Origin of the sequence: Helicobacter mastomyrinus (assembly GCF_039555295.1) — a bacterium.
Classification (GTDB): Bacteria; Campylobacterota; Campylobacteria; order Campylobacterales; family Helicobacteraceae; genus Helicobacter_C; species Helicobacter_C mastomyrinus.
The window spans coordinates 1,895,734-1,953,404 of sequence record NZ_CP145316.1 but is presented as its reverse complement, the minus strand read 5'-3'; the positions used below and the strand labels follow the sequence as shown (position 1 = coordinate 1,953,404).

Sequence of the window (57,671 nt, the reverse complement as noted above, 5' to 3'; positions counted from 1 at the left end):
CCAATGATAAAAGAGAATAATTTTAACATTTGCTACCCCCAATGATTTAGATATAAAAATCATACCTGAAAAATCTAAAAACACCATAAACTCATTAATAAAAACATAATTGTTATTTTAGGAATATATTTTGCTTATCTGTTAAGATATATTTCAATGAAGGAGTTATTTATGTTAGATGCTATGCAAAATATCATTGCCAATAAACCAGATTCTATTACACAAAAACGCTCACATTCCCCATCAGCAGAAATCAGCAAGCTAGAAAATAAATTTCAAGATATGTTTGCTAAAGCCACTAAAGAGGGGCAAGAAACACAAGCAAAAGCTAATCCTCTCAAAGATACAAAAACAAGCAAGAATACAAATACGGCAAAACAAAATACACAAGGAACACCTTTAGATTCCAAAGGTGCTACCCTTAGCCCAAATAAAACCCCTCATACAAAGGCAACTACATCTCTTGCACCTTTTGATTTCAAAGATGATACAGGAGAGGTATCAAAAATAGGTTTGCAAGAAAAAATTGCAAAAACATCAAAGGAAGTAAAAAATATAGAATCTAATCCTCTTATCGAGGCTCTAAGCACACCTTCAAGCACAAAAGCAATAGACAAAAGTACAAAAAAAGCAACAAATCACAAAGCAGAGACAGACACCTTAGCAATGGCGCAATTAGGGCAGAATGGAATGCCTCAAGAAGTTAAAAACGAATCTCAAAATACAAGCAGAGTGGATAATAAAGAAAATAAAAAAACTTCTCATCAAACAAGCCTAAATTCCCCCTTGCAACCCAAGGCAACAGGGGCGAATACTCAAGACACTCTAAAAGGGCTAACTTCTATGCCCACCCCACAAAAACCTAGCAATGAGGGCAAAACATTAGCCGATGTAGAAAGACTAGCCAAAGCCAAAGGGCTTAATCCAAGTGAATTAAAACTGCAAACAGAAGAAGAGCAAACTCCTGTTCAAAATGCCACTCCGGCTGCCCCAAAGATAAAGAATATTCCATCTTCTGCTAAAGAAACTATCACTTATGAATATGAAAATAATGTCGATAGAATCGCCATTGTGCAGCGAGGCGTAAAAAAGCCTAAGAACATTACGAGCAAAATCTCAAATGAGTATCCAACCAAAAAGCTCGATAATGAAAATAGCGGCGCATCTTCCTTAAAGGACAGACCCCCGCTTAGCTGATGAAGACACAACAGAAAGCCTGCTTTCAAAGGCATTGACTATCAAAACTACAAGCACCATATCTATGGAAAAAAGTGTAGTCACAGAAAAGCAAGCTCTATCTTTGCCTGATGAAGAAATGCCTAAATCTTCACCAAAGGAAACAGCGTCCATAGAAGAAGCAGTGCCAACAAATGAGCCAAAAACAAAGGCAAAAAAATCATCAAAAAAGGCAAAAGCCTCAAAGCCTAATGCTAATAAAGAAGAGATACTCCTAGAGACCAAAGAGCCTCAAAAAGCAAAAAAGACAACAAAAGAATCGCCAAAGCAGACAAAATCTATTACAAATGGAGGGGAAAACATAGCTCAAGAAATGCCAAACCTAACCAAAATGCAGCAGAATACAGAATCTAAGATAGCAGAAGTCATACCTGCAAAAGATGATGAAGTAATAAATGAAGAGGCTTATACGCCATTGCCAGAAAATACTACCAAACAAATGGCTAAACCACAAATGCCACAAACACAAGCACAAAATGCAAAAAACACAAATGTATTGACAGAAAGTCTAGCTGCTCTAGAATCTACCCAGGATAAAAACAGCAAAGATGGACGCAGAGATGAAAGAAAACAGCCCAAAGTGCTAAAATCTAATGAAGCACAAAGCCAAATCAAACAGCCTCAAACAGAGGAAGGGCACGTGAGTTTTGAAGAGAGCTTCGCGCAATATATGCAAGAAGAGGAGCAAAGCCAAAAGAGTGTAGAAACTCTTATTACAGGAGAGAAAAAGAGCAAAGAAAAGATTAAAGAATCTTCTCAAGAGGCAAAAGAGGAAAAATCACAAAAAACCTCACTATCTAAGCAAAGCACAGAAATAAACCAGACAAAAGAGAGTAGCCGTTCGCAGATTCTCTATCGTTCCGCTATGGCTAAAGAAAATATAAGAACTTTCGCGCAAACCTTGCGTGAGGAGATTGCCAACTACAAGCCGCCTCTTACAAAACTCTCTATGGAGCTTAATCCTCGAAATTTAGGGACTTTAGAGCTTACCATTACCAAAAAAGGCAAAGATTTGCACGTCCAAGTGGTGTCTAATGCCACCGCGATGGGATTATTCCTACAAAATCAAGTAGATTTTAGAAATAACCTCACACAAGTGGGCTTTAACAATGTGGATTTGAGCTTTAGCACTAATGAAAATGGCAGTGGCAATGGAGGGAGAGAAAATGGGCAAAATACTTCTCAAGACAATGCAAACACTGAAAAAGGGAACAAAAATAGCTTAGAGGATTCACAAAATGGCGAGGTAAATGTAATGCACATCACACTTCCCAAATATGCGTAAAGTAGGAGTATATAATGGCAATTGATTTAGCCGAAGTAACAGGCAGTGCGGCAAAGATAGCTAAAGAAAAGGAAAAGGTGCGCAACATTAATGAGCTTGATAATGACGCTTTTATGCGACTTTTCCTAGAGCAGCTAAAAAATCAAGACCCCACAGCTCCTATGGAAACAGATAAAATCATCACGCAAACCGCTCAACTCACGCAAGTAGAAATGCAAGAGCAGAATAAAAAGACGATGATAGAAGTCGCTGAAGCGATGAAAAGCACACAGGAGACAAACAAAGAGCTAAAAGAGTTCCAAGAGCAAATGAAAGAATCCCTTGAAGCGCTTAATACAGGTATGCAAGAAAATGCAAAATCTAATGTCCTTACCGCGCAGCTTAATGCCCTCAACACCGTTTCTATGATTGGTAAAGTCGCTGAAACTGATGTATTTGGCGTGAATGTGCAAAAAGGTAATGCAGTGAAATTTTCTATCTATTTTGACCAAAAAATTGATCCAAACAAAGGCGAACCTACCATTTATATTTTTAATAGCAATAATGAAATGGTAAAAAGCATTTCCCTCAAAGATAGAGCCAACCAAAATGGATATTTAGAATTTCAATGGAATGGCTTAAATGATCAAGGCAGGCAAGTAGATGATGGCACTTATAATATACGTGCGGAATATAACCTTGATGACAACACTAAGCAATACCATACCGCACGTGTAGGTCGAGGAGAGGTGCAAAGCATTATCTTTGATAAAGGCTCTCCTATGCTAAGAATGGGCGATATGATTTTGCCGCTTGATAGCGCGATTGAATTTTACAATAAAGACCACGGGCTATGAATAGCACGTTACTTAACGCATATAGCGGCATCAAAACGCATCAATTTGGGCTAGATTCTGTCTCAAATAACATTGCCAATGTTAATACTATTGGCTATAGAGAGAATATCCCGCAATTTGAAAGCCTCTTTGCCAATCAATTTGATACACTCAATGCCGATTCACCTATCAATAATGATATGAATTATGGTGCAACTAAATCAAGCAATGCCATTTCCACACGTAGTGGCAATTATAAAGCAAGCGATGGGGAATTTAATGTCGCTTATGAGGGTAAAGGGTGGTTTATCGTAGGAGAGCAAAAAGAAGGTTCATTTGAAATCAAAGAAGATAGCTATGAAAAAAAGCAAAAAAACTACTTCACACGCGATGGCTCATTCTTGCGTGATGGCGAGGGCTACATTGTCAATACAAGCGGATATTATATGTATGGCGTGGATTTAGGCAAAATTGAAAATGGTATTTACACATCAAACAAAGATGAGGAGATAGACTTTGCCGGACTTGCCACAGGTGCGCTTAAACCCTTACAAATCCCACAGAATCTATATTATCACCCCGTGCTTACAACAAAAGTAGATTTAAGCACCAATCTTAATAAAAATGAAAATGCTATATCTGTCAGTGCATTCTTTAAAAAACCCGATGGTAGCTTTGATGAAGAACGTTTTATGAATATGGATATTAATGCCTTTGCTACTGATGAAACACCACTCAATGCCTCTAGCTATAATGAAGTACGTCTCACACTCGATAAAGATGGTAAAAAAGAAGTTATCATCTTTAAATACGGGCAAGGTGGCGAAGAAGCCTTAGAATTTCGCACTTTAAATGACCTCAAAAAGCTCTTGCAGGATAAGGCAGGATTGGACTTAGAGGTGGGTAAAGACCTTGATGGTAAAGTGGGTGAAAAAGTAAGCTTAGCGCTACGGAATAATTCCTATAAGAATCTGAATCTTGAAATTGGCGGGAGCCTCTTTGAAAAGCTTGGATTCAAAGGCAAGAATGATTATTTTAGTAGCGGTGTGGGGGCGAATTTCAATGCTAATAAAGCCTATGAACCAAATGCGATTGTGCAGCACAAAGGCGTAGTATTCCTCCACACAGGAGAGCTAGGCAAGAGTGAAGACCCATTTATGGATAAGGAAAATTGGAAGATACTTGATTCAAGCGGACTTAATGTATGGACGGATAATGCGACTTATTTAGAGGGCGATGTGGTATCTTATGAGGGCAAAATCTACCGCCGCACAAATCAAGCAGGTAATAATCCTATAAGCGAGGGGAATTGGGAGGAGTTAGGTGATATGGCTACTGCCCTCCCCCCTGTATATGAACAAGGCACACCTTATGCTGTTGGTGATATTGTAAGCTATGAGGGCAGACTTTATCGCAAACTTATTGATAGTGGCAGTAGCGACCCTAAACTTGATAAAATCGGTTGGCAGGAGATTCACGGGGATAGCTTCCATAGCGAATTTATACAAATGCCAAGCTACCAAACTAATGTTGAGATTTATGATGAAAGTGGTAAAAAATTTTTAATCCAAAGTCGCTACTTTATGACATCTTCTGGGAATCCTCTAGCCTCTCCACCCACAGGTGAGCAGTGGGAAGTGCGCTCGGCAATCTTTGACCAACAGGGTGAAATTATGATAAGCCCTGATTATGTAACACACAGCATTACATTTGATAGTGAAGGCAAACCTCAACCCGAGCCAGTAGAACTAGCCTTTGGCGATAAGAAAGTGATGTATAATATCGCCGGGACACAAGATAAACCGAGTTCAAATTTTGTATATAGAAATTCCGAAATTATCGATAAGGACCAAGATGGGCGAAGTGAAGGGCATTTAAGAGATGTGAGAATTGATAAAGATGGCATTATCTTCCTAGCTTTTGATAATGGTGCGTATGAACCTATGGGGCGAGTGGGGATTGCTGCATTTGTGAATGATCAAGGTTTAAAAAAAGTAGGTGGAAACCTCTTTGAAATGACGGAGATGGTTGTCAATGGAGATTCTCATACAATAAGTGGACGCCCGATTTTAGGCTGGGAGGGCTTAAAGCTAAAATTTGGCTCTGTGCTATATAAACATTTAGAAACAAGTAATGTCGATGTGGGAAATGCCTTGACGGAATTAATCGTTATGCAAAGGGGCTATTCTATGAACGCAAAAGCCTTTACCACAGGCGATGACTTAGTCAAAGAGGCTTTGAATCTCAAACGTTAAGGCGTTATAAACATCCAAGTGATTAGTGTAAATCCCTTTGTGTAGGAAAAATCGCGCTCTCTTGCGTTATAAATATTCTATTTGGCATAATGTTTCTTGTAGATTCTCACATAGATATGCCACCCACCAGCTTAATGGAGAGTTTGCTCCTATGCTGTGTTTGCATAATCGCATAAAGGCAAAATCCTATGCTCACCCTCATCATTTCCCTCTACAAACTTAAATTCCAAGCCCTGCATAGCAATAAAATATGGCTCTGCACCAGATTCTAAAACAAAATGTGCCTTGCAATAAGTAATATCATTACTAAAAATTAACAAACGCACCTGTGGCACATAGCGTTTAAGTATCTTAAAAGCATTTTTATAATAGGACTTGCCAAATTTGACAACATAGTGATTTTGAGATACGAGATAGTCACCTAAGCGCAAATACACAAAAGCATCATAGGGACTATTTTTATACGTTTAGCCACATTTGTTTTATCTAGTCATTTTTTAGAATCTTGCAAAGTAGCAAAATACAGAGGATTTTAAAAATAGCCACTCAAGTAAGCTTGGGGGGGGGATAAGATATGCTTTTTTTTAATTGCTTGAGATTTATATGTTTGTAATGATTTGCATAATGTTCTTTGCATATTGCGTGTGGGGGCAGCCCATTATATATATTACTTATTATAGGCGAAGAATCCCGTGTATCATCACTCTTTGCCCTTTGGTTTTTATAAGAAGCCACCCCCAGATACACTTCAACCTTGCTAAAATGCTGTAATCATAAGCTTTGAGAAAACACCAAAAATCTTGGGAAAATGTCCGCATATTGATATTGCAGCCGCCAAACTCAAAGGTTAGTCTATCAGTATCTACCCTTACAAAAAGGCTTTTTGCGCCATTTAGCACATCTAGCTCGTGTCCTTCAACATCAAGTTTGCATAGATGAATATACGATATACCCTTTTGCGCACAATATGCTTCAAGTCGATATGCTCTCTATCTTTAAAGCGCGAAGCAGTAGCAAAACTTCCTCAAAAGTAAATTTTGAAGACTTAAAGCAAAAACAAGATAGTATATTGTTAGATTCTAGCTGGAGGGGGGATGAAATCACGTAAGATGTGAGATATTTGCCTACATTTGCGCCTATATCGAAAATACATTGTGCAAAATAAGGCAAAGCTACAAGAGCTTACACTACCTTCTCTCCGCTCACTCCCGCGCTAGAGCCAATACCCAAAGAAAACAAACGATTTCTCATTCGTCTCTCTTTTATCCTAGTTGAAAATTAGCATAACAGCCCCTTTTACTTATCTATGAAGCAAAAAAATATAGCGCGATTTTATCAAAACTATTGTAAAAACTACCATTGCTTGTATATTTGTGCTTGTCGCACACCCTCATAGAGTGCCGCACCAACGCTTGTAGCGAGATTGATACTCCGCACACCCTTAACCATAGGCAATTTATATGTTTGCGCGACATAAGTGCTCAAAAGGCTTTCATCTAGCCCCTTATCCTCCCTGCCAAAATACAAGAATCCCCCTTGAGATAGCCGAGCTTGATAATAGTCCATCTTCGCCTTTGTGCTAAAGAAAAAGTGCCTATCGCTAGGGGGATATTCATTCCAAAATGCGCCAAGATTATGCCATTCATAGACTTGCAAATGCTGCCAATAATCAAGCCCCGCGCGTTTAAGCTCCCTTTGAGCTGTGCTAAAGCCAAGCGGATAAATCAAATGCAATACAGAATCTGTCGCCACACACAAACGCCCGATATTACCTGTATTTTGCGGAATCTGCGGCTCAACAAGCACAATATGAAAGCTACTCATTATCTATCCTTTAAGCAATGCGATTAAAATTTCTTTATTTGCAATTCACCATTTTATCGTGCTTTAAATTTATTGCTCCTATGATTTTCCTCACGAGATTTTGTAAGTATGGATTGCTTCGTGCGAATGCTATGCTCCCCACAATGACACAAAAGCTCCTTTGCTCTAAATCTGTTCTTTAATTTTTACATTATTTTTGAGAATCCATAAAGATTCTATCAATATATGTCTTAATCTCCGTGCAAATCTCCTCTCTAGGCTTGTTTGCGTTAATGACAATATGCTCTAACCCTATCTGCTTAACTACACAAACAAGGCGGTTTTGAATCTCAAGCATATATTCTATGCCCCTGCTTTCAATGCTATCGTGAGCCTTTTGTGCTAATCGCTCCTGCAGCTGCACCCTATCAAGCTCTAAAATCACCACTAAATCAGGGAAGCACCCACGCAGTGCATATCTATTAAGCTCTATGCTTTGTTCTATATCAATATCCTTTGCATACGCAATACCTGAAATAACGCTCCTATCGGTGATTATAAGCTTATCCATATTGGGGGATAAAACTTGTGTGTAATGCTGTGCCCTATCAGCGAGAAACAAAAATGCCTCAGCATATTTATCGAGTGCGAATCCTGCCTTTTGCGGAGTAAACAGCACAAGCTCACGTATTGCCTCTCCTAGTACACTGCCACCGGGCTCTTTAGTGAAAATCGCATCAGGATAATGCGATTTTAGAAGTGTTATTTGTGTGCTTTTGCCGCAAGTGTCTATGCCCTCAAGCGCTACATACATTACTTAGCCTTTTGTGTGTAAAGTGAGAGGATTACATCTGCTACATTATGTGGCACAAGATGCGCAAACCTCCCATTATGCGTGATGATTGAGCGCACGACAGAGGAGCTAATAAACGCATTTTGTAACGTAGGCATAAAATAAATGGTTTCTAGCTCATCACTGAGCGAGGCATTGGCATAGCCCATTTGCAATTCATATTCAAAATCACTTACCGCGCGTAGCCCTCTTATGATAACTCTCGCGCCCTTTTGCTTTGCAAACTCTGCAAGAAGATTACTAAAGCCCTCCACACATACATTAGAAAGATTCTGTGTGCTTTTTTTAAGAATGGCTATGCGTTCATTAAGTGAAAAGAGCGGATTCTTAGCCGATGAGGCAGCTACGGCGACAATGACATTATCAAAGATTTCAATGGAACGTTTAATAATATCTAAATGCCCATTGGTTACGGGATCAAAAGTCCCCGGATAAATAGCTAGCTTTCTCATTTCTTTCCCTTTTTGTGTTTCTTAACATTTCCAACGCATATAAATCTCATTTGGAATCTTTAGCGCATCAAGCCACTTACCGACAAAAAATCGCTCCATAGATTCTAAATCCTTAGGCTTAGCATAATATCCCACACTAGGAGGTGCGATAATCACACCAAGCGTAGATAGCTTACTCATTTGCTCTAAGGCAATGGGGCTTAGAGGCATTTCACGCGGAGCTAGAAGCAAAGTCCGCCGCTCCTTTAACATCACACTCGCACAGCGCGAAATCAAATCATCGCATAGCCCATTAGCAATTTTTGCTAACAGATTCATACTTGTAGGCACGATTGCCATTGCGTTGATACCAAAGCTCCCAGAAGCAATGCCACTATCTAGCTCATCTTCATCATAGATTCTAAAATGGTTCTTTTGCCTTAAGGCATCAAGGCATACTTCTATATCCATATCAAGCTCACTATTTGCCACATCTTTAGCACCCTCGCTCATCACTACAAATAGCTCTATGGAATGAGGGATATATTCAATCAATCTTAAGCCTAAATGCACTCCACTTGCACCACCTATGGCGACCACAAGCTTTTTTATCTCACTCATAGCCTTTCCTTGTTACAATACTTATATTAATGCTCATATTATCAAAACCATTCAATCATAGCACATATTTTTTACAATAATTCACCCCTGCCCTCATCAGTAACCCTCACGCGTAAAATCTTCCCACTGCTAGGATTTTTTGCGTTAATAATGTCATTATACACAGCATTTTGTCGTGCCTCTAGCACCACTTCCATACTTATACCATTCTCATAGCCTACCACGTGGATTTTATCGCCCTTTTTCACAATCACACGTGGCTTAATCTTATCTTTTGTAATGATAGTATTCACCCGGATATAGCTCTTTGCACTGCTATTATTAAGCTCATTTGCGCTCATATATTCTGTGCCCAATCGTTCAAAAGGCACAGATTCTATCCGTGTATTGCTTGTGCTTATAATCTCACTCACAGGGATATTCTGTGTGCTTTTAAATACATCAAGTGTGCCTTTAATCATATAAATAAAGGTAAGTTTTTTCATCTGTGCATTAGGCGGTGTGCGGTACTTCATCGCTAAAGTGCCATTATGCTTTTTTAATGCAGATTCTGGCAATTCATATTGGATTAGCTCATAATCACTAGGCACATTATTTAGAGGACGCACAAGTAGATTCTCAATATGAATCCTATTACCATAATGCTGGATATACATTTTTTCTATAAATTCTTTAACATTATTCTCGCGCATATCAGTGACGTATTGAAACTCCACATAATCGCTTTCAAAAGAGATAATCTCATAGCCATATCGCGCGAAAATGAGCTTTATATCCACACTTTTAAGCGTGAGGGTGAATTTATCCGGTGGCAAAGTGGCGACCTTAAACCTCCTATCCATCATAGGAAACATATCTGTGGAATATATATCGCTTTTATTTACCTGATAGGCTTTTTTCAAATGCAGTTTAGAATCAGGAATTGTTACATTATCTACACCATTGAGTGCATAGACACATAAGCATAAAACTACGAATATTTTATATAATCTTGCCATTTTTTCCTCTCTTACCTTATATGCTTCCAGCCTTTATTCCTCTAAGGGCTGCACAAATGAACTGATAATTTCCCGCTGCAATCCGCCAAAATTGATTTTTAGCCTATATTGCGCTCCCTGTGCTTGAATAGATTCTATCACACCTACGCCAAAGAGTTTATGAGAGACTTTCATACCTTTATGGAACTCACTTTGTGTCGATGTAATGTCCTTTTGCCTCAAGAGTGTGTTTCCAAGCATTCCGCTTTCTTTCAAAAAATATGAGGGCTTAAGCCACTCTCTTTTACCCTTATAGAATCTGCTTTTTGCATAGCAGAGTGTTAGCACATCTTTTGCCCGTGTGAAAGCTACATAGCCTAGCCTCCGCTCCTCTTGCAAACTCTCCTCGTCTCTTTGCATTGGGAAAAATCCATCTTCTAAGCCAATCACATAGACATATTTAAATTCCAAACCCTTTGCGGTATGTATGCTCATACAGCTCACAGCATCGCCTACAACCTCATCACTAGGACTAGCAAGGGCTAAATCATTTAAAAAATCTTCAATATGGCTATTAGGATTGCAAATAGCATAATCGCGGCATTTGCCATAAAATTCCGCTATATTTCCCTCTCTATCGACCTCATCAAACTTGCTGAATGTAAAAATGAGATATTCCTCCATTTCTGTAATCACATTTTCAAAACTTCCACATTTCTGCCATTGCTGTAATTTGCCTACTAAATCCATAAGTGCGCTATAAGGGGCTTTGCCTAGAATCTCCAAACACTCCTTAGGATAGGCTATCAATGTAGCAATGCAGGAAAGCCCTTTAGAGATGGCAAGATTCTCTAAATGCGTTTGCCTCACCTTACCAATGCCACGTTTGGGGTTATTAATAATATTTAAAAATGAAAAATCATCATCAAGATTTACAATCAAACGCAAATAGCTTAATAGTGCCTTAACCTCTACACGTTCGTAAAAACGCATAGCCCCAATGATTCTATATCGGATTTGAGCACGATTTAAGCCCTCCTCTACTCCACGTGAGAGGGCATTCAAGCGAAACAAAATAGCTATCTCACTCAAATTTACCCCTAGTGCTAAAAGCCTCTCTATATCTTTAGCTAAAAACATCGCCTCGCTATTCTCATCCTCACTCTCTACGAGGCGCACAGCCTCTCCTGCCCCTCTTATACTCTTTAGATTCTTACCCAAACGCTCAGTATTGCGCGATATGAGGTTATTAGCAATCTCAAGGATTGGCTCATATGAGCGGTAGTTCTCTTCTAGCTTAATCACCTTGACTTCATCAAACATTTGCGGAAATCGCAAAATATTACGCACATCTGCCCCACGCCACCCATAAATACTTTGGTCATCATCGCCCACAACACAGAGATTCTGATGGCTCACACAAAGGCTTTTTAGAATTTTGCATTGCAATTCATTGGTATCTTGATACTCATCAACCATAACATATTGATACTTTTGGCTCATCTGCTGGGCAATATCCTGTCTTTTGTCTAAAATCTTATAAGTAAGATAGAGCAAATCATCAAAATCAAGCAGATTTTTTCCTGCCAAATACCGCTCATACTCATCATACACTCTTTGAAGCTTCTTATCCTCCGCACTATGAGCAAAGGTACTTGCCTCCTCTGGGGAAAGAAAGCTATTTTTCATCGTGGAAATATACGTATCGCAAATAGCAGGAGGTAACGTATTGCAAAGCGATTTGAGTATGGAGCGCTTATCTGCTGAATCGAGCACGACAAAATTTGCCGCCCGCTCAAGTGTGGTGATATGGAATCGTAAAAAGATTAAGCCAAATTTATGAAACGTGCATAAAAGCGGCGGCGCATTAAGGGTAGTATCTAAAAGTGAGAGCGCCCTCTCTCTCATCTCCTCTGCGGCTTTATTGGTAAAAGTAAGGGTAAGTGTGCTATGCGGGGGGATTCCCACTTCATCGACTAGATAGGCTAAACGCGTTGTAATCGTCTTTGTCTTCCCACTCCCTGCCCCTGCAAGAATGAGCAATGCACCATCGATATGCTTTGCTGCTTCTTGCTGTGCGGGGTTGAGCGCTAAAAGGGCTTGTTGTAGCGCAGAGGGCGAAGGAGCAGCCATTTAGGATTGAATATCCTTAAGGCTATTTTCCACGACAGAAAAATCAGGCTTTTGCGAGAGATAGGGCTTTACCTCCTCATCGCTTAATTTTTTCCATATTTTTGTCTCTCCCATAACACCTGATTTATCAATGCTCCCACGTAACTCTAACGTATCACCTTTAAGTGTGATTTTAGCATAGTATGTTTTCCCCGCATCAAAGTTATACACCTTGCCATTTTTATATGTATCACTTGAGCCATCACGCACGAGATTATATACAAATATACTGCCCTTATCAAAGCGGTTTCTTAGGGCTGGATTCTCATTGTTCACATCTTTTTTAGGTGGGCTACCATCGACATTGGCAAAGCCATAGGCATAGTATTTGCCATCTTTTTTAAAAAACTCAACAATAGATTGCTGTCCCTTTTCACCTTTATGCGTCATATAATATCCCTCTAGCTCCGCGCTAAAGGCTACACATAAGCCACAAAATAATAATAGTTTTATAATCCTCATATCTGCTCCTTTCTCTAAAATAAAATTGGCTCTTAAAAGTAGCTTACTCTCATCTTTTTGCAAGTATAACAAAATTATATTAGAATAACACTATTTTTAAGCACAAGCAATACTATAAACAAGGGGATACAATGAAAGATAAACTTCACATCACAATTATGATGTGGCTTATATGTAGCACTTCTAGTTATGGAATGCAAAAAATCCCCACGCAAGATTTCCCATACGATAAAGACCCCATAGAAGTGTTAGAAGATGTAACAAAAATATGGCAAGATTTGCTCTATGAAGTCAATGGCATTAAGGTTAAAAAAACCGAAGTGCCACTTGAGGATTTATCTATGCTCACATATATTGGGACTATTTATACACCTTCACTTGATATAAACAATATGATGGGAATAGAAATACGATTTTAAAGATTTTAAACTCTAAAACCCAAAGGAGATTCTATGCTTGATGTTAAACAATATTATGTGAATGCCAACGCCCTGCTTAAAGGGCATTTTCTCTTAAGCAGTGGTAATCACTCCGACCATTACCTGCAATCCGCGCGTGTGCTTGAAAATCCCCTTGTAGCAGAGCAATTAGCCAAAGCCCTTGCTACGCAAATCAAAGAATCCGGGATTGCAATAGATTGTGTATGTTCTCCTGCTATTGGGGGGATTCTTGCTGGATATGAACTCGCTAGGGCTTTGGGTGTGAGATTTATCTTTACTGAGCGTGTAGAGGGGCAAATGCAGCTAAGGAGAGGCTTTGGAGTAACACAAAGTGAAAGGGTGCTAGTATGTGAGGATATTATCACCACCGGAGGTTCTGCTTTAGAATCTGCCCAGTGCGTAGAATTTGAAGGGGCGAAAGTAGTGGCTTATGCAGGATTGGCTAATCGTGGATTCTGCAAACGTGTAGGCTCAAGTTTAGAACGTAAAAAAGAGGCGAGACTTCCTTCAGATGTGCCACTCTTTGCCCTAGCGGATTTTGTGTTTAATATGTATGAGCCACACAACTGCCCATTATGCAAAGAGGGTGCACAAAAGGCGATTAAGCCCGGTAGTAGGGGGAATTAGAATCTATGGCGACACACAAACGCTGGCGTAAGCTCAAATCTACCCCAAAGCCCACTGCTTATAGTGCGTGGGTGGATATGAAAACCTTTAGCCTCAAAAATCAACTGCGGCTAATGTATGCAAGTGAACGTATAAAGGCATTTATCACGGATATGTTTATGATTAATATGCCTTTATTGTATCTTACTACTTATGTATTTTTAGATGGTAAGGAGGATTTCACACATAATCAAATAGCCATACTTACCTGTGGTATATGCTATGGTATCATCACTTCACTTTTCTTTACTCTTAGCACACAAACGCCCGGTTATCGCTATATGAATCTTAAGCTTGTGTGTTATCTTAAAACACAAGATTCTCATACTTTATCACAGCAAAATGACAATAAAGCAGATTCTATACAAGAAAATCTTACAAAAGTAAGCTTTATAAGGGCATTTATCCGCTATGTGCTATGGGTGATTGGCACAAGCTTTCTTTTTGGCATACTTGTTGGAATCTTCCGCACAGATGGGAGATGTCTGCACGATCTGCTATGCCGCACGCAAATCATTCCTACAAAACAAACATAAAGGAGGTAGCTATGGCTTATACGATCATAGAGGTAGAAAAACTCACCGGTGTGCCATCGCGCAAATTACGATTTTGGTGCGATAAGGGTCTTTTTCCATTTATTGAAAAAGACAAGAACGGAGTGCGATATTTTAGTCAAAAAGATTTAGAATGGGTAGCGTGGATAGACTGCTATCGCACGATTGGTATGAGTATCGCTCATCTTAAAGAATATATTCATCTTTGTTCCTTAGGCACAGAAACACTAGAGCAAAGACTAGAGATTATCAAAACCCAAAAGACAACTACAATCAAAGAAATCAAAAATCTTAAAAAGATTCTCTCAAAGCTTGAATACAAAATTTATTACTACAATGAACTCATTGCCGCTAAAAAAGATAGCGCTAATCCGCTAAGCAAAGACTATCGAAACATCAAAGATTTTAAAGCAAAATGCACAAAAATTATGCCTATGGCTTCAAATAAGCAATGAGATTCTATCACATTTCCTTAAAATATGCACTACTTTGGGATTTGGGAGTGCTTTTTGTCTGCGGGAGGGCAAGAACTTGGTAGGTTTTGGTATATTCTAAATAATGGAGTTTGATAATATCGCCCACGCGCACTTCCTTGCTTGATTTGGCGATTACATCATTTATACTTACCACACCATTTTCACACATATCTTGCGCGATACTGCGCCGCTTGAGAATATTCACACTGCTAAGAAATTTATCAATACGCATTATCGCCTCCTTTGGATTGCGCAACGATTAATTTTGTAAATTTTTGATGCCTCACCTTGTCTTAAACTTCTTCTATCAAACACAATCACATCGCATTTTGCCTCCGCCCATTGCTGATTAAAAGGCTCTCCTGTTGGATTTGCCGAAGTAGAATAAAGTATTTTAAAGGAAGTAAAAAACTGCGTATGAAGTCCTTTATTAACAAGCCTTATAGCCTTTTTGTTAGGATATATAAAAGTAGAAAGCCTAGCCTTGCGAATGCGATTTTTATGTATGGCGGGGATTCTTGTGAGGGTTTTTAATGTTTGTAAAGAATCTACTTGCAAAAGCACATTTTGCCCTTTAGGTCGCCCTTTGAGACGATTTAGAATCTCCGCATTCGCGCTTAATAACCCCGCAGTCGTATCGCATTGCGCAAGATAGACAAGATTGGGGGCAGAATCATTGGCAATGAAGGGCGAGATAAAGGGAATGTAAGCACTTTGTACCTGTGATGGCATAGGCTTCATTCTTGCTCTGCTTGTTGGGCTTCAGCTTGAGGCTGCATAGGCTTAAGGTAGCCATCATCGAGCAAAATTTCTACAATGCGTCTAAAGATAGGTGCAGCTGTGCGTGAGCCATAATAGTCATCTTTTATATCGGATTCAAAAGCCACAACGCCTATTGTGTAGGCATTATTATCATCTTGTGCGAATCCAAAGAATGAGCCATTATACTTGCTATCATATCTGCCATTGAGGGCAATTCGTGCTGTGCCTGTTTTTCCCCCTGTGATAACGCCATCTACTTGTGCGATTTTAATCACTCTTTTAACGACTTGAATAAGTGCGTGATGCACTTGAGCAGTGGTTTGCGGTGAGAGAATAGCAATAGGCTCAAAACGTTTAGGGACATATTTTTCGCCACTAGGGGCAGTTACATATTCACTTATGCGAGGCGTGATGAGATAGCCGCCATTGCTAAAAATCGCATATGAGCGCATAAGCTGCATAAAAGTCGCCCTCATACCATAACCATAGCTCACACTTGCGCGATATACTTCATTTTGAAAGGTTTTAGGGCTGGGGACTAAGCCTGTTTTTTCATAGGGTAAATCAATCCCGCTAAGCTCCCCAAAGCCAAAGGCATGGAGGGCAGTGTGGTATTCATTAGGCTTTAAATCTTTAGAAATTTTCACCATACCAATATTGCTGGAGCGCACGATAATATCCTCCACACTTCCACTTTTAAGCGGGTGGGTATCGCGTATCGTGTAGCTTTTAAGCTTGTAGTAGCCATTATCAAGCTCGATTACATCACTAGGATTTACCATACCTTTTTGCAATAAAATCGCATAGATAATAGGCTTAATCGTGCTGCCCGGCTCATAGGAGTATTCAATCGCATTAAGATTCAAATGCGGATAATCCTTTTGCTGAATATGCTTTGGGTCAAAACGATTTGAAGTAGCCAATGCCAGAAACTTGCCCGTTTTAGAATCCATAATGCCCGCAATGATTTCACGCACTTTATAACGTTTCTTTGCCTCATCGAGTTCAAGTTCAATTTTTCGCTGTAAGCTTAGAGGAATGCTGAGCGTTACATCAAATCCATCTTGGCGAGTTTGTATAGCTGCTGCTTTATTGGCAATGATATTAAAACCTATGTCGCGCTTGCCTGTAATGCGTCCATCTTGTTTGGCAGAAAGTATATCGTTATAATATTTTTCTACGCCCTTAACGCCATCAACACGTGTGATATTGTGGTGTTCTGTTTTGCGTGTGTAGCCAATGAGTGGCTCAAGGATATTTTGATAAGCGTAGATTCTATTGTTTCCACTTACCTCGATGCTAAGCCCCATTTTTTGGATAATCCTCCCCCTCTTATCTTCATACTCGCGAAACACATCATAACGGATAAGAATAAGATTGAGATTCTTAAGATTAGTTGCCACAGTGGAATTAAGCGTATAAGAAAGCACCACATAACCATTTTGACTAAGTTTTTTGCGTATTTCATTTTGAGGAATACCGCTATATATGGAAAAAAGCGTGATAAAAAGCTCTTTTTTATCTGGATCAATGCTTTGGGTATTCACACTTGCTTTGTAGAGCTTATTGCTATATGCGACCTCAAAGCCATCGCTTGTATAGAGACTGCCACGTATAGAAGTATTGCTTCTTGTAGCATTAATAGTAGGGAGTTTGCGGGGGGTTACCATTTTGACATAGACAATACTAAGAAAAACGATGAAACATAAAACAATGAGGAAAAAGACAGAGATAACAACCCCTGTCTTTTTTGCATAATATGCCACAAATACCCTTAGATTTGGGTTCTTTGAATTTCTTTGTAGGCGTTAAGGGCTTTATTTCTTACCTCAAGCATAACCTTCATACTATTTTCAGCACGATTAATCGCAATCGCTGCTTGATGCAAATCTTTAACTTGTCCGCTTGCCATATCCGCAAGTGCTTTTTCTGAAGTTTGCTGCTCTGCATTCACATCTTGTATAGAATTTTTCAATGTATTGATAAAATCAAGCCCATCTTGCTTACTTTTTGCGCTCTCAATATTCTTCTTTTCTACCCCAATGTGTTGAATATCATTTGTAATCACACCGAATTGATTAGCCATTTACCTCTCCTATGCTTGGAACATTGTAATTGCATTACTCGCCATATTCTTTGCACTTTGAAATGCAGCGACATTTGCTTGATATGCTCGAGTTGCTTCTATTAAATCGGCCATTTCGACAACGGGATTAACATTAGGATAAGCGACATAACCTTCAGCGTTTGCATCTGGGTGGCTTGGGTCATATTTCATTAATGGCTCCCTATCATCGCGCACGATTTTACGGATATAAACGCTCATTATAGCAGGTTTTGGTTCTTTTCCCAAATCACCCTCGTGCAATGGATCTTCATATTTAAGTTGGTGGTTATTTTTTCCCAATTTTTCATTTAAAACTTTATTAAAATCAAATGCTTGAAACAACACTTCTCTCCTGCGATAAGGACCACCCTCATCTGTGCGCGTGGTATTAGCATTGGCAATATTTGATGAAATGACATTAACACGCACCCTTTGGGCTGAAAGTCCATAACCACTAATATCAAAGCTTGATAAAAACATTAACCTGCTCCTTCATTAATTTAGATATTTCTACCTGAATCTATGGCATAACTAAATATACCTTTATGCCGTTTTAATGCACTTGTAAGGGCTTGATACATCGTGCTATTTTTACCCATTTCACTTGTTTCCACATCTAAATCCACACTATTGCCATCATTTTTTGCTAAATGCCCATCACGCCAAAACATTGTAGCGCTATCTGGCTTTATACGTCTGCTATCAAGATGCTCTTTTGAGGTTTTAGCTAGTTCAAGCTTATAGCTTCTCTCGCCACTGCCAAAGATTTTTTTATTCTCTCTAGCCAAATACTGCTCGAAATTCACATCTTTAGGACGATAAAAAGGCGTATCGACATTTGCAATATTTGAAGCAATCATATCCTGACGGATTGAACGATAATCAAGTGCTTTATAGACAACAGGATAAACCTTTGAAATATCTGCAATAGCCATATTTTACCTTTTAATTTAAGATAATCTCTCAAAGTAAAGCAAAATATATTCCAAAATAACTCTTTAACAATCAGAAGCTTTATGCATCATTGCCCACATAGCCCTTGATGATACTTTATTGGCAAATCTTTATACTTAAAAAGTATGTAAAATTCTTAATTTTGTCTTGGTTTATGTATTTTAAGAATAAATCCTGCAATGCTAAAGCACTGCAGGAAGGAGCATTAGTGTGTGCTTATCACACCATTAAATTCACTTGCTTTACGATAAGGAGATTCTGCAAAAGGAATGTTATTTTTTCCATTCGCAGAACGAATGCAGATTCTCACACATTGTATAAGAACCAGACAAGTAACAAGCATAAACAATGCGCAAAGCAAGGCATTGATAAGGTTGTTCGTAGCAATAGTAGAGAATTTCGCCGCTTCAGCTGTGAGAGTTGCTATCACATCAGGGTCAGTAGCTGCTGCTGCCTCTTGTGTCTTAGCTGCAGCCTTTGCGCTATTGTTTTGCCATAGGGCTATATGGCTTACCGCATCGTGCACTTTCTCGCCATTTGCAGGAAGGAGTTTTAATGCTCCTGCATACAATGTGCTAGTAAGTACCCACACCGCAGGGAGGATAGCTACCCACGCGAGTTTACCTTTACCCATTTTGAAAAGTACAGTAATAACGGTGAGCAATGCCATACCTGCAAGCATTTGATTAGATACGCCAAAGAGTGTCCAAAGCGATTTCACGCCACCTTGTGGGTCAGTAACGCCTTGATAGAGGATATATCCCCAACCAGCCACACAAATAAGTGTCGCTACTACGCCCCAAAACATAGAATGGATATTACCAATAGGCTTATACACATTGCCTAACACATCTTGCACCATAAATCGCCCTGCTCTTGTCCCCGCATCAACAGCTGTTAAAATGAAAAGTGCCTCAAACAAAATAGCGAAGTGATACCAAAATGCTATAGAGCCCTGATTAAAAAGTGGCACTTGAGAGATGATAGTAGCTAAGCCAATCGCAAATGTCGGTGCACCACCGGTTTTACTCAAAATGCTATTTTCACCTATGTCTTTTGCCATATCTAAGATGTCTTGAGGACTAATGGTAAAGCCCCAAGAGCTAATTGTCTGTGCGGCGATAGCTGCAGCTTCTGCCACATCTTTAATCCCAGCTGTGCCAAGCCCAGCAGGAGCGACATTGATAGAAAAATACAAACCCGGAGTGAGAATCACCGCCGCGATAAGCGCCATTACCGCTACTGCAGATTCCATAAGCATAGCGCCATAGCCCACCATTCGCGCGTGGGATTCTTTCTCTAGCATTTTGGGCGTTGTCCCACTTGAAATCAACGCGTGGAATCCGCTAATCGCCCCACAAGCAATAGTAATAAACAAAAACGGAAATAGCTGTCCGCTAAATACCGGTCCTGTGCCATCTATAAATTTTGTAACACTCTCAAATCGTACATCTGGCTGCACTATCAAGATTCCCCCTGCCATTAGCACAATCACACCGATTTTTAAAAATGTGCTGAGATAATCACGAGGTGCGAGTAAGAACCACACAGGCAAAATCGCTGCGATGAATCCATACACAATCATTACATAAGTCAATGTAACCGGAGTAAGTGTAAAAATCTCCGCCAAAGTAGGATTTGCTGCGACATCGCGTCCAAAGTAAAGAGCCAAAAGCAAAAGCACAAAGCCCAATATACTTGCTTCACCAATCTTGCCCGGGCGGATATAACGCATATGAAGCCCCATATAAATCGCAATAGGAATTGTCATAGCAATCGTAAATAATCCCCAAGGAGATTCAGCCAAAGCATTAACAACTACAAGAGCCAAAATAGCAATGATAAGCATCATAATGCCTAAAATCCCAATCATCGCTATCGTGCCAATAGGCTTACCAAGCTCTAACTTAATGATTTCACCAAGAGACTTACCATTTCTACGCATAGAAATAAAAAGCACTGTGAAGTCATGCACTGCTCCAGCAATCACCACGCCCACAACAATCCAAATCATACTAGGCAAATAGCCCATTTGCGCTGCTAGGATTGGTCCTACAAGTGGTCCAGCCCCTGCAATAGCCGCAAAATGATGTCCAAAAAGCACGATTTTATTTGTTGGCACAAAATCGCGTCCATCGTTATTGACTACTGCAGGTGTAGCACGATTATCATCAAGCTCCAAAACCTTATATGCGATATACTTTGAGTAAAAACGATAACCTATTGCATAAATACAGACTGCTGCCACCACTATCCATACAGCCGAGATACTCTCTCCTGTATGTAATGCCAAAACACCAAAGCACCACGCGCCCAAAAGCGATATGAGCCCCCAAATTCCTATACTCACAATTTTATTCATAGCTCTCCTTTAATTTTAGATGCTTTAAGTTTAAATATTTCAAACTTAAAGCCTATTATTTAAATAAAAACTTAACTTTGTTTTTATTTATTTAAGAGTAGATTAGTAACATCAATCTCACACATTCTATCATCTTACTTAAGTTTTCTTGTTTTCAAGATTTCTCACATTGGTTTTAGATTAAGATAATATAATTTGTATTTAATGTATAAAAAGGATAAAAATTATGCAAAAAACAAGATTCTTATTTTTGCACTTATTGCATTATAGAATTTTTGCATTCTTTACACTCTATGGTTTTTTCTGCACCTATACTATGGCACAAAACTACACAGCAAGGCTTCCAGATTCTATTGTTTTGCAAAATGGGAAAAATAGAATGGATACACTCACTTCAAGATGTGGAAATCAATACTGCACATTTGGCTCAATGGGCAATGCTGGCAGTTATAGCTTTAGATATTCTACAAGCAGTGGTTCTTCTCAACTTACTCTTGTGAGTATTACTCCACCAAATCTCTATGGTTACACACATTCCGTATTTTATATGGGAAGCTTAAATATAGGAAGAAACTCAAAACTAAGTATCAACGATTTTCATACTTTCGCTCCTTCGGGCACTCTCACACTTGGAGAAAATGCCACGCTTGAAGTTATTTTACAAAAAGGACAAAAAATTCCCGCGAGTGAATTTGCACCCTCATCAAAAATATATTTTTCACGCGGAGCAAACTTTTTTCTTGAAAGCGGCTCAAGATTCAATGTAAGCAACACAGATTTTGTCATCATTAATTCACAAGGCACGATTAGCAATAGCGCACAAATGATACTAGATGCCAATACAATAAGATTTCAAAATACCATTCATAATTATGGGACAATGGAACTTACAGGTAATGTATATAATATAGGACAAAGTGCATTTGGGATAAACCTTGCTACTTCAAACCTTATCAACAATGGTAAGATGACAATAAATGGCAATTTTTACAATGGTGGTATTCCACTTGCTGATTCAGTAACAGGTTCTTGGTGGCAAAATGATGCACCAAGTCCGGGTGGAGGGAATCTTATAAACTATGGTGGAGAAATTACTATTGCAGGACAACTTATCAATGATAAAGGGACACAACTCGGACACATTCAATACTCAAGCGTAGCTATTTATGGTGGAAGCATTACAGCGACACAAGGAATGCAAAATACAGCTGGAAACACCCTTACCTTTGGTGCTCAAAATGGCAAGATGGGACAACTTATTGGGAATCTTTCAAATAATGGTACAATCAAAGTTAATCTTACAGGAGCAAATCTTGGCACACATCAACTCATTACAGGCACTTTAAGTGGTAGCAATATACAAATGGATTTTATCACAGATAGCAGCAAAAGTGAATTTATAGAATCTATCCAAAATAACACAACAATCACGCTTAATAAAAACACTCAAGCCATTAACGCCTTTATGAATACTCTTCCTACACAACCAAAAGCCATTCTTACCGCTCTTGAAGAAAATTTTTCTAATCCTCATGCACCAACTCAACAAAGCATTTATACCTATGGTGATAGAAATTATCTCTCAATGTTAGCAGATAATCTTAATGACAATATAGAATCTATGCTGATTTATGCCTCTCCTTTAAATATATGGACTATGATACAAAATAATATTATCCCACTTAAGGCTCAAATAACGCCCTTGCCACGCAAATCTGTTTTCAATATAGCTCCTTTTAGCTCTATTGCTTCACGTGGCTCACTTAAATCCCCTCTTAATGATGTAAATATCAATGTAAGGATTCCTTATGGCATACATCAGCTTAGTGCTTTTGTTACTTATGCTAACACAAATATGACTCAATCACTTGATGCTTCACAAACCCACTTTGATACAAACTCTTTAGCCTTAGGCTTAATGGATAGAATCTTTTCACAAGGTGTAGAAATTTCTCTTCTTGCATATAGTGGTGCAACTTTCAATAAAACAAAGCGGTATCTTTCAATGAATAATAGCTCATTTCAAACGCACTATTCTTATTATGAGATTGGTTTATCAGCCCAAATTGGCTCTCCATTACAAGTAAATAAACTATGGATAAAACCATTTATAGGCATTGATTATATGTTTGGTTTGCAAAGTGCATTCAAGAAATCAATTACTTCAAGTACTACTTCAGCCACTATTAATGCTCCTCTATGGACTATTCATACGCCACAACTCACACTAGGCACACAAATGCAATATACTCTTAACCATCAAACACAACTCTTGGGAGGAGGGCATATGCAATACGCATTTACAAACCCCTCTTTTTATACTAATTTTGGCTCTTCAACATATTAAATTTACGCCCCAAAACTCACTTGGATTCACATTGTATCTGGGTGAATCTCTGTTTATGGGAAAAAATATATCCACAAGTGCCTATGCGCTTTATTCGCACTCATACTTAGCTTTTCAAACTTATTCGGGCACGCTAAACCTTTCTTATCATTTCTAAGCGATTACCCCAAATATGCTAGAATAAGCTCTTTGAGTTTATTTTTAGAGAAAAATCTTAAACCTTAAGGAAACAACACAAGATATGGTGGAAGTCTTAGCTCAAATCACAACACAACGCTCACAAGATATTGCTCAAAAAGGCTTTGCTTTCGGATATGAAATTCCACAAAAGAGAATTCACCCACTTATAAAACCTTGTTTTGAACCTATACTTCTTATTGCTGAAATTAAACGAGCTTCGCCTTCTGCTGGGCAAATTGGAGCTATCAATTCTCCCACAAAACTTGCTAGTGATTATCTTAATGGAGGTGCTGGGGCGATTTCTGTGCTATGCGAGGAGCGGCATTTTAATGGCTCCTTAGCGGATTTAATGCAGGTTAAAAATGCCTATCCTAAAGCCTGTATCTTGCGTAAAGACTTTATCCAATACCCTGAAGAAATTGAGATAAGCTATCGTGCTGGGGCGGATATGGTGCTTTTAATTGTGGCGATGTTTATCGATGAGGATGCGGGATTTGCGCGTTTTAAGGCGATTTATGATGAATGCCTTAAACACGGCTTAACGCCACTTATCGAAGTGCATAATCACAATGAAATTGATTTTATCACCCCTCTTAATCCTGTACTTGTAGGCATTAATGCACGCAATCTCCATACCTTTAATATTAATATTCCTGCTGCCTGCACGCTTAAAAATGCTCTACCTCATAGTAGGGTTATTTTTGAATCTGCCATAAACTCCCCTCACTCTGCCTTTATTGTGGGGAGCTTTGGCTTTGATGGTTTGCTTTGTGGAAGCTATCTTGTCGAGCATAACAATCCAAGTGCCGCTATTACCGCGCTTAAATCCGCCATAAACCTTAGCAAAAAACAAAAAGTGGCATTTTATAGCTGCGTTTTTGATAAATTTGTTAAGCGCACAAAGCCTATTATTAAAATATGCGGCATTACGCAACTTGATAATGCCCTAGAAGTGGCTAAGGAGCAGACTAATGGCGGGGTTGATATGCTAGGATTTATTCTTGTAGCACATAGCCCTAGATATATAGAATCTAAGCATATCAAGGAGATTGCTAAAGCCTTGCAAACACTCTACCCGCATATTTTGCGTGTAGCTGTGGTAAATGATAAGCCCTCTCTTAATGAGGCAAAGGCGCTTTATGGGCAGGGGCATATCCACGCCATTCAGCTTCACGGACTAGATTCTAAGAATCCTCAGTATTTTGCAAATATCGCGCTAAAAGACGCGCTATTCCCTTATTATGTCGTGCAAAATATCGCACAAAAGGCAGATTTTAGCCCGCATTATGAAGGGGCATTCTGCCTTGTGGATTCTAAAAGCACACAGGGAGGTGGCTCGGGCAAAAGTATTGAGTTCGAAGTTTTGCGCTCTTTAAAAGAAAGCTATTTGTGTATCGCCGGTGGCATTAATATAGACAATATCAGCGATTTCTTAGCGCTTAAGCCAGCTATGCTTGATATAAATTCGGGTATAGAGAGTGTAGCGGGTAAAAAGGATATAGCTAAGCTCCGCGCCCTCTTACAAAAAGTCGCCTCTTATACATCACCCTTAAAGAGTAATAAATGAAACATATTGCGATAGGATTATTATATATATGCCTTAGCTTCATATATAGCAATGCTAAGGAATTAGATTTAATTATGGCAGGGGACGCCTTGCTTCACGCTTCTGTGTATAATGACGCAAAGCAAGCAAATGAGACTTACGATTTTAGCACTATGCTAAGTGCGCTAAAGCCCATTGTGGCAAAATATGACCTTGCTTTTTACAATCAAGAGACGATTTTAGGGGGCAGTGCACTTGGCTTAAGCACATATCCGGCATTTAATTCCCCGCAGGAATTTGGCGATAATATGCTCTCTTTAGGTTTTAATCTTGTCTCTCTAGCGAATAATCACACGCTTGATAGAGGCGAGGCAACCATTTTAGCTTCTCTAAAATATTGGGCAGATAAACCAGCGCTTACTGCCGGTAGCTACTCATCATTTAAGGAACGCAATACTTTTAAAATCTTAGAAAAAAATGGTATTAAATACACGCTTCTAGCCTATACGTATGGCACGAATGGCATTCCATTACCAAAGGGCAAAGAATATCTTGTAAATGTCTATACAAAGGCTATGCTAGAGAATGACATTAAGCAAGTCCGCGATAAAGTGGATTTGCTTATCGTATCTATGCATTGGGGGATTGAGTATGACTTCACACCTTCACAAGAGCAATATGATTTAGCAAAGCTTTTGGCTGATTTGGGCGTTGATTTGATTATCGGTACACACCCGCACGTGGTACAAAAAGCAGAGTGGATAGGCGATAGCTTAGTATATTACTCACTTGGAAATCTTATCTCGGGGCAAAAAGGCACGAATAAACGTATCGGTATGCTAGGCAGTGTACATATCACAAAGATTAAAAATGGCAAGGTAAAGCTTTCTAATCCCCGCGCAGAGCTGATTTATACATACTATGATGCACGATTTAAAAATTTTAAGCTGATGTGGTTTAATGAAATCAACGAAAAAATACTGCCTGATTATCAAAACATATACAGGCAATATACAGATATTATCACGCAGGGCAAAGATGAGATACAAATTGGCTTGTAACAAGCCTTTGGAAATATTTGTATTTGAGAGCCAGACATCCATCTGCTTTTAACAAAAAAAGAAGAACGATCTTTTTTTAGAGATTGCAGAGTATGAGGCATTCCCTATTCGCTCTTCCTTAAAGCGAAGCTTTTTGATAGCATTCCTTGCAATTAACAGGATTTAAAAAATTCTTTACAAAATTATGTATAACCTCTGTAAATCTATGTTTTTTACCCTCGCACGCACAGGGATAATATAGCATTTAACTCACAAGTTTCACGTTTTTTAAATCTTCTTAGCACAATATTTATCAATCAACACATATTGATGGTTAAAAGCCTATCCTTAAAGATACTTGATATTATTTACTTCATTACATAAGCAGAATACACATTTTTTTACCATACCTGCCATTTCCTCTAGTATCCCACACTAAAACTTCCTATGCTGCTCTAATCGTGGGTAGCTAATAGCCTCCACATATCGCTCCTCATCTTTAAAGTGCATTTTCATATAGTCAAAAAAACGAAGATAGCCTTCACCTCAGGTTCTGACACGTGAATATTGGCAATCTTATATGCCTTATGAGTAAGCTCATCTTTATCTTCTTTAAAGTCAAAACTACCAATGACACTCTTTAAAACTAGCTTCTTAAAAAAGAAACACCCGTAAATAAACGATGTTTTTTAATACTTTATTAAAGAAATAATGCTTTTGGAGCTTGAGATTCTTTATGTCTTTCTTTGTTTTAGCGGAGTAAGCGATACATCTAGCGAAAAGTTTAAATATGTAAATGTAGGCTGGGGCTAAAGCACAAGTGCGAGGTTGGCTTGGTAATATATGTCTCGCTCCTGCTTATATATTGTTCGAGGATATACCTCCTACCACCCTACGACGCTTTTAGAGTTGGCACTATCGTGCATTTTTATGCAAATGAAGATACACCTCGCTCATAGGAAGAATATAAATTCTAAACCTATGAGACTTACTTGATGAATACATTAGCAGTTAAGCAACATCCTTTAGGCGTAAGAAAAAGCTTGCCTTATAGAAATTTATAGAATCTTTTATTGTTTTCTATGTTTGCATAAATTGTATATCAAATCAAAAGCTTAATTTGCTCAAAAAACTTTTGAGACGAGGTGTTTGGGGATTTTCAAATATATCTTTTGGACTGCCCTCTTCGATAATATGCCCACTCTCCATAAAGATAATGCGACTTGCCACCTCTCTAGCAAAGCGCATTTCGTGCGTTACACATATCATACTCATACCCTCTGTGGCTAAATCTCTCATCAAATCAAGCACTTCTCCCACCATTTCTGGGTCAAGCGCGGAGGTAGGTTCATCAAAGAGCATTATTTCAGGCTTATTCATAAGCGCACGAGCAATCGCCACCCTCTGCTTTTGTCCGCCACTCAAACGTAATGGATAAGTATCTTGTTTATCAAGCAAATCTATACGTTTAAGGAGCTTATGCGCCTCTGTGATAGCTTCTTCTTGATTGAGGAGCTTAAGAAATGTAGGCGCAAGAGTGAGATTCTCTAATACGTTGAGATTATTAAAAAGATTAAAATGCTGAAACACCATACCCATTTTTGTCCGTGCTTTATTTATATCCCAACTCTGCGCACTTTGCGGGAAAAGTATTTTATCATCAAGCCATATTTTACCCTCGCTTGGCACTTCAAGCAGATTCAAACAACGTAATAAAGTGGATTTGCCCGAGCCGCCAGGTCCAATGATGACAAGCTTTTCTCCTGCCCTGATATGGAGATTCACATCATCAAACACACATTTGCTATCAAAATATTTTTTAAGATGCTCAATATAAATCACTTGCTCTTAGCCTTTTTTCATAAAGTTTAACAAGATAGCTTGCGCACAAAACAAGTAGCAAATAAGAGAGTGCAAGAAAAAGATAGGGCAGCATATACTCATAATTCGCCCCGCCTATGCTCTTATAAGCATAAGTCAAGTCGTGAACAGTAATATAGTTTGCTACTGAAGTTTCCTTTAGGAGAGTGATAAACTCATTGCCAAGTGTAGGAAGAGCATTTCTAAGGGCTTGAGGAAAGATAATATATCTCATACTTGCTGATGAGCTAAGCCCTAATGCCCTTGCTGCTTCATCTTGCCCCCTATCAACGCTCAAGATTCCACTACGGATAATCTCACTCACATACGCACCACTATTAAGCCCAAAAATAGCGAGGGCTACAATAAGCGCACTCACACCTTTTAGTCCAAAGGCAGGGAGTATCACAAAATAGATAAAGAGTAATTGCACAACAATAGGCGTCCCACGAAAGAATCCTACATAGGACTTAAGAAAAAAGCATAAGATTCTATGGAGGAGAGAGGGTTGCTTATGAGTGAGGGCAATAGCCACTAACGTGCCCACTATGATACCAATACACAATGCCACAATAGCAAGGAGCAAGGTCGTGCCAAGCCCCTCTAAGATAAGCTTATAGCCTTCATTAGTAATAAGTTGATGATAGAAAAGCTGATATTTTACTGCTAAATCCATCTGAACTTATTTTTGCGTATAATATGCTGCAATGATAGACTGAAGCGTCCCATCTTGCTTCATTTCTTCTAAGATAGCATTAATAGAATCTTTTAATGCCTCATTATGCGGAGCAATGCCAATGGCATATTTCTCATCAGTCAAGGCAATATTAATAATCTTTGTATCATTATGTGCTTTAGCGATTTCAAAGGCAGGCATTTCATCTATAATAACTATATCAACTTGATGATTTTTCATTGCAATAGTTGCAAGTGCGCCATTTGAAAAGATTTTTACCGCAGCATTTGGAAACCTCTCAAATCCCCAATCCATATCGCCCTTAGCATAAAATACGCCTGTTGTGCCTACTTGGACACCTATTTTAAGCTGTGGAATGGCTTTAAGCCGTTCTATAAGCTCTTCTTTAGTGCTAACATCATCAAATCGTGTATCGCTTGATTCTACGATAATGACTTGCGAGGCACTAAAATATGTGTCACTAAAATCAATCACCTTTGAACGTGCAGAATTAATCGTCAATCCTGAAATGCCAATATCTGCATTTCCTGCAGCAATGGCAGTAACCACAGAATCAAACTCCATATCTTTGATAACTAATTTTTTACCTAGTTTTTGGGCGATGATTTTTGCAATATCCATATCAATGCCCTTAAACTCCTGCCCCTCAATATACTCAAATGGAGCGAAATTCGCCGCAGTAGCTACGACAAGCTCATCATCCTTACAAGCATTCAGCGCAAAAAGTGCAAAGAGCATTATTGCGATTGATGCCAATTTAAATGGTGCTAATATACGCATACATTTCCCTTTTGCAAGAAGTGTAGGGACGAATTGTAATCTTTTTAAGCTTAAACTAAAGCGGTGTATCTAAAATATGCTCAAGGAATTAAAGGAGTGTGTAATGTGGTTAGCGGGAATTGATGAGGCTGGGCGGGGCTGTCTGTGCGGAAGCTTATTTATCTCTGGGGTGGTGGGTAGAGATTCCATCATAAGTAGCTTTGGCGCAAAAGATAGCAAGCAACTCTCTCCAAAAAAGCGAGAGGAGATATATCAAAGATTATATAATGCCTCAAACCAAGGAGAAATAGGCATATTTCTAGCACAAATTGACGCAAAAGAGATTGATACAAATGGCTTAAGCTGGGCAATGAGATACGGGATAGAATCTCTTGTCGCGCAAATGGGGGAATTTGCCTATAAAGTTTTGCAAGATAAACAAAAAATATTACAAATAATCATAGATGGCAATAGCACATTTAATGCTCAAATTCCACAACACCTGATAAAGCAAGGTGTGAGTATGAAAACATTAATCAAAGCAGATTCACTCATAGAGGTAGTTTCGTGTGCTTCTATTGTCGCAAAAGTGCATAAAGATAGACAAATGCGAGAGCTCGATAAACTCTATCCACAATATGCTCTTGCAAAAAATAAAGGTTATGGGACATTGGAGCATAGAAAAAGCATTCTTAAGTATGGATATTGCCCACATCATCGCAAAAGCTTTAAAATTGCTCTATGATTTTGTCATTTTTTCAATTTGTCTTAATACAAAATTAAACTAGAATCAAGCTTAAATGTATAGCTAAAGCCTTGTTATTAAAGGACTTAGCTTAAAGTGCAGGTGGCATTTATCAACTGCACGGGGATTAAAGGTGTAGAATTTAAGCTACATTGGGCAGGAGTAACCACAAAGTTATTCTTAAGCTTAACAAAAGGCTAAACTATCCACAAGGGAAAGCAATGAATGGCTACTATACAGGAGATAAGCTATCCTCGACTAGAGGAGCACAAAAAATCATCGTGAAATCATTCCTGAAATAGCAAGTATGATAAGGAATGTCTCATCAGTCCATATTAATGAAAGAAATGCTCTCAAGATGCACGTAGTGGAAGAAGATATGCCTATTAAACAATATCGCAAAGAGCAGATGAAAGATACCGCTCTAGTATAAAATATTCAAATATGATACAGCAAGTTTCTATTATGCCCTTGCTATTTACAAGTGTGGAGTGAGAGGTATAACCTCGAATGCTTGCACGTGTATGCACTTCGTGTTGCAAGGGTCTTGCACACTTAAGACAAAGTCTCTCGTGTGCGCCTGAAGGATACACTTATAACCGCACTTCGTTTGGTTATCAAGTGAATTCTTAAGGTTTAGATTCTATTATGCCCTTGCTATCTACAAATGTGGAGTGAGAGGTATAACCTCGAATGCTTAGACGTGTATATACTTCGTGTTGCAAAGAAAATAATAATCTGCCTCATATCTTAAGAGATAAACCCTAGCTTATTGCTCTATATGCGCCTTGCAAGTGTTTTTTTGTAATTTTAGTTATCTTAAAGCAAAAAAATAAGAAAATAATGCCCTTATTTTATCTTAAACAAAGGAATAGAAGATGTCAAAACATAAAATATTGGCAACGCTAGGGGGGGGGCTTTTGCTTCTTACTTCTTCAGCTCTAGCAGCTACATTAGAACAAAGAGTAGGACAGCTCGAAAAAGATATTGATGAAATGAATGAACGTGTAGATGCAAACGAGCTTGCAGCAACTTTAAATAAAGTAAAATTTGGCTTAGAGTTCAATACATCAGTGCATAATATCACAAGCAAAGCGGTGGGCGTAACTAATGACTACTACAACCGCTGGATGATGGGGCTCTACCTCAATATGAATGCAGACATCAATAAATACACAAAATTCACAGGGCGATTGTCTATGACAAAGGCTTTTGGCGACTTAGAAGTTGGCTTACCTTATGCTATTGGCTCACTTGATGCAGGACGTGGAGCAAGTGGTGGAAGCTCTATTTATGTGGAAAGAGCCTATGTAGATATCTATATGGGTAGATATGCAGCCCTTACTATGGGGAGACTTCCGGGAACTGATGGTCCAGGCTCAAACCTCCGCAATGGTTCAGCACGTATGAGCACATACCCTGCTCTAGCAGTAAATGCCCTTGGTGATGGTGTAGTGCTTACGCTTAAACCCTATACAAATTCAGCTTTACGTGTGGGGTATTCAAAAGTGTATCAATCATTTGACACTAATGGCAATAGCACAGCGGGAAGTATTTTTGGCTCAGGTGCGGCAAATACAGCTGATGCGAATCTTTTCTTTGGTGCGTTTGAAACACCTTTCTTACCCTCAAACTTTGGTAAAAACCTCTTTATGCTAACATATATCAATTTGACTAACTATACCGCACCCGGTGCATTATTGACTGCTGCTACAAATGCTTACCTTGCCCAGAATGGACAAACTACAAACGTACCTATGGGTAGCAGCAATCTTGGCGATATGCAATATATCAATGCTCATTTTGAAAATGATAGATTGCTTGGTTCAGGCTTAAATTGGTTTGTGTCTGCTAGCTATTACATAGGCACTAAATCTCATAATGTCAATGCAAGTGTAACCAATGGAAATATGACAACACCTACACCTCTAGAAATTCCTTTCTTTGCTGAAAGAGATGGTTGGGCGGTGCATGCAGGGCTTCGCTATGACTTTGGTTCATATTTCAAAATTGGTTATGAATACTTCAAAGGAAGTAAAAATTGGTATGCCTTCTCTCGTGTAAGTATCAATGATCCATTTAACTTTAGAAATACTCGCGGTGATGTGCATGATGTATATGCCATTTGGCAACTTGATTTAAATCAATTTTTCCGCTTAAGCTATACACGACAACATCAACAATATGCAACAGCTACTGCACCTATGATAACACCTGCGACAAATGTAGTTAATCAAAACATCTCGCTTGCGTATATTCTACGATTCTAGTCTAAAGGAGAAAGAATGAAAAAATATATTGCCCTAGCCTTTTTTATTGGGCTTCCTAGTTTTGTCCTTGCTGATTGTGCGGCATTAATGAAAAAATATGATGCCCCCGATCCGGGCTCTAAAACGATGGCGCAAATTACCCGTTGGGTAAAAAAGATAGAAAATCCTGCTGATGCAAAAGAGCTTGAAAAATGTATGATTGCGCTCGCTGCTGATAATCCTAACAAAGCCCAAGTTGCTGGTAAATAGTGCTCTATTTGTCTCTATCTACTTTGATTGGGACAAAATCTTAGAATCTTGACATAAGGAGACAGAATGCGAGACTTAACGGAACGATTTAAAAATCTCAAGCTCTCCACTCGATTGAATGTTAGCCTCAATATTCTTTCCGCACTCATTCTTATTACAGCTATCCTCTTTTTTATATTTAAATATTCTTTTTCAAACTTTATCCACATAGAAGAATCTTCACTCAAAATCGTGCAAGATAATTTCACAAATCTAGGAAATCTCTCGACCAAAGCTACTGAACAAATCGATATTATGCAAACACATGTAAAAGAAACAAGGGATTCTATGGCTAATATTGAAGATCTAATCGAGCAATTTGAATTTATCGGTGCGCTTAATGATAAGCTTATAAAACTTTTAGTCAATCCCACTGATAATACAAATAAAAATCTTATTTTACAAATGACAAAGAGTTGGAATGAGAGTTTTATCCGCAATGATAGTGATTTAAAATCATTCTATCCTAAGATTAATCAAGTGCTTAATGGCAATGATTCTAAAAGTATTGCTGTGCGTTTACAAAGCTATTTTGAAGAAATTTATGCAGTGCTTATTGATAAAATCTCAAACACCTCCACTGCTACAAATAAAAAATTATCCACCTCTGTAAGCAATCTTGAAGAAATTGCTGTGGGTATGAATGAAAACTCCCAATCCCTCTCTAATATGCTGGAGAATTTCACATCACTTGAAAAAGTCCGCGATAGGGCTATTTGGCAATCCAATCTTATTATGGCTATTCTTATTTTCATTATGCTTGTTACCATCAGTTTAGTGCTTATCGTCTTTAAAATGCTACATAATTTTACACGCGATTCCCAAAATGTAGTTACCTATCTTCAAGATCTAAGCAAAGGCGGAGAAAAGCTTACCGCCGGAGGCACACTTAAACTCAATCGTGGCAAAAATGATGAATTGCGTATTGTTAGTGTATTTATCAACTCTTTTATTGATAAGATGAAGCAAACCATTGAAATTGCCGGAGAGACAAGTGCGGAGATTGTAAAACTTAATGAATACATTACAGACTTAAAAAATCATATCTTTGATATTGGCGAAAAAACACAGCAAAACTCACAATATGGGAACGCCATCGTTACAGGATTGGATAAAAATGTAGAGACTGCAGGCAATGTGCAAGAAACGATCAATCAAAGTAAAACCTATCTAGATAGCACAAGTAATAATGTCTCTCAACTTTTAGAGAATCTCAATCAAAGTATCGAAAGTCAAAATGAGTTAAACTCACGTCTTCACAACCTCGCTGAAAGCGTTATGTCCATTCAAAATGTCGTAGAGCTAATCCACAACATATCCGAGCAAACCAACCTCCTAGCCCTTAATGCTGCTATTGAAGCAGCAAGAGCAGGAGAACACGGGAGGGGCTTTGCCGTGGTGGCTGATGAAGTGCGAAAACTTGCCGAAAATACACAAAAAAGCTTAAATGAAATCGAGATTACCATCACAAATGTAACCGAAAATTTAGAGAGTATCTCTCACACAGTGCAAGATAATTCTTCAATCTTTACAACACTTGCGCAAAATGGAGAAATCTCTAAAGAAAGCCTTGAGAATATCCAATGCAATATGAATGAGGTTGTGAATAATATCAATACGCAAAACGAAGATACGATTACCCTTGCTACACAAACAAAAAACATCATTGATTCGATGAATATCATTAATCAACTTCTTGGGGAATCCACACAGGTTATCAGGACCGTTATGGAACGTTCTCTCAAGCTTAAGGAGAACGATGCGATTTTGAGTAAAGTTATCCGTGGATTCTAAAATGTCTTTGTGTTTCAACAAATGGTGTCTTTGGTTTTATTTGATATTCGCCCCTCTACTTTTAATGGGGGAGATTCCTCAAAACTCCAACACCTTGCAATCTCCTACTCATCACTCTCACTACCATCCTAGTAATAAATACACTTATGTTGCAATCAGCACAGGGCTTATATTTGGCGGGACGGTTGCCGGAGCAGGAATGCTGTATCTCCTGCCAGAAGATATTACAAACTGGGATAAAGACGGGATTAACAAACTTGGCAAGAATTGGGCACAAAAAACAGCAATGGGTCCTGTGGTAGATAGCGATCAGTGGTTTTTAAATTGGGTTACGCACCCCTATTGGGGAGCAGTGTATTATATGCAGCCGCGTGTGGCGGGGTTTAGCTGGGCTGAATCTATCCTATATGCCATTTTAGCTTCTTCATTTTTTTGGGAATATGGCGTTGAAGCCTTTGCGGAGATTCCCTCTTGGCAAGATTTAATTATCACTCCTGCGATTGGCTCAATCTTTGGAGAACTTTTCTATCGTGCCACACTTCATATCTACCGCAATGGGCAAACATTACTAGGCTCTAAAATTTTAGGTAAGAGTGCCTTGCTCCTTATGGATCCTGTGGGTTTTATTATGCAAAATTTAGATCTAGCCCATTCATTTGGCATTCATAACAAAAATGACATACAAGGCGCAATTATACCTCTAAGTGGCAATAATGGTAATGGAATCAAACTTCAAGTAGTAATGAGATTTTAATGCAAGAATATGGTGGCAACTACATCTTGCAATGGGATAACAAGCCCTTGCTCTTAGGAATCTATGGAAACAAAGAGCATATCACACATATTTTCTTTAATCCCTCTTCTCAAACTTTAAGTTGTAAAACACCGCTAAGTGATGAGTGTGCAAGCGAGATTCAAGCTTATCTTAATGGTAATCTTAAATATTTTAGCATTCCACTTTTGCCACAAGGCAGTGCATTTAAACTGCGTGTGTGGGAGGCATTATGCAATATTCCCTATGGTGAGGTGAGAAGCTATAAGGATATTGCAGATTCTATCGCTTCTCCAAAGGCTTCTCGTGCTGTGGGAAATGCCAATCACAATAATCCGCTAATGATACTTATCCCCTGCCATCGTGTCGTGCGTAGCAACGGCGCACTTGGGGGTTATGCCCTAGGAGTAGATATAAAAGCAAGACTTTTGCACTTAGAGCAGAAATATAAAAACAGAATCTAAAAAACTCACTTAAAAAAATAAAATCTCTAGCAAAATAAAGCAATTTTACAAACAAATAGAGCAATGCTAACTTTAATAAGTATCTCGCTGCAAGTTTTTCGCATAGCAAATGATTTCTGGGCGGTATTCAAAGTGCATCGTATCATAATGCCACCATCGCCCACCCCATATAAAGCCCTCTTCCTCAAAAGCTTGGACAATCTCTAAGGGAATTTGATTTTCGTATTGATATTCGTTGCGCTCTTTCTTATCCCATAACCAATATTTAGAAAATTGCGTATTAATATCAAGGGCTATACCTAAACTATGCGGACTAAGATTAGGAGAATCCGCGATATTACGCCAATAAAAAGCATCTTGATCGCTCAAAAACTGATAATATGCTTGCTGGAGATGAGTGAGCCTCTCCATTACTCGCCTAAAAGCCTTATCCACACCATTGGCGGTAGTTATGAGAATAAAGCTTTTCTCAAAATATTCTGGAAACCACGGAAGCCAAATCAAATGCTCCCTCACTTCACTTTCACTATGCCCATAAATGGCTTTATAGAATCCCAAATGCCGTATCCGCGATGTATCCTCATTGCGATTAGCCACTTTGCCCTTAAAAGGATAGGGGTAAGTAAAGGCATCTTTCATATCTGGATTTAAAAGCATCTCATCATAATCTTTATCCTTGCCATCGTCCCACACGAAGCTACTACCATCTTCAAGCAGCACTTGGTTATCCCTTATAGCTACCACCTGTGGATAATACTGCTTGATACACTCTTGGGCGATGATGTCATTTACCTCGTTAGCCCATATAAACGCACATATACACATATATATTAATAATCTTTTCATTAACACCTATCTCTTTATTTTCAATAATGAGATTATAACGTGTTTTTGATTTTCAAACCCACAAGTATTAGAATTTATCCTCTGCCTTAGGCTTATAGAATCTTTGCAGCCAATCATCAAGTGGCGCGAGGAATCGATAAATCGCTGGCACAATAAGCAAACTCAAAAACATAGAAAAAAGCAATCCACCAATGATAACAATCCCCATAGGAGACTTCATACCCGCTCCAGCCCCTGTGGAAAATGCCAAAGGCAGCATTCCAAACACCATAGCAATGGTTGTCATCAAAATCGGTCGCAAACGCGATTCTCCTGCGAGGATTAAAGCCTCATCAGTGCTATATCCCTCTTTGCGCTTTTCATTTGCTACATCTATGAGTAAAGTAGCATTTTTCCCTACTAAACCCATCAAGATCATTAGCCCCATTAATGAAAACATACTAAAAGGCTGCTGTGCGATAAAAAGCGCGATGAATGCCCCCGAAAAGCTAAGTGGTAAAGTCATCATAATCACAATAGGCTGCAAGAAACTCTCATATAACGCTGCTAAAATCAAATAAATCAGCACAATAGCGGTCAAAACTGCCACCATAAAAGCTATTGCCATCTCCTCTGCATATTCTGCCTCACCTTGCAATCGATAAGTAACACCCTTCTCGCACCAATGCTCCTTTTTCTCCGCAGTAATGCGTATCATATCTCCTAAAGAAATGCCAGAATCTTTCACAGGATAGGCATATACCGTTACGCTTCTTTGCCTATCAAAGCGCGTTATCACCGAAGGTGCAGTGGTAGATTCTATCTCCACAAGCCCTTCTACAAACATCAATTCCCCATAGCCATTTTTCACTTGCAATTTTTTAATATCATTTAAGGAGATTCTATTCTCATCAGTGGCACGAATGGTAATATCATATTCCTTACCACTCTCCTTAAAATACCCTATGGCTGCCTCACCAGAGAATGCCCCTCGCACCACATTGCCAATTTCCTGCGCACTCACGCCATAATGGTCTGCATTCTGCCTCAATATCTTTAGCCGATATTCAGGCAAATTTTCTGACGTATTAAGATGAATATCGCTTACCTTTCCAGCTAAAAGTGGGTCGGTATTAAGCAGATTCACTAAATTATCCCTGCTTTTATGCAAAAGCTCATCATTAGGAGCTAAAATAGCTATTTGATAAGGGGAATCATCCCCTCCACCACCAATATCAGCAACTTCTGCAATAGAGATAATAAAATCTTTCCCCACTTCGCTTGCCTTAAGCCTCTGGCTTACTTCAGCCATAATCTCAAATTGCCTTTTACGCCCTGTGCGCTCACTCAAGGGCTTAAGTTTAGCATAAATACGTGCCTTAAAAATCGTCTTTTGGGAATCATAGCCTATTTGCAAAGAACTAAATAGCACATTTTCATCTGCCATTACTATATCTTGCAGCTTACTTGTCTTCTCCTTCATTGCTTCCATACTCGTACCGGGCTTTGTCTCCATAAACACCTGAAATTCACTATTATCATCAGAAAGGATAAACTCCATTCCTAAAATAGAAAGCAGCACCAAAGATGAGAAAAAAATCGCAAAAATCCCAACAATGACCTTCATTTTATTACGTAGCACTATCGCTAAAGTTTTCACATAAGCACTTTCTAAAAGCTTAAAATAAGGCTCTGTGCGGTAATAGAATTGTGAATGTGTAGGATTAATCACAATAGAAGATACCATCGGTATAATCGTAATCACCACAATATAAGAAATCCCAATAGCTGCAGCGACGGTAATACCAAAGCTTTGGAAGAATCTCCCCACAATCCCACTCATACTCCCCACAGGGATAAACACAGAAAGTAACATCGCGGAAATCGCAACAAGCGCAAAGCCAATCTCTCGCACCCCCTCATAAGCCGCCTCACGCTTACGCATTCCGTGTTCTAACTTTTTATGGATATTTTCAATCACCACAATCGCATCATCAATGATAATTCCAATGGCTAATGCCACAGCAAGGAGTGTAAGCATATTGAGTGAAAAGCCAAAGAAATTCATCAATGCAAATGTGCCAAAGATAGACACAGGAATGCTAATAAGCGAAACAAGGGCGATAGTAAAACTACGTAAGAATAAAAACACCACAAATACCGCTAAAAACACGCCCAACATTACATCAAACTTCACAGAATCTATGGATTTGCGGGTTTTCTCTGTCGTATCCTTAAATGGTCTAATCTCATATTCAGGACTAATGGCTTCAATTTGAGGCAGCACCTTCATCACCGCATCAACAATGGCAATTTCATTTGCCCCAGAGATTTTTTGCACTTCAAAAATCACGCCGGGCGTTTTATTAAACGCAGCAAAAGTCTTATCTTCTTCAATGCTATCCTCAATCGTGGCAATATCGCCAAGCCTTATGCCTTGAGCCACGCGGATATTAGCTATATCCTCTATGCTCGAGCTTTGCGCGTCTGTGGTAACCGCCCATTCGCTTAATGTGCCAATTAAGCGCCCACCATCAATTTCTAGATTCTCTAAACCAATCTTATTAGAAATATCCGTATAGGTAAGGCTATATTTATTCAAAAGCGAGGGATTAACAAAGATTCTAAGCTGCCGCTCCCTATGCCCACGCATTTCTACGCCCCCAACGCCTGAAATCTTTTGCAAAAGCGGCTTAATATTATCTTTAGCGTGTCTCATCATCTCTGAGGTAGCGACCTTATCACTTGTAAGAAAGAGTGAGATAATAGGTGTAGATGAGCTATCAAACTTATATACCACCGGCGTTTTAATACCAGAATCGAGCTGCACCGTGCCTACTTTATCGCGCACATCATTGACCGCTTCATTTAAAGGCTTTTCTAGCTCAAACTGCACAATGATGACACTTGAACTACGTGCAGAGCTTGAAGTAATTTTATTAAGTCCATCAATCCCCATAATAGCTTCTTCAATCTTGTCTGTTACTTTTGTCTCCACAATCTCCGCACTCGCACCCGGATAGCTTGTAATCACCGCCACGATAGGAAAGTCAATATCAGGGAATAAAGCCACAGGCATTCTATTCACGCCTAAAAAGCCAAAGAACAAAATGGCAAGGGCAAACATCAATGTAGAGACGGGACGGGTAATGGCAAATTTATACATTATTTTGTCCTAATATAGCCATCGCCAAATGTGCCCGGAATAACGTCCTTTACCATTGCTTCAGCTTTTACTTTACGTGAAGTTGTGCTAGCAGTAGGATAAATCTTGCTGATAGTAGCACTCAGTTTGTCTTTACGCCCATCAATTTGAAAATCAAAGGTATCGCCTACTTTAACTTTACTCGCATATTTAAAGTCAAACTCTAGCACAAGCTTTACTTCCTTACTAATAATTCTAAAAAGATTAGTGCCATTCGCATTCACGCCATCGCCAAGCTCTATATCTTTAGAAGCGATAATCCCATCAAATGGGGCTTTAAGCTGTGTTTTACTTAACATCGCCTTTTGATAAGCATAGTCTGCCTCAAGCTTTTTATATTCAAAATAATATTTATCAAGCGTATTTTTATCCACTGCACCACCTGAACGATTGTAACGTTCATATTGCTTTTTAGCAAAGAGATATTGCTGCTCTGTGGAGCGCATTTGAGATTCTATATCATAGCTAAAAAGCGTGAGGAGTAAATCATCCTTTTTCACTTCAGAATCTACATCAACAAACATATTTGTTACAATCCCACTTGTAGCAAGCTTGAGATTGGCGTCCTTTACCGCTTCAGCATTAAAAATAGCATACACATCTTCTCCCCATAAATGAGCGCATAATAGCCCTATGTATAATATTTTTTTCATCACTCCTCCTTTTTATTACGCACTACTGAATATGCTCTTGCAAGTCCTGCCCACTATAATAGATATAATATGCCTTTTGCATTTCATAATCATTCAAAGCTTGATTATAAGTTGCCTCTGCTTCAACCTTTGTCGTCAAAGATTGCAAATAATCCGTGAAGTTTAGAATCTGCGCGTCATACTTTTTTGCCACATTTTCAAAGGCAATGCTCGCAGAGCGTAATGCCGCTTCTGAAGCTTTAATCTTTGCCACAGCAATCTCAAGGCTTTTGCGATAGAGCTTTTCGTCCTTTTTTTGCTCCTCTTTTTTATAAGCTAATTCTTTAAGATTCTTCAAATACCCTAGCCGTGCAGCTTGATACTGCTTATAGGTAGTGAGAAAATCAAGGTGAATAGTCGCATTAATCATAATTTGGTTTTGCTTAGGTGGATATTGACGAGTGATAATTGAACCATATTGTGCTGCTTCAGCTGCACCCAATCCCTTAAAGGCAGCATCTACCCCACCATTACTCACATACGTATCGCTTATGCTGATTATAGGCAAGTATGTAATCTGCCGTGCTTGATATTTCGCACTATCTGCTTGGAAACCTAACATATTCAAATCGTGGCGATTTTCCTCAAGCTTGAAAAGCGGTGCTTTGATAGTTTTGCGCTCTAAATCCCCTACTTCTACATTGGCTAAAAGCGAAAGCATAAGCTTATTTTTTTCGGCTTCTAATCTCACATTGGCAAGTTCGTGTTCAGTAGCTAAAAATTCCGATCGTAAAGATTCCACATCATCAACCGTCGTAAGCCCAGCATTAAAAAGTCTCTCTACACGTTTAACATTAGATTGAAGCTGCACTCGCTTTTGCTCTAAACTTACAAGCTTTGCGCGATTGGTAAAATACCCATAATACTGCTCGATAATGCTTAAAAAAAGCTGGTCTTTGGTGGATTCTTTATCTTCTAAACTTGCACGATAAAGAGAGGCTTTCTCACGCACTTTATGATAAGTTTTTAACCCGCTAAAAACTTCCCAATTCCCCTTAATACTCCCCGTATTTGCCTTAAGACGCATATATGAGTTGTCTGTATCTTGATATTGATATGCCCCATCAACAGTAGGCAAAAACTCCGTATATGCTGCTGCATTGGTCGCTTGAGCCTGTAAAATGGCTAAATCTTTTGCCTCTAGGTTATAATTTCTTTTTGCTCCTTCAAGCAATTCAGCCAAAGAAAATACACCTCCTACAATATGAGTGGATTCGGTTTCAGCCACTGATACCTCTTTTTGTGTTGCATAACTAGAATCTTCTTGGGCAATAAGCATAGAGCAAAGCGTTAATAAAAGAATGATTCCTTTCATATCCTAGCTCCTTTATCATAACATCTTTAAGTTTAAGGGCGGTATTGTAACTTAGTTTTATAAATAGTTGCATATACAACTATTTATAAAACTATACGTGCGGGATGTGTATAAATATTTAATGTCTCTCCACGCGCAAAACCCGCAAGAGTAATGCCTAGAAGCTGTGCGGACTTAATGCCTAAATGTGTCGTAGCTGCACGGGAAACAACAATAGGTATATCACTCATCGCCGCTTTAATCACCATTTCCATAGAGAGCCGCCCACTCACGATTAAAATCGCTCCGCTCATATCCTTCCGTGCTAATCTTGCCTGACCTATCACCTTATCAATGGCATTATGCCGTCCCACATCTTCACTCACAAATGAAGTATTACTACACACAAGCATAGCCTTATGCACACAGCCTGTCTGCCTAAAAAGCGCACTTGGACTACTAAAATCATCAAGGAGCGCAAAAAGATGCTCTATCGCTACACGCACGGGCGAAGTGATACGCTTATGCGTAATCTCACCATCAAAATTAGCACTTACCCCAACACAACACCCAGTAGTCAAAGTTTTTTCCTTATGCAAATGCGCTAATTTCTCTGCTTTAATATGAGCATTCATATACACACTTAAGCCATCGGGGGCTACTTCAAGCGAGATGATATTATCAATAGAATCTAGCACCCCCTCATTCATTAAAAACCCCACAAAATGTGCTTCTTGCGCATAAGGCAAACTCATCACAGATAAAAGCTTTGCTCCATTAAGATAAAAGGCGATTCTTTGCTCTTCAATCACATCATCTTGCAAATGCTCCAATGTGCCATTTTGATGCACTTTCACCATACGCATTTTATGCACGAATTCACTCAAAGCACTTGCTCCCTTGATAATCCCTTTTGCTAATAATGAGCTACCCGCATAGAATCAAGCTTCCCTTGAGCCTGCAAATCTTTATAATACAAGCTATGGAGCATAGAGACTTCCTCCTCGCCCATCTTACCATTAATGATAGCCTCTAATGCCCCCTCAATTGCAAATACCGCCATATAAATATGCGTAATCAAAAGCGCAATCACCGCAAAGCCCATTACATTATGCACGATTGCCATAAGACGCAATGTATTAATACCTGCACCTTGAAAATACATTATCGCACCGCTTACTACCATTACCGCACCGCCAAGTGTCGCCACCCAAAACCACATTTTTTGCCCTGCATTAAACTTATGCGCGGGAATCTCACGATTTACTTTATCTAAATAGCCTCCAAGTATCATCATCCACTTAATATCATAAATTCTAAATAGACAATCTTTCACCCACATACAAAACATTAATGTCCCAAATATCGCAAAAAATATTGTGGCAAAGCCGTGCAGATCCCTAGCAAAGCGGATAAGCCACCCTCCGCCAAGTTTATCACCAAATACCATCATCAAGCCTGTGAGGCATAGAACCACAAAAGGCACAGCAGCACACCAATGCACGATGATGTTATAACGTGTAAAAACGAGTAAAAAGTTCCCGTGCTTATAATGCCGCTGCCCTATAAGCTTATAATGTCCAAAAAAAGCCATTGGCACAAAGATAACTATAAGTAAGAAAATGAGCGCAAAATACTGCCCTTGCAGCAGTGTAAAAAGCTCTCCTAATCCCACAGAATCTGGGGAATCTAATCCCCAAGTCTTAATAGCCTCTATCTCTGGTCCGCCATACAAGTGCGGATTTGCTCTCTCACTCTTTTGAATAAGCGTATCATTACCCTCTATCACTTCTGCATATTGTTTGCCATTCTCTCGTGGCTCACTAGGATCAGCGTGTGTAGCACCCCAAGCAAAGACATTAAGCACTATGGCATATAATAAGATTCTTAACATACTTTTCATACTCTCTCCTTAGTCATTATACGCGCTTTTCCATATATTAGGCACAGCTTCAGGGAGTTTCTCTCCTCGCATATTTGCACGATGTGCGATGATACTTGATATTTCTGTGCTTCCACCGGCTAAAAGCGCCTTAGTAGAGCACATAGAAGCACACATAGGCACTTTACCCTCTGCGATACGATTTTGCCCATAGAGTTTATATTCCTCTGTGCTATGGGTTTGCTCCGGTCCTCCCGCACAATACGTGCATTTATCCATAGCCCCACGACTGCCAAAGATATTAGATTTCGGGAATTGTGGCGCACCAAAAGGGCAGGCATAGAGGCAATATCCGCAGCCTATGCAGGTTTTTTTATCGTGTAAGACAATGCCATCAGCGCGGATATAGAAGCAATCCACAGGACACACTTGCGCACATGGTGCGTCAGAGCAGTGCATACAGGCAATAGATATAGCCGTCTCTTTGCCTACCACACCTTCGTTAAGCATCACCACACGTCTGCGATTAACTCCCACAGGCAAGTGATGAGCCTCCTTACACGCCACATCACAGCCGTGGCATTCGATACAGCGATTCGTATCACAATAAAATTTAATCCTTGAAAAACCCTCAAGTTGCTTTAATGTATCACTCATCTTTTATCCTTTACTATGCTTTTTCAATACGGCAAAGTCCGCATTTTGTTTCTGGACAAGCAGAGTTGTAGTCAAAGCCATAGCTAGAAATCATATTTGCTGATTCACCAATAACATAGGGCTTTGTCCCCTCAGGGTAATAATCTAAGCGCGATTCCCCTTGGTCTAAGCCTGAAAAATTTTGTGGCAACCAGATGCTATTATAATCCACACGTGTGGAGATTTTCGCATTTACAAGGATTCTGCAGCCATTTGTCCCATATATCCACACCATATCACCATTTTTGACTTTCAACTCTGCGGCTTTATCGGGGTGAATCTCCACAAACATCTCTCCCTCTACTTCGGCTAGATATTTCGCGCTTCGTGTTTCCGCGCCTGTCCCCATATGTGCCACAAGCCTACCACTTAGCATATTCACAGGAAACTCTTTCACCCAATCTTTTTCCTTTTGCCGAGTGCGATATTTGATATTCGCCCTAAAAAGACTTGTCTTATCAGGGAAGCTAGGATATTTATCCACCAAATCCCCACGCACAGAATGCAAAGGCTCCCTATGGAGGGGAATCTTATCATACCAATTCCACACATTTGCCCGTGCCTTGCCATTCCCATAAGGACACAATCCCACTTCTAGTGCCCTCTCCACCAAAATATTATTACCAATACCAAGTGCAAAGGTGCTTCCTGCAATCGCCTCTTTTTCTTTAGCAGTTAGCTTCACGCCAAAGGATTCAATATTTGCCGCTGTGATAGGAGGGTGTCCGCCCTGATAAATAGCATTAGGCAAACTCCTTGAAACAAGCATTGAAGTTCCATCGGGTGCATTTAGCCCCCAATTCACCCTAAAGCCCATTCCACCGCGCATAACAGGGATACTGTCATTATACATTACAGGCGTTCCGGGGTGTTTATCACTCCAACAAGGCCAAGGAAGCCCATAATAATCCCCTGCAAACTCACCACTGCCCTCTAGCGTTACCTTATCAAATAAATGCCAATTTTCTTGATGAGCCTTTAATCTCTCTGGACTCATACCCTGTAAGCCAATGCTACGGATACTTTGTGTGAGCTCTGTGGTAGCGTCCTCTGGCCACATAAACTCCTCCCTGCCCTTTGACTTAGCAATATCATACAATCGCCATTGATATGCTTCTAAGAATCCTAGCCTTTTAGCCATACCAAAGAGAAATTCCTCATCTGGGCGGCATTCAAAAAGTGGCTCCATCACTTTAGAACGCCATTGATAGCTACGATTTGTCGCTGCCACAGAGCCGCTTGTCTCCATTTGAGAAGCCGCCGGTAAGCAGAATAGATTATCGCTCCTATCGCTATAAATAGCCAAGTCATTCACATAAGGATCGACAAAGACGACTAAATCAAGCTTATCCATCGCCTTTTTTTGCAAATCTAGTAATGAAACTGAAGTCATACCTGTGCCTATCACTACTAACGCACGTAGCATTGTACCACCGTTATTTGCAGCGTTTTCATCATCTAGCACACCAAACTTCCAAGTAGAATGCGCAAAGCCTGTCTTTTCCATCATCTCCTTATCTTTAAAGCGCCCTAGCATCCATTCATATTCCACACCCCAATGTTTGCAGAAATGCCGCCAAGCAGCCTCACCTAGCCCATAATAGCCCGGTAGAGAATCAGAGAGATTATTCATATCACTCGCACCTTGCACATTATCGTGTCCGCGCAAGATATTCACACCACCGCCATTTTTACCAATATTGCCTAAAAACATCTGCAAGATAGGCATAATCCTTGTATTGCTTGTGCCAACGGTATGTTGCGTCAAGCCTTGATTCCATATTAAACTCGCCGGTTTTGCCGCTGCCATCTCTTCGGCAATATGGCGAATAGAATCTGCTGGGATTCCACACACATCAGCTGCTACCTCTGGAGGGAATTTCTTTGCCTCCTCGATAATGTCCTCATAGCCATAAACGCGCTCTTTGAGAAAATTCTCATCATAAAGCTTTTTAGCAATGATATGATTAAGTAGTCCATAAGCAAAGGCTATATCTGTTCCACTGCGGATTCTATAAAACTCATCGCATTTCGCCGCAGTCTTAGTAAATCGCGGGTCAATACACACAAGCTTTGCGCCATTTTCCTTAGCGCGCAAGATATGCACCATCGATACAGGGTGATTAACTGCTGGATTTGCACCAATAACCAAGATATACTTAGAAAACATCATATCGCCAAGATGGTTTGTCATACCACCATACCCGAATGTATTCGCCACACCGGCGACTGTTGGGCTGTGTCAAACTCTCGCACAATGATCGATATTATTTGTCCCAAAAAATGCGGCAAATTTACGGATATAATAGCTCTGCTCATTGGAGCATTTCGCACTTCCAATGAACATTGCCGCATCAGGTCCGCTTTCCTCGCGGATTTGCCCTAATTTCGCAGCAATCTTATCTAATGCCCTCTCATAATCCACTCTCTGCCATTTACCGCCCACTTTTTCTAATGGGTAACGTAATCGCGTCTCGCTCCTTGCTCTATCTATCAAGTCTGCCCCCTTACAGCAATGTCCGCCTTGAGAGACAGGGTGATCTTGAGCTACTTCTTGGCGCACCCATACGCCATCTACCACTTCGGCTATCACCCCACAGCCCACAGAACAATGTGTACATATCGTTTTGATACGCTTAGACTGAGGGTATCGCTCTTTTAGCTCTGCCTCACTTGCCTTTCTCACAACACTTTGTGCTTCATTCCCAAAAGCACTACTCACACCAGCCATAGAAGCTAATGCAGAGAGCTTGAGAAATGAGCGTCTCGCATTGCGCTTATTTGTCGCTTCACTCATTTTTTACTCCTTTACATTACTTAGCAACAGAAAAATATGTCTGCCAATACTGCGTATCGCTACGATATAGAATCTCTTGCTTTTTGCTTTTGCCCTTGATGACTGCTTTTTGTGTGTGTTCGCCTGAACAACCATTCAAACTAAGGGAGCCTATCGCAACCACAACGCCACCAACCCCTGCACGTTTTAAAAATGCGCGGCGAGATTGTATGTCTTTTTGGGTTTTTGACATAGAGCCTCCTTTGTCTTTAGAGTTTGGGATAAACCCATTTTGACCTTTACTTAAAAAGCCAAAATCGATTTACCGCTATTATAGATTACGCTCTACATTTAAAAAACTCTGCAATAAACTCGCTATATGTGTATAATAAAGCAGATTCTCACGCTTTTGTAATACCTCAATCACAAAATCGCCCAATGGAATGACTAATTCCCTTAGCACCTGCCAACTCACCTTTTCGTCCTCACTATGCTGCGAACACACAAGATGGCGCATTAACAGCAATAAGAATCCCAAATGCTCCTCACTCTCCTTGCAACCTTGCGTATCAAGCCTAAAAGTGCTTTGTTTAATCAATTCCCGCGATTTAAGCAGAGCTTTACCATTCAAACAGCCCTCCCAATAATGCGAGAGATAGAGCATAATTTGCGTATTGTGATAAAACACCTCGCCTTTTTTACGACGTCTAGGCATCACATCTGTATCGCTAGGCAAGGTAAAAGGCAGAATAAATGTAGTTGTGTATTCCTCAATAATATGCTTTATGCCTTGTGTTTTAAGCGCATTTGCCAATACCTCAAAATGTGTATCATCATTTTCACTTAGTATATGCGTTTTTAATATCTCTACTTGCTTAATGAGCGTCTCCTCGCGTTTGCATAATAGCTCATACAAAAACAGCCCGGCAAAAAAATCATAATACAAAGCCCTTGCATTTGCTATAGATTCTAAAACATTATGCGCCATTAGTGTGCTCCCTCAAACATCACTTTCACCTTGCAATCCGCGCAACACTCCAAAGTTTTAAGCTTTAAAGCATTTCCGGCAAAGACAGGAGTGAGCATATTTTTGATTTTGCTAATACTTTTATGTGTCGCAAAGATTTTATTGCATTCCACACATCTAAAAGGCTTATCAACAGCAATACTCACATATTCAAAGCTATGTGGCTCTAAAAGCAAAGTGTGAGATTCTAAGTTTAAGACATTTTCCGCACAGCTTGCCACGCAATACCCACAATCTGTGCAAAGCGAGGCTTTATAAAGTAGCTCAAATGAGGCATTATTATTAATTAAGGCATTAGTATTACACGCTTCCACACAGCTAAGGCATAGAGTACATTTAGCAGTATCAATATGCAAAAATCCGCTATTATTCATAGCGATTTTGCCATAGGATTCTTGCTTAATCCAAAAAGATACTCGTGCGGAAAATATATCCTTGCTATTCTCCTTATTTGTAGGTGTATAGATATAATGGCTTTGCATAAGGGGCTGCAATGCCTCGATAGCTTTAGAATCCGTGCTGCCAATAATGGCATTTTGCCTAAAAATGCGTTGATAGATTTCATTTAAGGTTGCTATATCGTTATGAGTATGTTCGCCCAATGTGCTATACAACACGATTGGTGCGCCACTCTCCTGCAAAAGTGTGAGCAAGTATGTAGCATTTAGTATATCAGGCACTTGCAAAACAAAAGGAAGCAGCAGAGGATTGAGAGTTTGCAGATCCTTAAAATCTCTAGCAAAGCCCTCACTCTCAAAGTCCAAAGACGAGACAATAAGCGGGATATATCCCTTATAGAGCCTCGCCCTGTATGTGAAAGATTCTAATCCATCACCCTGCCGCTGCACACTGCCCGTAGGACATACGCTCACACACTTACCACAAGCGATACAATCCACAGATGAGAGGCTCAAAAGCATAGAATCTTTATCGCTGCTAATGCCCATCGTAGGGCAAATATCCACACACAAATGGCACACGCTCTTACCATTAGCAAATACCCTCCGCCCTTGATATTGACAAGTCAAAGGTTCAAAGACTATATGATGAGTATAATGCCGCTCACCGCATAGGCAAAGCAAAGATTCGAGCATACAATGGGCATTATCATATTTATCGGGCGTATGCACACCCTTATATGCGGGGCAATTCTCAAGCGGGGCAAAAGATACGATTTGCGATGTTTGCAAAGATTCTATCTCGCCATTAGCATTTTTAAATTGCAAAGTGAAATCACCCAAATGCCCCTTAAGCCCTACAAAATCTTGAGGTAAAAGATGGCTTACTTCAAGCGTATAGCCGTGATTTTCATTAATACAAAGGGATAAAAACTCATCAGTTAACTCTCCATAGCCTATGACCACAAAATTGGGCTTGACAACCATAGTAGCCTTAGCATTAAATGCGGTAAAATCAAGCACAATCTCATCACACTCGTGCAAAATCGCCTTTTGCATATCATTAAGCAATGAATAGACCCTTGCTTCTAATTTCATTTTCACCTCGTTTTTGAAATTAAATGTAAGGATAATATAACAAAATGCAAATATTTTTTAACTATTTTTGAGCTTTTACATCTTTATATAACTTTTTATATATCCTTTTTAGTAACACGATGAGCGCAAAGTAAGAAAGTTTTTCATTATGCGTTTGCCGCTCTCTTGCAAAATAGATTCCGGGTGGAACTGCACGCCATAGGTGTCATAACCCTTTGCTTTTAACACCATAAGCACTCCCAAATCATTATAGCCTAGTGCCTCACATTCACCTAATTTGTTTACATAGAGCGAATGATACAAAGCTACTTTTATGCCCTGTTTCACACCTTTAAATAGAGGATTTGGCACAAAATGCAATCTTGCATTTTTAGCGTGAGTGGGGGTAGAGAGTGAAATAACCTCTCCGCCAAAGGCTTGGGCGATACATTGATGTCCTAAGCATATCCCTAGAATCTTTTTTGTTGGAGCAAAATACTTGATTGCCTCCAAGCACACGCCAGATTGCAAAGGGTGGCTAGGACCGGGCGATATGATAAGGTGAGAAAAATGCACTTTTTTAATAGCTTCAAGGACTGTATCATTAGACACAATAATCGGCTCTATGCGGCATTCTTGCAAGAGATATATGACATTGTATGTAAAGGAATCATAGTTATCGATAATAAGCACTTTTGGAGATGTCATTTTTGCCTTCCATATTTCATACAATGAGATTCTAAAAAAGATTCTGTATTATACATATTTCTTTTCTCTTGTATTAAGGTACCGCATTCGCGCGCAGTGTTAATCCATACTTACAAAAGGTTAAGCTTTGTGGAGAGCAAATCTCCAATTCACCCACAAACCCCTATACAGAATCTTTGAATGTGATAAGCTTTAAAGATTTTTATTCCTGCGGCGTCATTACAGCTATTTCTGTGCCTTGTATGCTTACACACTACACACATAAAACCTACACTCATCGCAACTTATCACTCTATGTTAATAATATCCTTGATATTGCTCAAAGTGTGGGTTATGAAGTATGGTATCTAGGTAATAATGGCGGAAAATGTATAGGGGGCTGTGATAGAAACATAGCCCATAAGATTCTCTACCCAACCGATAGTTTTGATGGAGTAATATTGCCAGATATACAGCACATTATACAAAATGCACAAAAAAGACAAAAACATATTTTTATCATCGCACATCAATACGGCTCTCACGGAGCTTCTTATGTAAATCGCTACCCTGTAGATTTTACATATTTTACTCCCGTATGCACACATAAAGAACTCTCAAAATGCGATTATGAAGAAATAGTCAATGCCTATGATAATACTCTGCGCTATGGAGATTGGGTATTGGCACAAATGATACATATTTTACAAAAAAGCTCTATGCGCTCTATGCTGTGGTATGTGAGCGACCATGGGGAGAGTTTAGGGGAATTGGGGCAGTATATGCACGGGGGCTTAGGCTATAATCTTGCACCAAAATATCAAAAGCATATCCCTTCTATTATGTGGTTTAGCACACAATGGGGACAGCTTCCTAACCTCGCTTTAAACCACATAAATACCACTTTAAACCACGATTATGTATTTCATACATTGTTACATATATTGGGGATACAAACGCAAGATTATGATGAGAATCTTGATATTCTTAAGCCATAGTGTTGGTTTTTGAGCTGGTGTATCCAATAATCATAATACTTGTTTTATCAATGCTTTATTGCTTAAATTTTATTAATCTTCTCATTCAAAAAACACAAATTTTTGTAGTCTCCCATCAGTGAATCCACAAACTAATTGCGCGCAAAATACACAAAATAAGAATAAAATCTCAAATTTTATGCTAAATATTCTAGCTTATAATTTCAACATTCCAAGGAATACAAAATGAATACAGTTAATAAAAAATATATGGGGGGGGGGGATAATCTCTATTATCATACATTAAATATATCTCCTCATTTTGTTCTCACTACAAAAAACTTCCCACAAGACGTGGCGTTATAATGGTTAGGTCAAACTTGCAATCTAAATTGTTATTTTTGCTACTTTGCCGAACGAATTGCCAATAAAAACCATCCAGAACATCCATTTTTCACATTAGATAAAGCCAAAGAAATTTGTAGAATCTTTGTCGAAGAATATGGACTAAATAGCATTGATATTCAGGGTGGTGAACCAACTATCTATCCACAAATTTTTGATCTTATCAAATATTGTAATAGCATTGGGCTTAAACCAACTCTCATCACGAATCTTATTTCTTTAGCAAACTTTAAACACGCACAAAAATTTAAAGAAGCTGGAATTTATGACTTTTTAGTATCCCTACACGGTATAGGTGAAAATTATGACAAAGTCGTAGGCAAAAAAGATGCGTTTGACAAACAAATACAAGCACTAGAAAACCTTCAATAACTTGAAATCCCTATTCGTGTAAATGCTGTGCTTTCTAATAAAATTATTAATGACCTAGAGTCAATTACGAATCTTGCTCTACATTACAAAGCAAGAGCTATAAATTTCCTTGCTTACAACAACACTGGAGACCAAAAAATCCTAAGAGATACCCATAAAATTCCATATTATGACATCATAGGGCAAAAACTCGAACCTTGTATCACTATTAGAATCCCATAATATTGAAGTAAATATTCGTTTTTTGCCTTTTTGTGTAATAAGTGAGAAATATAGAAAAAATATCCAAAATAGCCTGCAAATGATATATGATAATCACGAGTGGGAGCCTAGCTCTCGCCTATGGATTGATAGACCTGCTCAAAGACAAGCAAAAGCACTAATTGAAAAACGAAAAGGTGTATATTATCTTTCGCGCATTAAATTTTCACGTTTTTATCGTGCAACAACTCTTAAGGCAAAAATTTGGTAGCTTAAATCACTCATAAAACCTTTCTTGAATGTATTTTATAAAATACCCAAATATTATGATTCACTGCCCTACCAAAAGCCTATTTTAAACAAAATTCGCTTCTATACTCCAAATATCCCTAAAATATATCGCAATACAGGAAGCATAAGCAAAATAGAAGCATTTTATATAGAACAAAAAGAAATTATGGCAAAAATATCACAACATAAAATTCATCATCAAAAATGCACCGACTGCTCTATTAAAAATATTTGTGATGGATTTTACAGAGACTTTATTGACGAATTTGGAAGTAGTGCGATTAAACCTATCCATATATTCACACCTCAAGGCAATAAGGAACAAATTAGCGATCCTCGATTTTATACGCAATATCAATACAAAGTCATTGAAAGAGAAGAGTTTGAATGGTTTTTTAATGCTGACAAATTAACAAATATCCAACAACAGCAACAAGAAAAGGAAACATTATGGCTACTACTTGTATGCCTCAAATTGCAGTCATTGTGAGTTGCTATAATTACGAAGCCTTTATTACAGAATGTCTGCAGTCTATACTTAACCAAAACTATCCATATTGCCATATCATACTCGTAGATGATGGAAGTGAAGATAATTCTGTGCAGACAATACAAAATTTCTGTCAATCACAGCAAACAAAAAATATTACGTTAATCACCCAAAGCAATAATGGGCAGCTAGGAAGCTTTATGCAAGATTGCAAGCGCTAAGGGATGAGGAAATTGTCTTTTTTATGGATGCAGATGACATAATGAATCCAGACTATACCTTACAATGCATAAGGACATATACATCTAATCCAAGTGTAGAAATGATATTTTGTGATATTAAAACACTATGCAATAGCACCGACCCAATCAAACGGGAAAGCCCTCACCCATATGGCAATTTAGGCTTTGGAATATTTCGAACATTTTATTTAAAAGAATATCTCGGGCATTCTACTTCTTGTATCAGTATTCGTCAAGACACCCTTGCCAAAATCCTCCCGCTTAATTTAGAAAACATAATGGAAAATTAGAGCTGATGATTGCATTATTTATGGCGCAGCTTTAGTGGGAGCAAATATATATCATCTTAATTTTTGTGGTATTAAATATCGCATACATGGCTTAAACAATCATTATGGCAAAAAATTCGATTTAAGATATTTTTTTCAAAGGGAATGTCATATTGAACAGCTTTTTAATATTATCCTTACAAAAAACCATATTATACTTTCAAGCACAATGCTTTATTTAGAATTTCTTTCAAATGGTAACCGTTTAAAATATGCAAAAATTACACTTTTGACACATTTTGTATGGATTAAAAAAATATTACTACTGATTAAAATATTATTTAAACCTTAAAACTATTGTCTTTCAAAATATTAATTCTATGCAAACTGATTCTTATATCACCACAATAGACATAATACAACACAACTTCTCTTTTTTAGAAATTATTGTGAGATAAATTTTCAATACACTAAAATTTTACATTTTACAATATAAAAAGGGATACATAAAATTAGGAGAGGACATAATTTATAACCTTAATCAATAACTGATAAAAAGTTATTGATTAAATATAATATTATCAAAATAGCCCATATATCTACCCTAAAAGCCCAATTAAAATAGTTACAACTTACTCTACCACCTATCAATACATATTAAAAAATAAAGTTATAGATTACTTTTAGTAACTTTTGTTTAAAAATACTTTACTTTTATAGTAAATCCATCATACTTTATTAAATAGATTCTTAAAATTAGTATAGAATTGCTAGTTATAACAACATCTCAATTAAGGAAAGGGTATGCTATGAAAACACAAGATGCGCACGAAGAATTGTTTAAAAAAGCCTCTCAAAGGCTTGATGAACTCGCAAAACTTCCCGCCCATAATGCAAGCAAAGATCTCATCAAAGAATTAGAATCTAAAGGATTTTCTCGCCGTGATTTTATGAAATGGTCTGGTATGATGACGGCTACACTTGCTCTGCCTGCGACTTTTGCACCCCTTACTGCAAAAGCTGCTGAACTCGCTAATCGCCTCCCTGTGGTATGGCTACATATGGCAGAATGCACAGGTTGCAGTGAAAGCCTATTGCGAAGCGATGCGCCAAGTATAGATTCTCTCATATTTGACTATATTAGCCTCGAATATCACGAAACGGTTATGGCAGCTTCAGGGTGGCAAGCAGAAGCAAACCTAGAAAATGCTATCCACAAATATGCTGGTGAATATATCCTTATGGTGGAGGGTGGTATCCCTAAAGGTAGCAGCGAGTTTTACCTCACTATTGGCGCACACGGACGCACTGGTGCAGAAGAAGCGCGAGTTGCAGCAAAACACGCAAAAGCAATATTTGCCATTGGCACTTGCTCTAGCTTTGGAGGAGTGCAAGCAGCTTATCCAAACCCCACAAACGCTATGCCTCTAAGCGAAATCACAAGTCGCCAAGTGATTAACGTTCCCGGCTGTCCACCAAGCGAAAAAAATATCGTAGGTAATGTGCTACACTTTATCCTCTTTGGTGCACTCCCTACACTTGATGCTTACAACCGCCCAACTTGGGCGTATGGATTAAGAATCCACGATTTATGCGAACGTAGAGGACGATTTGACGCAGGGCAATTTGTAGAATCTTTTGGCGATGAAAACGCACAAAAAGGCTACTGCCTCTACAAAGTTGGTTGCAAAGGACCTTACACATTTAATAACTGCTCTAAATTAAGATTCAATCAACATACAAGTTGGCCTATCGGTGCAGGACACGGCTGTATAGGCTGCAGTGAGCCGAAGTTTTGGGATACGATGAATCCATTTGAAGAGCCTATCGGCAATCGCCTCTATCAAACCAACTTCAATGGTATGGGTGCAGATAAAACAGCAGATACCATCGGCGCGGTAATACTTGGAGCAGCAGCCATAGGTATCGCTGCACACGCTATTATTAGCTCAACTCAAAATGCAAAGTAAGGAGTAAAAGATGACAAAACGTATAATAGTAGATCCAATTACAAGAATTGAGGGGCATTTGCGTATCGAAGTGATTGTGGATGAAAATAATGTCATTACTGATGCATTTTCCACTTCAACACTTTGGCGAGGGCTAGAAACAATCGTTAGAAATCGTGACCCACGTGATGCAGGGTTTCTTATGCAGAGAATTTGCGGTGTATGCACGTTTTCTCATTATAAGGCGGGTATTACAGCTGTGGAAAATGCATTAGGGATTAAACCTCCACTTAATGCTATTCTCACGCGCACATTGATGAACATCTCACTTTTTCTACACGACCACGCTGTGCATTTTTATACATTGCACGGGCTTGATTGGTGCGATATTACTTCGGCACTGAGTGCTGATTGTGCTAAGGCATCAAAACTTGCTTTTAAATACACTCCTAATCCTATCTATACAGGCGAAGATGAGCTTAAAGCAGTTCAGGAACGTGTAAGCGCTTTTGTAAAACAAGGAGCATTAGGACCATTTGCAAATGCATATTGGGGACACAAAACCTATCACTTTAGCCCAGAACAAAATCTTATCGTGCTTTCACATTATCTTAAACTCCTTGAAGTGCAGCGCATTATTGCACAAATGATGGCTATTTTTGGTGCGAAAAATCCTCACCCGCAAAGCCTTACAGTAGGTGGAGTTACATCTGTTATGGATATTTTAGATCCTTCTCGTTTGGGTGAATGGCTTACAAAATATAAAGAAGTAGGTGAGTTTGTTAATCGCGCTTATTGGGCAGATATCATTATGGCCGCCGAAGCTTACAAAACAGAAGATTCTGTTCTAAAGGGCTGCGGGGTAAAAAACTTTATTAGTTTCCAAGAAATGCAAGTGGGTGCAGATGAATTCTTATTTAGCAGTGGAATTGTCAAAAATGGTGATTTAAGTAAAGTCTATCCTATTGATGAGAGCAAAATTACAGAAGAAGCCACACACTCGTGGTATGCAGACAATGAGCCGCTCCACCCTTATAATGGTAAAACAAATCCTCAATATACAGGGTTTAAGGACGCTCAAACCATTGGACCAGATGGTAAGCTAGTAGATACAAAAATCATTGATGAAAATGGAAAATATTCTTGGATTAAATCACCACGATATGATGGTGAGCCTATGGAGGTAGGACCGCTTGCTGCTGTTGTTGTAGGATATGCAAGCAAAAATCCTATTATTGTCAAGGTTGTAGATGAGTTTTTGGAAGCCACAGGATTGCCTACTGCTGCCCTCTTTAGCACACTCGGCAGAACAGCTGCTCGTGCAATTGAATGCAAAATTGTAGCAGATAATGGTATTAAGGCCTTTAACGCTCTTGTAGCAAATCTTGCTTCAGGTGATAAAAATACTTGCGCACCTTATGCAATAGATAAATCCAAAGAATACAAAGGACGCTATATTGGGAATGTGCCTCGAGGTATGTTAAGCCATTGGGTACGTATCAAAAATGGTGTAGTGGAAAACTATCAAGCTGTTGTACCATCTACTTGGAATGCAGGACCTCGCGATGCTAAGGGACAAAAAGGACCTTATGAAATGAGTCTTATTGGAACAAAAGTTAAGGACATTACACAACCCTTAGAAATTATCCGCCATATCCACTCATTTGACCCTTGTATTGCGTGTTCAGTGCATGTGATGGATACAAAAGGCAATGAATTAAATGAATATAAAGTAGAGCCATCATTTGCAAGACTTCACTAAAGGAGACAATATGAGCAAAGTAGAAATGTTTAAAAAAGAACTTCATATGCACGAGGAGTTTTCCGGACTTACTCGTTTGTTCCATTGGTTAAGGGCATTGTGTATTTTTACACTTATTGCCACAGGATTCTATATTGCCTATCCTTTTCTTACATCTCAGC

The 57,671-nt window shown here is 39.0% G+C and carries 55 protein-coding genes and 2 pseudogenes (2 of these 57 only partly in view); 25 read left to right on the top strand and 32 right to left on the bottom strand.

Annotated elements, in window-relative coordinates:
* Positions 1-29, bottom strand: partial view of an MBL fold metallo-hydrolase gene (locus V3I05_RS09895; protein WP_343353496.1) — the 5' end (the start) only. It extends 808 nt beyond the left edge of the window; 29 of the gene's 837 nt are visible here — the first part of the coding sequence; the start codon lies at positions 27-29; the stop codon falls past the left edge of the window.
* 142 nt (positions 30-171) lie between these two features.
* Here V3I05_RS09895 and V3I05_RS09890 point away from each other — a divergent pair, with 142 nt between their 5' ends.
* From V3I05_RS09890 to V3I05_RS09875, 4 genes and pseudogenes are all read left to right on the top strand, one after another.
* Positions 172-1,197 carry a hypothetical protein gene (locus V3I05_RS09890; protein ID WP_343353495.1) on the top strand — a complete coding sequence of 342 codons (1,026 nt, stop codon included), beginning with the start codon at positions 172-174 and terminating at the stop codon, positions 1,195-1,197.
* A 64-nt stretch (positions 1,198-1,261) separates the two neighbouring features.
* Positions 1,262-2,521 (top strand): flagellar hook-length control protein FliK, encoded by a 1,260-nt coding sequence (locus V3I05_RS09885; RefSeq protein ID WP_300451336.1) that lies wholly within the window; start codon positions 1,262-1,264, stop codon positions 2,519-2,521.
* 14 nt (positions 2,522-2,535) lie between these two features.
* Positions 2,536-3,345, top strand: a pseudogene (flgD, locus tag V3I05_RS09880) (flagellar hook assembly protein FlgD); the annotation flags it as partial.
* 8 nt (positions 3,346-3,353) lie between these two features.
* Positions 3,354-5,591, top strand: a complete 2,238-nt coding sequence (locus tag V3I05_RS09875) for a flagellar hook-basal body complex protein (RefSeq protein ID WP_343353493.1) — start codon at positions 3,354-3,356, stop codon at positions 5,589-5,591.
* Between the two features lie 149 nt (positions 5,592-5,740).
* On the opposite strand, the gene V3I05_RS09870 is transcribed toward V3I05_RS09875, so the two are convergent.
* The 9 genes and pseudogenes from V3I05_RS09870 to V3I05_RS09830 form a co-directional block, all read right to left on the bottom strand.
* Complete coding sequence (locus V3I05_RS09870; protein WP_300451340.1) at positions 5,741-6,028, bottom strand: hypothetical protein; 288 nt, start codon at positions 6,026-6,028, stop codon at positions 5,741-5,743.
* A 237-nt stretch (positions 6,029-6,265) separates the two neighbouring features.
* Positions 6,266-6,562 (bottom strand): annotated as a pseudogene (locus V3I05_RS09865) (FkbM family methyltransferase); the annotation flags it as partial.
* A 382-nt stretch (positions 6,563-6,944) separates the two neighbouring features.
* Entirely contained in the window at positions 6,945-7,415 is a 471-nt protein-coding gene (locus V3I05_RS09860) for a tRNA (cytidine(34)-2'-O)-methyltransferase (RefSeq protein WP_300448086.1), read from the bottom strand.
* Between the two features lie 190 nt (positions 7,416-7,605).
* The gene (tmk, locus tag V3I05_RS09855) at positions 7,606-8,208 is read right to left on the bottom strand and encodes a dTMP kinase (RefSeq protein ID WP_295701404.1); all 603 of its coding nucleotides are present in this window, start codon (positions 8,206-8,208) and stop codon (positions 7,606-7,608) included.
* On the bottom strand, positions 8,208-8,699 hold the full coding sequence (coaD, locus tag V3I05_RS09850) for a pantetheine-phosphate adenylyltransferase (protein WP_295701407.1): 492 nt from the start codon (positions 8,697-8,699) through the stop codon (positions 8,208-8,210). The genes tmk and coaD overlap by 1 nt, the downstream gene beginning before the upstream one ends.
* Positions 8,700-8,720: 21 nt before the next feature.
* Positions 8,721-9,299, bottom strand: a complete 579-nt coding sequence (locus V3I05_RS09845) for a UbiX family flavin prenyltransferase (protein WP_295701409.1) — start codon at positions 9,297-9,299, stop codon at positions 8,721-8,723.
* 71 nt (positions 9,300-9,370) lie between these two features.
* Positions 9,371-10,297 carry a flagellar basal body P-ring formation chaperone FlgA gene (gene flgA / locus V3I05_RS09840; protein ID WP_295701411.1) on the bottom strand — a complete coding sequence of 309 codons (927 nt, stop codon included), beginning with the start codon at positions 10,295-10,297 and terminating at the stop codon, positions 9,371-9,373.
* Between the two features lie 33 nt (positions 10,298-10,330).
* Positions 10,331-12,409, bottom strand: a complete 2,079-nt coding sequence (locus tag V3I05_RS09835; RefSeq protein ID WP_343353490.1) for an ATP-dependent helicase — start codon at positions 12,407-12,409, stop codon at positions 10,331-10,333.
* On the bottom strand, positions 12,410-12,910 hold the full coding sequence (locus V3I05_RS09830; protein ID WP_343353488.1) for a DUF2147 domain-containing protein: 501 nt from the start codon (positions 12,908-12,910) through the stop codon (positions 12,410-12,412).
* A gap of 131 nt (positions 12,911-13,041) precedes the next feature.
* Between V3I05_RS09830 and V3I05_RS09825 the strand changes: the two genes are divergently transcribed.
* Genes V3I05_RS09825 through V3I05_RS09810 form a run of 4 tightly spaced genes read left to right on the top strand, consistent with a single transcriptional unit; the run spans position 13,042 to position 15,025 of the window.
* Positions 13,042-13,329, top strand: a complete 288-nt coding sequence (locus V3I05_RS09825) for a hypothetical protein (protein WP_300448097.1) — start codon at positions 13,042-13,044, stop codon at positions 13,327-13,329.
* Between the two features lie 33 nt (positions 13,330-13,362).
* Positions 13,363-13,977, top strand: a complete 615-nt coding sequence (gene pyrE / locus V3I05_RS09820) for an orotate phosphoribosyltransferase (RefSeq protein ID WP_295701421.1) — start codon at positions 13,363-13,365, stop codon at positions 13,975-13,977.
* Between the two features lie 5 nt (positions 13,978-13,982).
* Positions 13,983-14,552, top strand: a complete 570-nt coding sequence (locus V3I05_RS09815; protein WP_343353486.1) for an RDD family protein — start codon at positions 13,983-13,985, stop codon at positions 14,550-14,552.
* 11 nt (positions 14,553-14,563) lie between these two features.
* Positions 14,564-15,025 (top strand): MerR family transcriptional regulator, encoded by a 462-nt coding sequence (locus tag V3I05_RS09810; RefSeq protein ID WP_343353485.1) that lies wholly within the window; start codon positions 14,564-14,566, stop codon positions 15,023-15,025.
* Positions 15,026-15,032: 7 nt separating this feature from the next.
* Here V3I05_RS09810 and V3I05_RS09805 read toward each other — a convergent pair whose 3' ends face one another.
* The 7 genes from V3I05_RS09805 to V3I05_RS09775 form a co-directional block, all read right to left on the bottom strand.
* A complete protein-coding gene (locus tag V3I05_RS09805; protein ID WP_295701430.1) occupies positions 15,033-15,278 on the bottom strand; it encodes an RNA-binding S4 domain-containing protein in 246 nt (81 codons plus the stop codon).
* Positions 15,278-15,787, bottom strand: a complete 510-nt coding sequence (locus tag V3I05_RS09800; RefSeq protein ID WP_343353484.1) for a Sua5/YciO/YrdC/YwlC family protein — start codon at positions 15,785-15,787, stop codon at positions 15,278-15,280. Before V3I05_RS09800 ends, V3I05_RS09805 begins: the two co-directional genes overlap by 1 nt.
* Positions 15,784-17,574: a penicillin-binding protein 2 gene (locus V3I05_RS09795; protein ID WP_343353482.1), complete on the bottom strand. Its 1,791-nt coding sequence runs from the start codon at positions 17,572-17,574 to the stop codon at positions 15,784-15,786. Before V3I05_RS09795 ends, V3I05_RS09800 begins: the two co-directional genes overlap by 4 nt.
* Before the next feature lie 8 nt (positions 17,575-17,582).
* Positions 17,583-17,894, bottom strand: a complete 312-nt coding sequence (gene fliE / locus V3I05_RS09790; protein WP_295701435.1) for a flagellar hook-basal body complex protein FliE — start codon at positions 17,892-17,894, stop codon at positions 17,583-17,585.
* A 9-nt stretch (positions 17,895-17,903) separates the two neighbouring features.
* On the bottom strand, positions 17,904-18,395 hold the full coding sequence (gene flgC / locus V3I05_RS09785; protein WP_295701438.1) for a flagellar basal body rod protein FlgC: 492 nt from the start codon (positions 18,393-18,395) through the stop codon (positions 17,904-17,906).
* Between the two features lie 20 nt (positions 18,396-18,415).
* Positions 18,416-18,850 (bottom strand): flagellar basal body rod protein FlgB, encoded by a 435-nt coding sequence (gene flgB / locus V3I05_RS09780; RefSeq protein ID WP_295701441.1) that lies wholly within the window; start codon positions 18,848-18,850, stop codon positions 18,416-18,418.
* Between the two features lie 224 nt (positions 18,851-19,074).
* On the bottom strand, positions 19,075-21,231 hold the full coding sequence (locus V3I05_RS09775; RefSeq protein WP_343353479.1) for a carbon starvation CstA family protein: 2,157 nt from the start codon (positions 21,229-21,231) through the stop codon (positions 19,075-19,077).
* A 226-nt stretch (positions 21,232-21,457) separates the two neighbouring features.
* Here V3I05_RS09775 and V3I05_RS09770 point away from each other — a divergent pair, with 226 nt between their 5' ends.
* The 3 genes from V3I05_RS09770 to V3I05_RS09760 all read left to right on the top strand — a co-directional run bounded on the left by V3I05_RS09770 (position 21,458) and on the right by V3I05_RS09760 (position 26,365).
* Positions 21,458-23,578 carry a hypothetical protein gene (locus V3I05_RS09770; RefSeq protein WP_343353478.1) on the top strand — a complete coding sequence of 707 codons (2,121 nt, stop codon included), beginning with the start codon at positions 21,458-21,460 and terminating at the stop codon, positions 23,576-23,578.
* A gap of 241 nt (positions 23,579-23,819) precedes the next feature.
* A complete protein-coding gene (locus tag V3I05_RS09765) occupies positions 23,820-25,325 on the top strand; it encodes a bifunctional indole-3-glycerol phosphate synthase/phosphoribosylanthranilate isomerase (protein WP_343353477.1) in 1,506 nt (501 codons plus the stop codon).
* Positions 25,322-26,365, top strand: coding sequence for a CapA family protein (locus tag V3I05_RS09760; RefSeq protein WP_300451365.1), 1,044 nt, complete (start codon positions 25,322-25,324; stop codon positions 26,363-26,365). The genes V3I05_RS09765 and V3I05_RS09760 overlap by 4 nt, the downstream gene beginning before the upstream one ends.
* Before the next feature lie 1,086 nt (positions 26,366-27,451).
* Here the strand turns inward: V3I05_RS09760 and V3I05_RS09755 are convergent.
* From V3I05_RS09755 to V3I05_RS09745, 3 genes are read right to left on the bottom strand one after another with little or no spacing between them, the layout of a single operon-like run.
* Entirely contained in the window at positions 27,452-28,186 is a 735-nt protein-coding gene (locus tag V3I05_RS09755) for an amino acid ABC transporter ATP-binding protein (protein WP_343353476.1), read from the bottom strand.
* Positions 28,173-28,880 carry an amino acid ABC transporter permease gene (locus tag V3I05_RS09750; protein ID WP_343353475.1) on the bottom strand — a complete coding sequence of 236 codons (708 nt, stop codon included), beginning with the start codon at positions 28,878-28,880 and terminating at the stop codon, positions 28,173-28,175. The genes V3I05_RS09755 and V3I05_RS09750 overlap by 14 nt, the downstream gene beginning before the upstream one ends.
* Before the next feature lie 6 nt (positions 28,881-28,886).
* Positions 28,887-29,681, bottom strand: coding sequence for an ABC transporter substrate-binding protein (locus V3I05_RS09745; RefSeq protein WP_343353474.1), 795 nt, complete (start codon positions 29,679-29,681; stop codon positions 28,887-28,889).
* A 103-nt stretch (positions 29,682-29,784) separates the two neighbouring features.
* On the opposite strand from V3I05_RS09745, the gene V3I05_RS09740 reads away from it, so the two are divergent.
* The 6 genes from V3I05_RS09740 (at position 29,785) to V3I05_RS09715 (ending at position 35,993) form a co-directional block, all read left to right on the top strand.
* Entirely contained in the window at positions 29,785-30,405 is a 621-nt protein-coding gene (locus V3I05_RS09740) for a ribonuclease HII (RefSeq protein WP_343353472.1), read from the top strand.
* 878 nt (positions 30,406-31,283) lie between these two features.
* The gene (locus V3I05_RS09735) at positions 31,284-32,675 is read left to right on the top strand and encodes a DUF3373 family protein (protein ID WP_343353471.1); all 1,392 of its coding nucleotides are present in this window, start codon (positions 31,284-31,286) and stop codon (positions 32,673-32,675) included.
* Between the two features lie 15 nt (positions 32,676-32,690).
* Entirely contained in the window at positions 32,691-32,924 is a 234-nt protein-coding gene (locus V3I05_RS09730) for a hypothetical protein (RefSeq protein WP_343353469.1), read from the top strand.
* A 66-nt stretch (positions 32,925-32,990) separates the two neighbouring features.
* Positions 32,991-34,757, top strand: a complete 1,767-nt coding sequence (locus tag V3I05_RS09725) for a methyl-accepting chemotaxis protein (protein ID WP_343353468.1) — start codon at positions 32,991-32,993, stop codon at positions 34,755-34,757.
* Position 34,758: 1 nt separating this feature from the next.
* Positions 34,759-35,511 carry a DUF3943 domain-containing protein gene (locus V3I05_RS09720; protein ID WP_343353466.1) on the top strand — a complete coding sequence of 251 codons (753 nt, stop codon included), beginning with the start codon at positions 34,759-34,761 and terminating at the stop codon, positions 35,509-35,511.
* Positions 35,511-35,993: a methylated-DNA--[protein]-cysteine S-methyltransferase gene (locus tag V3I05_RS09715; protein WP_300859707.1), complete on the top strand. Its 483-nt coding sequence runs from the start codon at positions 35,511-35,513 to the stop codon at positions 35,991-35,993. The genes V3I05_RS09720 and V3I05_RS09715 overlap by 1 nt, the downstream gene beginning before the upstream one ends.
* Before the next feature lie 72 nt (positions 35,994-36,065).
* Here V3I05_RS09715 and V3I05_RS09710 read toward each other — a convergent pair whose 3' ends face one another.
* The 12 genes from V3I05_RS09710 to V3I05_RS09655 all read right to left on the bottom strand — a co-directional run bounded on the left by V3I05_RS09710 (position 36,066) and on the right by V3I05_RS09655 (position 50,573).
* On the bottom strand, positions 36,066-36,839 hold the full coding sequence (locus tag V3I05_RS09710) for a M15 family metallopeptidase (protein ID WP_295701486.1): 774 nt from the start codon (positions 36,837-36,839) through the stop codon (positions 36,066-36,068).
* A 67-nt stretch (positions 36,840-36,906) separates the two neighbouring features.
* Positions 36,907-39,984 carry an efflux RND transporter permease subunit gene (locus V3I05_RS09705; protein WP_343353464.1) on the bottom strand — a complete coding sequence of 1,026 codons (3,078 nt, stop codon included), beginning with the start codon at positions 39,982-39,984 and terminating at the stop codon, positions 36,907-36,909.
* The gene (locus tag V3I05_RS09700) at positions 39,984-40,679 is read right to left on the bottom strand and encodes an efflux RND transporter periplasmic adaptor subunit (protein ID WP_295701493.1); all 696 of its coding nucleotides are present in this window, start codon (positions 40,677-40,679) and stop codon (positions 39,984-39,986) included. The genes V3I05_RS09705 and V3I05_RS09700 overlap by 1 nt, the downstream gene beginning before the upstream one ends.
* A gap of 19 nt (positions 40,680-40,698) precedes the next feature.
* Complete coding sequence (locus V3I05_RS09695) at positions 40,699-42,030, bottom strand: TolC family protein (protein ID WP_300448175.1); 1,332 nt, start codon at positions 42,028-42,030, stop codon at positions 40,699-40,701.
* A gap of 83 nt (positions 42,031-42,113) precedes the next feature.
* Positions 42,114-42,896, bottom strand: coding sequence for a formate dehydrogenase accessory sulfurtransferase FdhD (gene fdhD / locus V3I05_RS09690; RefSeq protein WP_300448178.1), 783 nt, complete (start codon positions 42,894-42,896; stop codon positions 42,114-42,116).
* 29 nt (positions 42,897-42,925) lie between these two features.
* Entirely contained in the window at positions 42,926-43,912 is a 987-nt protein-coding gene (locus V3I05_RS09685; protein ID WP_295701499.1) for a formate dehydrogenase subunit gamma, read from the bottom strand.
* Between the two features lie 9 nt (positions 43,913-43,921).
* Positions 43,922-44,548, bottom strand: coding sequence for a formate dehydrogenase FDH3 subunit beta (gene fdh3B, locus V3I05_RS09680; RefSeq protein WP_295701501.1), 627 nt, complete (start codon positions 44,546-44,548; stop codon positions 43,922-43,924).
* Between the two features lie 13 nt (positions 44,549-44,561).
* Complete coding sequence (locus V3I05_RS09675; RefSeq protein WP_300451390.1) at positions 44,562-47,384, bottom strand: molybdopterin-dependent oxidoreductase; 2,823 nt, start codon at positions 47,382-47,384, stop codon at positions 44,562-44,564.
* A 16-nt stretch (positions 47,385-47,400) separates the two neighbouring features.
* Positions 47,401-47,616 (bottom strand): twin-arginine translocation signal domain-containing protein, encoded by a 216-nt coding sequence (locus V3I05_RS09670; RefSeq protein WP_295701505.1) that lies wholly within the window; start codon positions 47,614-47,616, stop codon positions 47,401-47,403.
* Between the two features lie 78 nt (positions 47,617-47,694).
* Complete coding sequence (locus V3I05_RS09665; protein ID WP_300448187.1) at positions 47,695-48,351, bottom strand: molecular chaperone TorD family protein; 657 nt, start codon at positions 48,349-48,351, stop codon at positions 47,695-47,697.
* On the bottom strand, positions 48,351-49,886 hold the full coding sequence (locus tag V3I05_RS09660; protein ID WP_343353460.1) for a 4Fe-4S dicluster domain-containing protein: 1,536 nt from the start codon (positions 49,884-49,886) through the stop codon (positions 48,351-48,353). Before V3I05_RS09660 ends, V3I05_RS09665 begins: the two co-directional genes overlap by 1 nt.
* Before the next feature lie 108 nt (positions 49,887-49,994).
* Entirely contained in the window at positions 49,995-50,573 is a 579-nt protein-coding gene (locus V3I05_RS09655) for an anthranilate synthase component II (RefSeq protein ID WP_300448193.1), read from the bottom strand.
* A gap of 140 nt (positions 50,574-50,713) precedes the next feature.
* Here V3I05_RS09655 and V3I05_RS09650 point away from each other — a divergent pair, with 140 nt between their 5' ends.
* The 8 genes from V3I05_RS09650 to cybH form a co-directional block, all read left to right on the top strand.
* Positions 50,714-51,550 (top strand): phosphoethanolamine transferase, encoded by an 837-nt coding sequence (locus V3I05_RS09650; protein ID WP_425531753.1) that lies wholly within the window; start codon positions 50,714-50,716, stop codon positions 51,548-51,550.
* A 399-nt stretch (positions 51,551-51,949) separates the two neighbouring features.
* On the top strand, positions 51,950-52,306 hold the full coding sequence (locus V3I05_RS09645) for a radical SAM protein (protein ID WP_295702228.1): 357 nt from the start codon (positions 51,950-51,952) through the stop codon (positions 52,304-52,306).
* 658 nt (positions 52,307-52,964) lie between these two features.
* Positions 52,965-53,288, top strand: a complete 324-nt coding sequence (locus V3I05_RS09640; RefSeq protein ID WP_300449091.1) for a hypothetical protein — start codon at positions 52,965-52,967, stop codon at positions 53,286-53,288.
* Complete coding sequence (locus V3I05_RS09635; protein ID WP_300449092.1) at positions 53,249-53,509, top strand: glycosyltransferase family 2 protein; 261 nt, start codon at positions 53,249-53,251, stop codon at positions 53,507-53,509. The genes V3I05_RS09640 and V3I05_RS09635 overlap by 40 nt, the downstream gene beginning before the upstream one ends.
* A gap of 23 nt (positions 53,510-53,532) precedes the next feature.
* Entirely contained in the window at positions 53,533-53,820 is a 288-nt protein-coding gene (locus V3I05_RS09630) for a hypothetical protein (protein ID WP_300720286.1), read from the top strand.
* 788 nt (positions 53,821-54,608) lie between these two features.
* On the top strand, positions 54,609-55,769 hold the full coding sequence (locus V3I05_RS09625) for a hydrogenase small subunit (RefSeq protein WP_295702212.1): 1,161 nt from the start codon (positions 54,609-54,611) through the stop codon (positions 55,767-55,769).
* A 10-nt stretch (positions 55,770-55,779) separates the two neighbouring features.
* On the top strand, positions 55,780-57,510 hold the full coding sequence (locus V3I05_RS09620) for a nickel-dependent hydrogenase large subunit (RefSeq protein WP_343353456.1): 1,731 nt from the start codon (positions 55,780-55,782) through the stop codon (positions 57,508-57,510).
* A 10-nt stretch (positions 57,511-57,520) separates the two neighbouring features.
* A protein-coding gene (cybH, locus tag V3I05_RS09615; protein ID WP_300451887.1) for a Ni/Fe-hydrogenase, b-type cytochrome subunit crosses the window boundary here: on the top strand, positions 57,521-57,671 show its start. Its footprint extends 608 nt past the window's final position; the window shows 151 of its 759 coding nt (coding positions 1-151); its start codon is at positions 57,521-57,523; its stop codon lies off the right edge, out of view.

Excerpts from the sequence above, each read along its gene's own strand:
- V3I05_RS09890 (WP_343353495.1), top strand. The coding sequence starts at position 172 with ATGTTAGATGCTATGCAAAATATCATTGCCAATAAACCAGATTCTATT.
- V3I05_RS09885 (WP_300451336.1), top strand. The coding sequence starts at position 1,262 with ATGGAAAAAAGTGTAGTCACAGAAAAGCAAGCTCTATCTTTGCCTGAT.
- V3I05_RS09875 (WP_343353493.1), top strand. The coding sequence starts at position 3,354 with ATGAATAGCACGTTACTTAACGCATATAGCGGCATCAAAACGCATCAA.
- V3I05_RS09860 (WP_300448086.1), bottom strand. The coding sequence starts at position 7,415 with ATGAGTAGCTTTCATATTGTGCTTGTTGAGCCGCAGATTCCGCAAAAT.
- tmk (WP_295701404.1), bottom strand. The coding sequence starts at position 8,208 with ATGTATGTAGCGCTTGAGGGCATAGACACTTGCGGCAAAAGCACACAA.
- coaD (WP_295701407.1), bottom strand. The coding sequence starts at position 8,699 with ATGAGAAAGCTAGCTATTTATCCGGGGACTTTTGATCCCGTAACCAAT.
- V3I05_RS09845 (WP_295701409.1), bottom strand. The coding sequence starts at position 9,299 with ATGAGTGAGATAAAAAAGCTTGTGGTCGCCATAGGTGGTGCAAGTGGA.
- flgA (WP_295701411.1), bottom strand. The coding sequence starts at position 10,297 with ATGGCAAGATTATATAAAATATTCGTAGTTTTATGCTTATGTGTCTAT.
- V3I05_RS09835 (WP_343353490.1), bottom strand. The coding sequence starts at position 12,409 with ATGGCTGCTCCTTCGCCCTCTGCGCTACAACAAGCCCTTTTAGCGCTC.
- V3I05_RS09830 (WP_343353488.1), bottom strand. The coding sequence starts at position 12,910 with ATGAGGATTATAAAACTATTATTATTTTGTGGCTTATGTGTAGCCTTT.
- V3I05_RS09825 (WP_300448097.1), top strand. The coding sequence starts at position 13,042 with ATGAAAGATAAACTTCACATCACAATTATGATGTGGCTTATATGTAGC.
- pyrE (WP_295701421.1), top strand. The coding sequence starts at position 13,363 with ATGCTTGATGTTAAACAATATTATGTGAATGCCAACGCCCTGCTTAAA.
- V3I05_RS09815 (WP_343353486.1), top strand. The coding sequence starts at position 13,983 with ATGGCGACACACAAACGCTGGCGTAAGCTCAAATCTACCCCAAAGCCC.
- V3I05_RS09810 (WP_343353485.1), top strand. The coding sequence starts at position 14,564 with ATGGCTTATACGATCATAGAGGTAGAAAAACTCACCGGTGTGCCATCG.
- V3I05_RS09805 (WP_295701430.1), bottom strand. The coding sequence starts at position 15,278 with ATGCGTATTGATAAATTTCTTAGCAGTGTGAATATTCTCAAGCGGCGC.
- V3I05_RS09800 (WP_343353484.1), bottom strand. The coding sequence starts at position 15,787 with ATGAAGCCTATGCCATCACAGGTACAAAGTGCTTACATTCCCTTTATC.
- fliE (WP_295701435.1), bottom strand. The coding sequence starts at position 17,894 with ATGGCTAATCAATTCGGTGTGATTACAAATGATATTCAACACATTGGG.
- flgC (WP_295701438.1), bottom strand. The coding sequence starts at position 18,395 with ATGTTTTTATCAAGCTTTGATATTAGTGGTTATGGACTTTCAGCCCAA.
- flgB (WP_295701441.1), bottom strand. The coding sequence starts at position 18,850 with ATGGCTATTGCAGATATTTCAAAGGTTTATCCTGTTGTCTATAAAGCA.
- V3I05_RS09775 (WP_343353479.1), bottom strand. The coding sequence starts at position 21,231 with ATGAATAAAATTGTGAGTATAGGAATTTGGGGGCTCATATCGCTTTTG.
- V3I05_RS09770 (WP_343353478.1), top strand. The coding sequence starts at position 21,458 with ATGCAAAAAACAAGATTCTTATTTTTGCACTTATTGCATTATAGAATT.
- V3I05_RS09765 (WP_343353477.1), top strand. The coding sequence starts at position 23,820 with ATGGTGGAAGTCTTAGCTCAAATCACAACACAACGCTCACAAGATATT.
- V3I05_RS09760 (WP_300451365.1), top strand. The coding sequence starts at position 25,322 with ATGAAACATATTGCGATAGGATTATTATATATATGCCTTAGCTTCATA.
- V3I05_RS09750 (WP_343353475.1), bottom strand. The coding sequence starts at position 28,880 with ATGGATTTAGCAGTAAAATATCAGCTTTTCTATCATCAACTTATTACT.
- V3I05_RS09745 (WP_343353474.1), bottom strand. The coding sequence starts at position 29,681 with ATGCGTATATTAGCACCATTTAAATTGGCATCAATCGCAATAATGCTC.
- V3I05_RS09740 (WP_343353472.1), top strand. The coding sequence starts at position 29,785 with ATGTGGTTAGCGGGAATTGATGAGGCTGGGCGGGGCTGTCTGTGCGGA.
- V3I05_RS09735 (WP_343353471.1), top strand. The coding sequence starts at position 31,284 with ATGTCAAAACATAAAATATTGGCAACGCTAGGGGGGGGGCTTTTGCTT.
- V3I05_RS09730 (WP_343353469.1), top strand. The coding sequence starts at position 32,691 with ATGAAAAAATATATTGCCCTAGCCTTTTTTATTGGGCTTCCTAGTTTT.
- V3I05_RS09725 (WP_343353468.1), top strand. The coding sequence starts at position 32,991 with ATGCGAGACTTAACGGAACGATTTAAAAATCTCAAGCTCTCCACTCGA.
- V3I05_RS09720 (WP_343353466.1), top strand. The coding sequence starts at position 34,759 with ATGTCTTTGTGTTTCAACAAATGGTGTCTTTGGTTTTATTTGATATTC.
- V3I05_RS09715 (WP_300859707.1), top strand. The coding sequence starts at position 35,511 with ATGCAAGAATATGGTGGCAACTACATCTTGCAATGGGATAACAAGCCC.
- V3I05_RS09710 (WP_295701486.1), bottom strand. The coding sequence starts at position 36,839 with ATGAAAAGATTATTAATATATATGTGTATATGTGCGTTTATATGGGCT.
- V3I05_RS09705 (WP_343353464.1), bottom strand. The coding sequence starts at position 39,984 with ATGTATAAATTTGCCATTACCCGTCCCGTCTCTACATTGATGTTTGCC.
- V3I05_RS09695 (WP_300448175.1), bottom strand. The coding sequence starts at position 42,030 with ATGAAAGGAATCATTCTTTTATTAACGCTTTGCTCTATGCTTATTGCC.
- V3I05_RS09685 (WP_295701499.1), bottom strand. The coding sequence starts at position 43,912 with ATGAAAAGTATGTTAAGAATCTTATTATATGCCATAGTGCTTAATGTC.
- fdh3B (WP_295701501.1), bottom strand. The coding sequence starts at position 44,548 with ATGAGTGATACATTAAAGCAACTTGAGGGTTTTTCAAGGATTAAATTT.
- V3I05_RS09670 (WP_295701505.1), bottom strand. The coding sequence starts at position 47,616 with ATGTCAAAAACCCAAAAAGACATACAATCTCGCCGCGCATTTTTAAAA.
- V3I05_RS09665 (WP_300448187.1), bottom strand. The coding sequence starts at position 48,351 with ATGGCGCATAATGTTTTAGAATCTATAGCAAATGCAAGGGCTTTGTAT.
- V3I05_RS09660 (WP_343353460.1), bottom strand. The coding sequence starts at position 49,886 with ATGAAATTAGAAGCAAGGGTCTATTCATTGCTTAATGATATGCAAAAG.
- V3I05_RS09655 (WP_300448193.1), bottom strand. The coding sequence starts at position 50,573 with ATGACATCTCCAAAAGTGCTTATTATCGATAACTATGATTCCTTTACA.
- V3I05_RS09640 (WP_300449091.1), top strand. The coding sequence starts at position 52,965 with ATGGCAAAAATATCACAACATAAAATTCATCATCAAAAATGCACCGAC.
- V3I05_RS09635 (WP_300449092.1), top strand. The coding sequence starts at position 53,249 with ATGGCTACTACTTGTATGCCTCAAATTGCAGTCATTGTGAGTTGCTAT.
- V3I05_RS09630 (WP_300720286.1), top strand. The coding sequence starts at position 53,533 with ATGGATGCAGATGACATAATGAATCCAGACTATACCTTACAATGCATA.
- V3I05_RS09625 (WP_295702212.1), top strand. The coding sequence starts at position 54,609 with ATGAAAACACAAGATGCGCACGAAGAATTGTTTAAAAAAGCCTCTCAA.
- V3I05_RS09620 (WP_343353456.1), top strand. The coding sequence starts at position 55,780 with ATGACAAAACGTATAATAGTAGATCCAATTACAAGAATTGAGGGGCAT.